The organism is Microcoleus sp. AS-A8, assembly GCA_039962225.1.
GTDB lineage: Bacteria > Cyanobacteriota > Cyanobacteriia > Cyanobacteriales > Coleofasciculaceae > Allocoleopsis.
Window position 1 is genome coordinate 115,343 of record JAMPKV010000003.1, and the last position, 57,671, is coordinate 173,013.

Annotated in this window: 50 protein-coding genes, 1 pseudogene and 1 riboswitch (2 of these 52 running past the window's edge); of the genes and pseudogenes, 29 read left to right on the forward strand and 22 right to left on the reverse strand. The window is 47.0% G+C overall.

Translation table 11 applies throughout. The annotated features are described in order from the left end of the window. Window positions 1–3,991, reverse strand: partial view of a CHAT domain-containing protein gene (locus NDI48_06030; GenBank protein MEP0830767.1) — the 5' portion only. It extends 3,161 nt beyond the left edge of the window; only the first 3,991 of its 7,152 coding nucleotides appear in the window; the start codon lies at window positions 3,989–3,991; its stop codon lies beyond the left edge, outside the window. Window positions 3,992–4,274: 283 nt separating this feature from the next. Here NDI48_06030 and NDI48_06035 point away from each other — a divergent pair, with 283 nt between their 5' ends. The 7 genes from NDI48_06035 to NDI48_06065 all read left to right on the forward strand — a co-directional run bounded on the left by NDI48_06035 (window position 4,275) and on the right by NDI48_06065 (window position 13,021). Further along, a complete protein-coding gene (locus tag NDI48_06035) occupies window positions 4,275–5,042 on the forward strand; it encodes a MinD/ParA family protein (GenBank protein MEP0830768.1) in 768 nt (255 codons plus the stop codon). Between the two features lie 356 nt (window positions 5,043–5,398). Continuing rightward, a complete protein-coding gene (locus NDI48_06040) occupies window positions 5,399–5,725 on the forward strand; it encodes a BlaI/MecI/CopY family transcriptional regulator (GenBank protein ID MEP0830769.1) in 327 nt (108 codons plus the stop codon). A 102-nt stretch (window positions 5,726–5,827) separates the two neighbouring features. After that, the gene (locus NDI48_06045; protein ID MEP0830770.1) at window positions 5,828–8,362 is read left to right on the forward strand and encodes a CHAT domain-containing protein; all 2,535 of its coding nucleotides are present in this window, start codon (window positions 5,828–5,830) and stop codon (window positions 8,360–8,362) included. A gap of 120 nt (window positions 8,363–8,482) precedes the next feature. Further along, window positions 8,483–8,851 (forward strand): hypothetical protein, encoded by a 369-nt coding sequence (locus NDI48_06050; GenBank protein MEP0830771.1) that lies wholly within the window; start codon window positions 8,483–8,485, stop codon window positions 8,849–8,851. A gap of 714 nt (window positions 8,852–9,565) precedes the next feature. Next, window positions 9,566–10,300: a WecB/TagA/CpsF family glycosyltransferase gene (locus NDI48_06055; protein MEP0830772.1), complete on the forward strand. Its 735-nt coding sequence runs from the start codon at window positions 9,566–9,568 to the stop codon at window positions 10,298–10,300. 101 nt (window positions 10,301–10,401) lie between these two features. After that, window positions 10,402–11,145 (forward strand): cell division ATP-binding protein FtsE, encoded by a 744-nt coding sequence (gene ftsE / locus NDI48_06060; GenBank protein MEP0830773.1) that lies wholly within the window; start codon window positions 10,402–10,404, stop codon window positions 11,143–11,145. 178 nt (window positions 11,146–11,323) lie between these two features. Beyond that, window positions 11,324–13,021 carry a DUF262 domain-containing HNH endonuclease family protein gene (locus tag NDI48_06065; GenBank protein MEP0830774.1) on the forward strand — a complete coding sequence of 566 codons (1,698 nt, stop codon included), beginning with the start codon at window positions 11,324–11,326 and terminating at the stop codon, window positions 13,019–13,021. Window positions 13,022–13,149: 128 nt separating this feature from the next. Here NDI48_06065 and NDI48_06070 read toward each other — a convergent pair whose 3' ends face one another. Both NDI48_06070 and NDI48_06075 read right to left on the reverse strand, forming a co-directional pair. Further along, the gene (locus tag NDI48_06070; protein ID MEP0830775.1) at window positions 13,150–13,446 is read right to left on the reverse strand and encodes a DUF86 domain-containing protein; all 297 of its coding nucleotides are present in this window, start codon (window positions 13,444–13,446) and stop codon (window positions 13,150–13,152) included. Window positions 13,447–13,489: 43 nt separating this feature from the next. Continuing rightward, window positions 13,490–13,780: a nucleotidyltransferase family protein gene (locus tag NDI48_06075; protein MEP0830776.1), complete on the reverse strand. Its 291-nt coding sequence runs from the start codon at window positions 13,778–13,780 to the stop codon at window positions 13,490–13,492. A gap of 42 nt (window positions 13,781–13,822) precedes the next feature. On the opposite strand from NDI48_06075, the gene NDI48_06080 reads away from it, so the two are divergent. After that, the gene (locus NDI48_06080; protein ID MEP0830777.1) at window positions 13,823–13,972 is read left to right on the forward strand and encodes a hypothetical protein; all 150 of its coding nucleotides are present in this window, start codon (window positions 13,823–13,825) and stop codon (window positions 13,970–13,972) included. Here NDI48_06080 and NDI48_06085 read toward each other — a convergent pair. Next, window positions 13,973–14,125, reverse strand: a pseudogene (locus NDI48_06085) (helix-turn-helix domain-containing protein). It lies immediately after the preceding gene. Between the two features lie 146 nt (window positions 14,126–14,271). Next, entirely contained in the window at window positions 14,272–14,445 is a 174-nt protein-coding gene (locus tag NDI48_06090) for a hypothetical protein (protein ID MEP0830778.1), read from the reverse strand. A gap of 15 nt (window positions 14,446–14,460) precedes the next feature. On the opposite strand from NDI48_06090, the gene NDI48_06095 reads away from it, so the two are divergent. Further along, entirely contained in the window at window positions 14,461–14,667 is a 207-nt protein-coding gene (locus tag NDI48_06095) for a hypothetical protein (protein ID MEP0830779.1), read from the forward strand. Beyond that, the gene (locus tag NDI48_06100) at window positions 14,664–15,026 is read left to right on the forward strand and encodes a hypothetical protein (protein ID MEP0830780.1); all 363 of its coding nucleotides are present in this window, start codon (window positions 14,664–14,666) and stop codon (window positions 15,024–15,026) included. Before NDI48_06095 ends, NDI48_06100 begins: the two co-directional genes overlap by 4 nt. A gap of 13 nt (window positions 15,027–15,039) precedes the next feature. Here NDI48_06100 and NDI48_06105 read toward each other — a convergent pair whose 3' ends face one another. Further along, window positions 15,040–17,007 carry an ABC transporter ATP-binding protein gene (locus NDI48_06105; GenBank protein ID MEP0830781.1) on the reverse strand — a complete coding sequence of 656 codons (1,968 nt, stop codon included), beginning with the start codon at window positions 17,005–17,007 and terminating at the stop codon, window positions 15,040–15,042. A gap of 359 nt (window positions 17,008–17,366) precedes the next feature. Here NDI48_06105 and NDI48_06110 point away from each other — a divergent pair, with 359 nt between their 5' ends. From NDI48_06110 to NDI48_06120, 3 genes are all read left to right on the forward strand, one after another. Beyond that, entirely contained in the window at window positions 17,367–19,844 is a 2,478-nt protein-coding gene (locus NDI48_06110) for an ATP-dependent Clp protease ATP-binding subunit (protein ID MEP0830782.1), read from the forward strand. Window positions 19,845–20,319: 475 nt separating this feature from the next. Next, a complete protein-coding gene (locus NDI48_06115; protein ID MEP0830783.1) occupies window positions 20,320–20,544 on the forward strand; it encodes a hypothetical protein in 225 nt (74 codons plus the stop codon). A 308-nt stretch (window positions 20,545–20,852) separates the two neighbouring features. After that, window positions 20,853–20,974: riboswitch (cyclic di-AMP (ydaO/yuaA leader) on the forward strand. 127 nt (window positions 20,975–21,101) lie between these two features. Next, complete coding sequence (locus NDI48_06120; GenBank protein ID MEP0830784.1) at window positions 21,102–21,296, forward strand: hypothetical protein; 195 nt, start codon at window positions 21,102–21,104, stop codon at window positions 21,294–21,296. Window positions 21,297–21,517: 221 nt separating this feature from the next. Here NDI48_06120 and NDI48_06125 read toward each other — a convergent pair whose 3' ends face one another. Both NDI48_06125 and NDI48_06130 read right to left on the reverse strand, forming a co-directional pair. Beyond that, the gene (locus NDI48_06125) at window positions 21,518–21,928 is read right to left on the reverse strand and encodes a DoxX family protein (GenBank protein ID MEP0830785.1); all 411 of its coding nucleotides are present in this window, start codon (window positions 21,926–21,928) and stop codon (window positions 21,518–21,520) included. 90 nt (window positions 21,929–22,018) lie between these two features. Further along, a complete protein-coding gene (locus NDI48_06130; GenBank protein MEP0830786.1) occupies window positions 22,019–23,338 on the reverse strand; it encodes an NAD(P)/FAD-dependent oxidoreductase in 1,320 nt (439 codons plus the stop codon). Between the two features lie 283 nt (window positions 23,339–23,621). On the opposite strand from NDI48_06130, the gene NDI48_06135 reads away from it, so the two are divergent. The 4 genes from NDI48_06135 (at window position 23,622) to NDI48_06150 (ending at window position 26,553) form a co-directional block, all read left to right on the forward strand. Further along, window positions 23,622–23,810: a CPXCG motif-containing cysteine-rich protein gene (locus NDI48_06135; protein MEP0830787.1), complete on the forward strand. Its 189-nt coding sequence runs from the start codon at window positions 23,622–23,624 to the stop codon at window positions 23,808–23,810. A 116-nt stretch (window positions 23,811–23,926) separates the two neighbouring features. Beyond that, on the forward strand, window positions 23,927–24,343 hold the full coding sequence (locus NDI48_06140) for a secondary thiamine-phosphate synthase enzyme YjbQ (protein ID MEP0830788.1): 417 nt from the start codon (window positions 23,927–23,929) through the stop codon (window positions 24,341–24,343). Window positions 24,344–24,589: 246 nt separating this feature from the next. Then, on the forward strand, window positions 24,590–25,186 hold the full coding sequence (locus NDI48_06145) for a hypothetical protein (protein MEP0830789.1): 597 nt from the start codon (window positions 24,590–24,592) through the stop codon (window positions 25,184–25,186). A 23-nt stretch (window positions 25,187–25,209) separates the two neighbouring features. Next, window positions 25,210–26,553 carry an OB-fold nucleic acid binding domain-containing protein gene (locus NDI48_06150; protein MEP0830790.1) on the forward strand — a complete coding sequence of 448 codons (1,344 nt, stop codon included), beginning with the start codon at window positions 25,210–25,212 and terminating at the stop codon, window positions 26,551–26,553. A 69-nt stretch (window positions 26,554–26,622) separates the two neighbouring features. Here the strand turns inward: NDI48_06150 and NDI48_06155 are convergent, their stop codons facing one another. The 3 genes from NDI48_06155 to NDI48_06165 all read right to left on the reverse strand — a co-directional run bounded on the left by NDI48_06155 (window position 26,623) and on the right by NDI48_06165 (window position 28,731). Then, window positions 26,623–27,801, reverse strand: a complete 1,179-nt coding sequence (locus tag NDI48_06155; protein MEP0830791.1) for a serine/threonine protein kinase — start codon at window positions 27,799–27,801, stop codon at window positions 26,623–26,625. Window positions 27,802–27,913: 112 nt separating this feature from the next. Further along, window positions 27,914–28,216: a DUF3593 domain-containing protein gene (locus NDI48_06160; GenBank protein MEP0830792.1), complete on the reverse strand. Its 303-nt coding sequence runs from the start codon at window positions 28,214–28,216 to the stop codon at window positions 27,914–27,916. A 161-nt stretch (window positions 28,217–28,377) separates the two neighbouring features. After that, window positions 28,378–28,731 (reverse strand): DUF2499 domain-containing protein, encoded by a 354-nt coding sequence (locus tag NDI48_06165; GenBank protein MEP0830793.1) that lies wholly within the window; start codon window positions 28,729–28,731, stop codon window positions 28,378–28,380. 116 nt (window positions 28,732–28,847) lie between these two features. Between NDI48_06165 and csaB the strand changes: the two genes are divergently transcribed. Together csaB and NDI48_06175 are read left to right on the forward strand one after the other, a co-directional pair. Further along, window positions 28,848–29,903 (forward strand): polysaccharide pyruvyl transferase CsaB, encoded by a 1,056-nt coding sequence (csaB, locus tag NDI48_06170; protein ID MEP0830794.1) that lies wholly within the window; start codon window positions 28,848–28,850, stop codon window positions 29,901–29,903. Window positions 29,904–30,180: 277 nt separating this feature from the next. Next, entirely contained in the window at window positions 30,181–31,683 is a 1,503-nt protein-coding gene (locus NDI48_06175) for a hypothetical protein (GenBank protein ID MEP0830795.1), read from the forward strand. A 58-nt stretch (window positions 31,684–31,741) separates the two neighbouring features. Here the strand turns inward: NDI48_06175 and trmD are convergent, their stop codons facing one another. Next, on the reverse strand, window positions 31,742–32,446 hold the full coding sequence (gene trmD, locus NDI48_06180) for a tRNA (guanosine(37)-N1)-methyltransferase TrmD (protein ID MEP0830796.1): 705 nt from the start codon (window positions 32,444–32,446) through the stop codon (window positions 31,742–31,744). Window positions 32,447–32,997: 551 nt separating this feature from the next. Between trmD and NDI48_06185 the strand changes: the two genes are divergently transcribed. Beyond that, on the forward strand, window positions 32,998–33,849 hold the full coding sequence (locus tag NDI48_06185; GenBank protein ID MEP0830797.1) for a cyanophycinase: 852 nt from the start codon (window positions 32,998–33,000) through the stop codon (window positions 33,847–33,849). Between the two features lie 237 nt (window positions 33,850–34,086). Here NDI48_06185 and NDI48_06190 read toward each other — a convergent pair whose 3' ends face one another. After that, complete coding sequence (locus tag NDI48_06190) at window positions 34,087–34,269, reverse strand: hypothetical protein (protein ID MEP0830798.1); 183 nt, start codon at window positions 34,267–34,269, stop codon at window positions 34,087–34,089. Window positions 34,270–34,794: 525 nt separating this feature from the next. Between NDI48_06190 and cphA the strand changes: the two genes are divergently transcribed. After that, on the forward strand, window positions 34,795–37,479 hold the full coding sequence (gene cphA / locus NDI48_06195; GenBank protein MEP0830799.1) for a cyanophycin synthetase: 2,685 nt from the start codon (window positions 34,795–34,797) through the stop codon (window positions 37,477–37,479). 331 nt (window positions 37,480–37,810) lie between these two features. On the opposite strand, the gene NDI48_06200 is transcribed toward cphA, so the two are convergent. Next, complete coding sequence (locus NDI48_06200) at window positions 37,811–37,987, reverse strand: twin-arginine translocase TatA/TatE family subunit (GenBank protein MEP0830800.1); 177 nt, start codon at window positions 37,985–37,987, stop codon at window positions 37,811–37,813. Window positions 37,988–38,100: 113 nt separating this feature from the next. On the opposite strand from NDI48_06200, the gene NDI48_06205 reads away from it, so the two are divergent. Next, window positions 38,101–38,850 (forward strand): phycocyanobilin:ferredoxin oxidoreductase, encoded by a 750-nt coding sequence (locus NDI48_06205; protein MEP0830801.1) that lies wholly within the window; start codon window positions 38,101–38,103, stop codon window positions 38,848–38,850. A 154-nt stretch (window positions 38,851–39,004) separates the two neighbouring features. Here NDI48_06205 and NDI48_06210 read toward each other — a convergent pair whose 3' ends face one another. Together NDI48_06210 and NDI48_06215 are read right to left on the reverse strand one after the other, a co-directional pair. Continuing rightward, the gene (locus NDI48_06210) at window positions 39,005–39,793 is read right to left on the reverse strand and encodes a hypothetical protein (protein MEP0830802.1); all 789 of its coding nucleotides are present in this window, start codon (window positions 39,791–39,793) and stop codon (window positions 39,005–39,007) included. Window positions 39,794–40,018: 225 nt separating this feature from the next. Continuing rightward, window positions 40,019–41,755: a D-Ala-D-Ala carboxypeptidase family metallohydrolase gene (locus NDI48_06215; protein MEP0830803.1), complete on the reverse strand. Its 1,737-nt coding sequence runs from the start codon at window positions 41,753–41,755 to the stop codon at window positions 40,019–40,021. Between the two features lie 48 nt (window positions 41,756–41,803). On the opposite strand from NDI48_06215, the gene NDI48_06220 reads away from it, so the two are divergent. From NDI48_06220 to NDI48_06230, 3 genes are all read left to right on the forward strand, one after another. Beyond that, on the forward strand, window positions 41,804–42,577 hold the full coding sequence (locus tag NDI48_06220; protein MEP0830804.1) for a Cof-type HAD-IIB family hydrolase: 774 nt from the start codon (window positions 41,804–41,806) through the stop codon (window positions 42,575–42,577). 94 nt (window positions 42,578–42,671) lie between these two features. Next, window positions 42,672–45,335, forward strand: a complete 2,664-nt coding sequence (locus tag NDI48_06225; GenBank protein ID MEP0830805.1) for a WG repeat-containing protein — start codon at window positions 42,672–42,674, stop codon at window positions 45,333–45,335. Between the two features lie 660 nt (window positions 45,336–45,995). Next, window positions 45,996–46,220 (forward strand): hypothetical protein, encoded by a 225-nt coding sequence (locus NDI48_06230; protein MEP0830806.1) that lies wholly within the window; start codon window positions 45,996–45,998, stop codon window positions 46,218–46,220. 290 nt (window positions 46,221–46,510) lie between these two features. Here NDI48_06230 and NDI48_06235 read toward each other — a convergent pair whose 3' ends face one another. Continuing rightward, window positions 46,511–47,287: a YdcF family protein gene (locus NDI48_06235; GenBank protein ID MEP0830807.1), complete on the reverse strand. Its 777-nt coding sequence runs from the start codon at window positions 47,285–47,287 to the stop codon at window positions 46,511–46,513. A gap of 729 nt (window positions 47,288–48,016) precedes the next feature. Here NDI48_06235 and NDI48_06240 point away from each other — a divergent pair. Continuing rightward, on the forward strand, window positions 48,017–49,852 hold the full coding sequence (locus NDI48_06240) for an aspartate kinase (protein ID MEP0830808.1): 1,836 nt from the start codon (window positions 48,017–48,019) through the stop codon (window positions 49,850–49,852). Window positions 49,853–50,071: 219 nt separating this feature from the next. Here NDI48_06240 and NDI48_06245 read toward each other — a convergent pair whose 3' ends face one another. The 4 genes from NDI48_06245 to NDI48_06260 all read right to left on the reverse strand — a co-directional run bounded on the left by NDI48_06245 (window position 50,072) and on the right by NDI48_06260 (window position 53,425). After that, window positions 50,072–51,091, reverse strand: a complete 1,020-nt coding sequence (locus tag NDI48_06245; GenBank protein ID MEP0830809.1) for an endonuclease/exonuclease/phosphatase family protein — start codon at window positions 51,089–51,091, stop codon at window positions 50,072–50,074. 113 nt (window positions 51,092–51,204) lie between these two features. Next, window positions 51,205–52,335, reverse strand: coding sequence for a biopolymer transporter ExbD (locus NDI48_06250; protein ID MEP0830810.1), 1,131 nt, complete (start codon window positions 52,333–52,335; stop codon window positions 51,205–51,207). Window positions 52,336–52,399: 64 nt separating this feature from the next. After that, window positions 52,400–53,110 carry a MotA/TolQ/ExbB proton channel family protein gene (locus tag NDI48_06255; protein MEP0830811.1) on the reverse strand — a complete coding sequence of 237 codons (711 nt, stop codon included), beginning with the start codon at window positions 53,108–53,110 and terminating at the stop codon, window positions 52,400–52,402. Window positions 53,111–53,236: 126 nt separating this feature from the next. Then, window positions 53,237–53,425 carry a hypothetical protein gene (locus NDI48_06260; GenBank protein ID MEP0830812.1) on the reverse strand — a complete coding sequence of 63 codons (189 nt, stop codon included), beginning with the start codon at window positions 53,423–53,425 and terminating at the stop codon, window positions 53,237–53,239. An 81-nt stretch (window positions 53,426–53,506) separates the two neighbouring features. On the opposite strand from NDI48_06260, the gene NDI48_06265 reads away from it, so the two are divergent. Then, entirely contained in the window at window positions 53,507–53,812 is a 306-nt protein-coding gene (locus tag NDI48_06265; protein ID MEP0830813.1) for a YkvA family protein, read from the forward strand. Window positions 53,813–54,180: 368 nt separating this feature from the next. After that, window positions 54,181–54,384: a hypothetical protein gene (locus tag NDI48_06270; GenBank protein ID MEP0830814.1), complete on the forward strand. Its 204-nt coding sequence runs from the start codon at window positions 54,181–54,183 to the stop codon at window positions 54,382–54,384. Between the two features lie 53 nt (window positions 54,385–54,437). On the opposite strand, the gene NDI48_06275 is transcribed toward NDI48_06270, so the two are convergent. After that, complete coding sequence (locus NDI48_06275; protein MEP0830815.1) at window positions 54,438–57,188, reverse strand: PAS domain S-box protein; 2,751 nt, start codon at window positions 57,186–57,188, stop codon at window positions 54,438–54,440. A gap of 129 nt (window positions 57,189–57,317) precedes the next feature. Here NDI48_06275 and NDI48_06280 point away from each other — a divergent pair, with 129 nt between their 5' ends. Then, window positions 57,318–57,671, forward strand: partial view of a response regulator transcription factor gene (locus NDI48_06280; GenBank protein MEP0830816.1) — the 5' portion only. It continues 324 nt past the right edge of the window; 354 of the gene's 678 nt are visible here — the first part of the coding sequence; it begins with the start codon at window positions 57,318–57,320; the stop codon falls past the right edge of the window.

Consider the following 57,671-nt stretch of genomic DNA (forward strand, 5'->3'; position numbering starts at 1 on the left):
TTGGGTTATCGAAAGTAACTGGGTTCAGTGTAATATCACCACTGCCATTACTCCGTCCAATTGTGAGAGAAGTGAAGCCACCTCCGATTGCAGCGAGATCCGTTGCAAGCAAATCTAAGGTTCCAACACCGCTATCTGTAGCCCCTCCAATTGCGATCGCTTGACTGGGTGTGAAGGGTTGTAGTGATAGCGTTCCATTCCCCTGGACGAAAGCGCCTTGTGCAAAGTTAATCTCATTGCTGGTGAGGCTAATATTGCCAGTTCCAGACAAGCCTCTAGAGTTGATGTCTCCTGTGGTAATGCTGATAGGAGCGCTGAGATCGATATTACCGCCATTGCCAAAAGGAGAACTGGTATTTAAAATACCTGCACTGGTATCAATAACCCCACTGTTACTAATAATGCTAATTCCTGGATTAGCGGTAATGTTGCCTGTTGTAATGTTATTGTTCGCCCTTAAGGTAATCGAGGCATTATCTAAGCCAAAAATTGCTCCTGTTGCAGTGATTGAACCAGTTCCCACTGGTGCTTGAATGATGACTGGGTCGTTAAACGTGACTGGATTGACTACAGTGATAGTACCACTGCTGTCAGCTCCTCCAATAACGATGGAGCTAAAACCATTTTGCAAGGCAGCAAGGGTTACCGCTGTAAGTCGCAAAGCATCCGCTTGGCCAGAGCCAGCAATCTCGATATTTCGATTGGGTGTTGCAGGCGCAAGCACAAGGGAACCTGTACCCCTTACCGAATTGTTTCCCCCTTCAAAACCAATACTTCTGTTTGTCTTTAAAGTCAGTGTGTTGCTGCCTATATCCAAGGTGGAATTAAAGAAGATTCCAAACGAAACTCCTGAAGAGAATGTTGCATTGTTAGTTAAGGTGACTGGACCTTGAAAGCTAATTAGTCTGCTGTCGTTATCACCACCAGTAATGATGTCGCCCCCCACAGAAACTGCACCCGTACCCGTTTGCCGAAACGCTCCGTAGGCTCTAATGTTTCCAGCCGTTGTTAGCACTCCGGTATGATTGACATCCACTGCTCCCCTCACTCCTCCACTATCATTATTACCAACATTAACGGAGCCATTGAAATTCACATTGTTGGCACTGTCAATCTGTAAGCCAAATAGCGGATTGACACTACCTACAGCATTATCCAATGTAATATTGCCCCCTCCTGCGGCTAGGACTAAGCGGCCTGTACCTGTTGCAGCGCTATCAACGGTGCCATTAATAATGATGTCGCCTGTAGTAGAACCATTAGTAAAAGTTGTAGCAGCAGGGAGAAGTACCGACCCGTTCAAGCGGATGTTGTTGTTTGTGGTAGTGATATTGCCAGGGGTAATGGTGTTTCGGGCATCAAGTGTAACTGAGCTACCAGCCGCATTAATTTGCCCAGTTGAAATTGAGCCACCGGGTAATGAGGTGTTAGGATTGTACTGATTTGTTAGAAAGACGACTCCTCCGTTATTAGTAATATTGCCGATCGAAATATTTGCACTTGTTGGAGTACCTCCAGTCCCAGGAACTCCCGGAGTAAAACCACCACCGCCGATAATGCCAGGAGTACCAAACGCAGTAGTTCCTGCTCGAATATCGAGGGTAGGTTGAGTTGCGCCATTAATGGCAAGCACTGTTCCATCGGATAAGGTAACGTTTTCAGCAAGTCCGTATACAGCATCAACACCTGTAATCGTGACGTTACCTGTAATCGTCACACTACCTCCTGCAAAAATGTGCAGTGAGGCTCCTGTGTAACTGGCGAAATTAACATCACCACTGGCGCGAATCACTGGATCATAAGGACTAAACAGATTTCCTAAACTCCCATCCAATGTTTCAATCCAAAAATTGCCGCCAGAGAAGTAATGAGCATCACCTCCTACAGTATTCGTGGAGCGTAGCACCATATCTCCGCCAGAGAACAACCCACTCGCCGGATTATTCAAAGCAAAAATATCAATGTTTTGATTCCCTTGAACTAACAGCTTCCCCCCAGCTTGGACAATAACAGGACTTGTCACACTGTCCCGCACCCGCACCGTATCCTGTGCCAGCAAATTCAAGTCTCCCGTCGTGGTTAGCCTAGAATCAACTAACGTCAAGTTGTTGTTAGCTGTCAGTGTCGCCTCTTGAGCTGTGACATTCTTAGCTACGACATCGCCATTTTCGATGATGATGTCAGAACCTGTGAGCACTGCCTGTCCATTGGCGTTCACAGAGAGTCCCGTAGCATTACCCCCACCCCCACCCGTCAGGAGTTGGGGCAGGGATAAAACAGGCAATGTCCACGGAGTGGGTGAATTGCTCCCCGATGCAGGAGGTAGAACCTCTAAACTTAATACAGACCCTGCTTGGCTCAGGCGAACCAGACTAGTTCCTGGTACGGCTGCCATCCTGATTTGCCCTGATGGAGCATTAACTTGCCCCGTACTCACAACCGTGCCACCCAAGAGCATCAGATCTTTTCCTGCACCTACCGCTAAGTTGCCGGAGTTAACAATGCTGCCCGGTTGAGATGTGGTGAAAGCAAAGGCATTAGGCGTATCGTTTAACTGGGTGTAATCATTGGTACCCGCCGCATTAAACCAGCCATCACCAATCCCAATACTCGTGGCTGTTGTAGCAACAAAAGATGCCGGAACATTCAAGCTGGCATTGGAGCCAAAGATAATTCCTGCTGGATTCATCAGATACAGATTGGCTTGGCTACCACTGACTTGGATGAGTCCATTAATATTAGAGGCATTCCCACTCACCACCCGACCCAAGATATTCTGAATAGTCGGATTTGACTGGAAATTAGCAGTTTGTCCCGTATCAACGTCAAATTGGGAAAAACTATGGAAGAGGTTGCCTCCATTAGAAGAGGTTTGTCCTCCAGTTATGTCCAATTGATTACCCGTCGTGTTCACCAGGGTATTCGTGCCATCAGCCGCAGGAAGAATTTGTGCTAAAGCCGGTGTGACACTGATTGCTCCTAGTAGGGGAAGTGCAGCTAGTGCATGACTAAGGTTCTTCGCTAGGGATTGGATGAAGCGTTTACCCATTCCCGAAACCCGCCCGGAGTTTAAACTCCGGGCTAATAGCTCAAGTCCATTGAAATGGACTAAAATCGCCCGATCTCTTGCAGTCGGTTGAAACCGACTTTGGCTACTCGCTGTGGAATTGATTCCCTGGCGGGTTTGGAGAGAATGAATCAGCCCTGTCTGAACAAGGGGGGCTATGTGTAAGTTCTGACTGGGTTGGGTGGAGAACTCAGCACCATTGAGCAATGTTACCGGAAAGTTGTCGGCATGTTGGCGGCGCTGGCGTGCCTGCTTGATGGCAACGAGTGCAAAGCGATTTTGCTCGGCTTTTTGCTGCTGGGAGATGCTCTCTCGGTGAACGCGGTAGTAGTAGAGTGGCTTACTCACCCGTTGTACCTGCGTTACTTCTGAGAGTCGCAGGCATAATTCATAATCCTCGCTGACGTAAAACGATTCATTAATACCTCCCACTTGCTCGAATACCGTGCGGCGAATTAGCCGAAAGTGGAAAGTCATGAATTTTCGCAGCAGTCCGGCTGGGGAATAGGGCAAGCGGCAGCGATTTCCGTAATCGGTGACTTCACCGCGTTCGTTCATCACCAAATAGTCGGTATAAACTAAACCCGTGGCTGAATGAGCCTCAAGTACGGCGGCTGTCTCTTCCAGTGCTGTCGGTGCTAGGATATCGTCACTGTCTACGAAGCCAATGTAAGTGCCTGTTGTGTGTGCGATCGCATCCTTTAGCGCACGTCCTCGTCCTTGATGTTGCGCCGCTACCACTGTTACCCGCGCATCTTGCCTCGCGTAGTTTTGAGCAATCTCTACAGAACGATCTGTAGAACCATCATCCCAAACCACTAACTCCAAGTCGCCACGAGTTTGTGCCAGAACACTTTCAATCGCAGCGCCTAGATAACGCTCCCGGTTGTAAACAGTGATAACGAGGGAAATCGGCACTAGCATAATTAATGTTCCAGCTAAAACTCAAGAGGACTGAGCCAAGGAAAAGGAGTAGAGCACACCGATAAACATTCTGTAGCTATCCTTACAGGATGAAGCGACGTTGGTACAGTACATCCTGGCAGGGGCTTTGAGAACTAGACTTTTGGCGAATCAAGCCATACTCCCATGAGGGTTAAGGTGGATTCTATAGATTGCCTTAACGGAATGAACACAGGATTATCGTCTTGATTTAGAGTAGACCAAGCTGGAAGAGAGCCTGTAATACAGCTTAAGGAAGTGTACTGTGTCCAAAATTGTATCGATTCACTCGTTTCGGGGAGGAACTGGCAAATCAAACTCAACAGCAAATCTCGCTGCGCTTGTTGCCCGTTCGGGAAAGCGAGTAGGTATTGTTGACACGGATATCCAATCCCCAGGGATTCATGTTCTTTTTGGTTTCAATGACGAGAAAATAAAATACACCCTCAACGATTACTTGTGGGGCAACTGTGCGATCGAAGAAACAGCCTATGACGTTAGTTCGGTTTTAAAAGAAAAAGCCAGTCAACGTAACAAAATTTATCTGATTCCCTCTAGTATCAAAGCTCGTGATATTACCCGAATCCTGCGGGAAGGCTTTGATTTTGGCATGTTAAATGATGGTTTCCAAGACCTAATTGATGAGCTTGAATTGGATTATTTGTTTATTGATACCCATCCCGGTTTAAATGAAGAAACCTTACTCTCTCTCACGATTTCCGATATACTGGTTCTGATTTTGCGTCCCGATAATCAAGACTTTCAAGGCACTGCTGTCACTGTCGAAGTAGCCCGTAAGCTGCAAGTCCCTAAAATGTTACTCCTGATTAATAAGGCGTTACCAGCCTTAGATTTTGATGCCTTACGACAACAGGTAGAGAAAATTTACAATGCTCCAGTGGCGGGAATCTTGCCCCTTTCCGAAGAGATGGTGCAACTCGCCAGCAGCGATCTCTTTTGCCTACGCTACCCCAACCACCCGATTAGCCAGGAGATGCAAAAAGTTGCTAAGCAAATTATGCAATCTAACTGAATAGCACTAAAATCAGCACATATCTGTTAGCCTGATATCTTGTCTCCTGGTTAGTCGCCGTAGAGTGAGCCATACCTACCCATGCTATGGCTGGATTGTTTCAGAGTTTAGACACGGCCTACCTTACATTAATCCAGTCTCTTAGGAAGGGTACAAGATATCAGTGAATGGAAGGGTATAAAACGGGTAGCCAGTGGCTGCCTAATTTTTCATTGAATTTAGTACACATCGCCAAGATCACTGGACATAGAACAAGCATTAAATCCCCAAAAAATAGGATACATTTGCTGTTTAATTGTCAGACATATGCGGGAGAGTACTAATTGCCATTTTGCAACTTATAAGGAAAGAATCTTATGAGCGAGAAGCCATTTAATCCCTCAGAAACCGGAGACGGAGAGAATGAAACTAACTCCGGTCTGAGCATGACTGATGTTCTGACGTTACCTGATGTTGAACAGAAAATCGTCACTTGGATCGTGCGAAAAAAAGAAGTGAGTCTGGCTGAAGTAGCCGCTTATATGGAACACGAAGAGGAAAGTATTTCCACAACACTGAATGCCCTAAAAGAGCAAGGCTTTGTGCAAGAATTGGAGGTAGAAGGAGAACGACACTACCGTCCTTGCCTTGCGCCTAAACAGAAGAGTCGGGCTTCTAAAAACCTTTGGCAAGCTCTAGATTAGAGGTATCAATCGATAGCAAAAATATGGGTTAAGTCGCCCATATCTCAGGAAATATAGTGATAATTTGCCTAGTACACCCATCACTGTGGAGGGGTTTGGGTTGTGGCGAAGAAAATTTTGCCATCTGTCTATCCGTTGATTTGGCTACAAAAGACAGTCTGTCTTAGCCAAGTGTCTGTGTGCAAGCATCGTTACAAACGAAGTTGGGCAAAAACCAGGGGATTTGTGCCCTTAATGATGGCTTTTTTAACCTCCCTAACACCGCTATGGATTTGTGCTTCTTTCTCTACATCCTCGGTTTTGGCACAAACCCCAGATGCCCAAAATTATCATGCAGATTTATTGCTGAATTTAGGGATTCGGCAACATAAAACGGGTCAATTTGCAGCGTCATTAGAGTCATTGCAGAAGGCGCTCAAACTTTATCAAAATTTGGGTGATGCTCAAGGCATTGCTCGTTGTTTCGGTAATTTGGGCGATACCTACTTTTCTATGGGGCAATACGGACAAGCTGCGGGGTTTTATCATCAGAGTTTGGTACTCAAAAAGGCAGTTGGCGATCGCACAGGTGAGGTTGAGGCGCTACTCGGTTTAAGCAAGGCTTATTTGTACTTAGGGCAAGAAGAGAGGGCAAAGAAGTTTGAGCAGCAAGCGCAAGTCATTCGGCGAGAGATTGGCAATCCCAGACGGCAAGCCGCTTTTTTGAACAATTTGGCTCTAGATTCCCAGTCACAAGGGCAATACCAAGAAGCGATCGCGTTTCATCTTCAACAACTCGCGATCGCACGGGAAACTGGCGATACAAGCTTAGCCGCTGAATCTCTGCAAAAGCTAGCACAGGCTTATGAGTTGTCGGGGCAATCCCAAAAAGCGATCGAGTTGTATCAGCAACAACTGGAGTTCGCCCAGAAATCAAATAATAATGCTTTGCAAGCTATTGCTCTAAGTCAGTTAGCAAAGGCTTACGAGTCGCTGGGACAACAACCAAAAGCGCTCGAATTGTATCAGCAACAGTTGGAAATAGCCAGGAAATCGGGTAATCCTGCTCAAGAAGCGATCGCCCTCAACCAATTAGCGATCACCTTCGAGTCTCAAGGGCAATTTTCCAAGGCGATCGAGTTATATCAACAACAATTGGAAGCAGCGAAAAAAACAAATAATCGTTTAGGAGAAGGCACAGCTTTAAACAATCTTGCACTCGCTTCCCTCAAAGCCAACAATCTCACCGAAACTCAGCCGAAACTTCTGGATGCGCTTCAAGTTTGGGACGCCATACGCTCCACACTCGGAAGTAACGATAATTATTCTGCTGAACAGACTAGAACGTATCGCTTACTACAACAAGTTCACATCGCTCAAAATCAGCCCGAAGCCGCCTTGGAAATAGCGGAACAGGGGCGAGTTAAAGAAATTGTTCAGTTACTTAATCTACGGTTATCTTCTGAACCCGTAGGAACAGGTTTAAAAGCGGCTCCTCCTCAAATTACTCTACCTACACTCCTAGAAATCAAACAAATTGCTAAGGCACAAAAGGCCACACTGGTTGAGTATTCGGTTATTTCTGATCAAGAACTATTTGTTTGGGTGATTCAGCCGTCAGGAGAAATTGCATTCCGCCGCATTAATATTAAAGAGCAAAAAACGGTCTATCCTATTTCCTCACTACAAAAGGTTGTTAACAATAGCCTGGAAGCGATCGGTGTCAAGAGTAAAAGCAGCACAAACGCAGCAGAACCAACCGATAAGACATCCCAGACTCAACTCTTGTTGCAACTCAATCAGCTACTTATTAAACCTATTGAAGACCTTTTACCCAAAGACTCCAAAGCTCATGTTATTTTTATTCCGCACCAAGAACTATTCTTCGTTCCTTTCCCGGCATTAGTCGATATTACAGGCAAATCCCTGATTGAAAAACATACAATTTTAACTTCTCCAGCGATTCAGATACTAGCCTTAACAAAAGAGCAGCGGAAACAAGTATCAGGAAATAAAGTCCTGGTAATTGGTAATCCAACGATGCCGAATATGACAGTAGGGGGAGGCGAATCATCGCAGTCTTTACCGCCCTTGTTGAGAGGAGAACAGGAATCCCTAGAAATTGCCCAATTCCTAAAAACTCAACCCCTGATTGGTAACCAAGCAACCAAAAGCGCTTTCTTAGAACAATTGCCAAACTCAAGAACGATACATTTAGCAACTTACGGATTACTGGATGACATTAAGCGTCAAGGTGTACCGGGGGGAATTGCTCTAGCACCAGCGGGTAATGATAACGGTATACTCACCGCTGCTGAAATCCTTAACTTGTACGAGCAAACTAAAGACAAAAAATCACCTTTACGGGCTGAACTCGTCGTCCTCAGTGCAGGTAACATAGGAGCTGGAAAACTCACAAGTGATGGCTTAATGGGTCTATCGATGTCGCTAATTGCTGCGGGTGTTCCTAGTATAGTGATGTCTTTTGGTTCCGCATCGGATGCCTCAACAACGGACTTAATGATTGAGTTTTATCGGCAGCTAAAGCAGACAGATGATAAAGCTCAAGCGTTGCGCCAATCCATGCTAACTACGATGAAAAAATATCCTAACTCTAGGGCATGGGCAGCATTTACATTGATGGGTGAAGCCAAATAATTGTTGTCATGCCTTAAAACCAGGCTATTAGGGTTCGCGTCAGTTTTCTATACGGAATCGGCAATCTTTAGCTTGTAGTGAATTAGGCACTGAGCAAGAAGCTGAGGACAAAGAGGAAAAATGAAGTTGAACCGGAATTGGGTTATAGCTTTTGGTTTGTACTTCTTGGTTTTGCTAACCATCATCGGTTTGGCTTATTGGGGGATTTTACCTGTCAAAGTTTCAGCTATCCCCTTTTATGACACTATCGGACACTTTATCTTATTGGGCAGTGCTTCTTACTTGGGTCATAAAGCGCTAGGGGGACAGATGATTACAATTTGGCTGTTTCCTTTTGCCCTTCCCTTAGCACCCCTTATCATTAGCGTTTTTGCCGCTGTGGATGAGAGTTTGCAAGCACTTTCGCCGCTTCGCACCAGCACTCTGTCAGACATGACGGCTAACTTAGTTGGAATCTGGGCTTTTTATGGGCTAGCCGTGTGGAAATAAGGGCATAGACGGAACTGAGGATTGCTTTCAAGGGGGTGACGACGGCTCAAGTCAAGTCGCTTTTGAACATTATGAGTATCTTGTTGGAATCTTTATAATACATCGGCTTAGCTTATCCTGTTCTTAATATTTTCTTTGCTATCACAGAAGTAGGCGAATAAAGAAATTAAGTACTTAATGAATACTTGCCTGCATTAAATTTTTTCCTAAACTCTCGAATGCGACGGGGTGGCTAATATGTCTACGCGCTATAACCAAAACCATTCTCCTCTGCAAAGAATTGTCTACACAAAAGTCAACGTCAACGGTAAAGTTCAGTTAGTGCCCTTAGAGCTGTATGCAGATGGCTCTGTGAAGCGAGCGAACTAACTCAAACTCGGTTTGACACTTGATAGCCTTTCGAGTTTCAACATTGTCCAGTAGAGATAGAAATAGAGATAGAGATATATATAGAGACGCGTGAAATGCTATAATCGCGTCTCTATTTTCTTTTGTATTAACCGGATTGAAGCAAGGCCGTGGGTGTAACGCAGACGAGGAGAGCCTCGCGCTCGTTAGTTCCCTATTGAGAAGAGAGCATTCCGACGGGCAGAGTAGAGCCTATAGTGTCACGTTGGAGCAATCTGAAAAATCGGCTAGCTTTAAGTGTCCGGATCGGATAGCCTTCATATTGTTAGTGAGAAGTGTGATGTGAGGATACTCAAGAACTGGGCTATGGTTGAGGCACCCAAACAATTTTCCGTGCTGGGTCTACCTGTTCACCTGTTAGATGACTATGACCACTGGCTAGGGACTCGTCTACACCAGAGGCTTGGCAATCATGTGGTGACCCTGAATGCAGAAATGGCAATACAGGCAGAACACAATGATGTTCTCGCTGGAATTATCCGAAAAGCAGACCTGGTGATTCCTGATGGTTCTGGGGTCATTCTTTACTTATGGCTTCAGGGTCAACGAGGGCGACGCTGTCCGGGAATTGAACTGGCTGAGTCTGTACTGCGGCAGGCTGGGGAATTAGGCAAGTCTTGCCCAGTTGTTTTCTACGGGGGTTCTCCTGGCGTTGCTCAAAAGGGCGCGAAGATTTGGCAAGACAAGCTTCCAGAACTGACGATCACAGGAATTGAACACGGTTACCTGTCACCCGAAGAAGAGCAGAAATTCAAGCAAACGCTCAAAGATCAGCAACCTGGTTTGATTTTGGTTGGCTTGGGTGTTCCTCGCCAAGAGTTGTGGATTGCCCAAAATCGCCACCTGTGCCCTCAAGCGACTTGGATTGGGGTCGGGGGTAGTTTTGATATTTGGGCGGGTATTAAAACTCGTGCGCCTGTCTGGTTGCGTGAGAATCACTTGGAATGGTTGTATCGGCTGTATCAAGAACCTTGGCGTTGGCGGCGAATGATGGCTTTGCCCCAATTTGCCCTGAAAGCGATTGGTCAACGCTTGGCTTGAACAAAATATTTGCCCAAAAATGGGGTTGGGTAGGGTTACCTGCCCACTTTTTGTATTAAGGTATTGGATTCACGATTTATTTCATTTGCGATCGCTTGTCTATGACGACCGTCTTGGGTCACCCCAGTAATAGCCCAACTCAGCACAATGTGGCTGCCAACGCCACAACCAGCCCAAATCCTGTAATGGTGAAGTTACAAGGAGTGACAAAAACTTACCCTAATGGCAGCTTAGGAGTGTTTGACCTCAGTTTAGAGGTGAAGCGAGGAGACTTTTTATTGATTACTGGCCCTTCGGGTGCGGGGAAATCAACATTGCTGAAGCTGCTTTATGGTGCGGAACAGCCTAATTCTGGGGAGGTAATCGTCGATGATTTGAATGTGGGGAAGTTAAGGGGCGATCGCTTATCGTTGCTGCGTCGTCGCATCGGTGTTGTGTTTCAAGACTATAAACTGATTCCGACACGCACTGTGTCAGAAAATATCGCCTTTGTCCTCTGGGCACAAGGCTACACCCGCAAGGAAATTCAGCGCCGTTTACCGCCAACCTTGAAGGTTGTAGGTTTGCAACACAAAGCGAACTGTTTTCCAGATGAACTCTCAGGGGGAGAGCAACAACGCGTGAGTTTGGCACGTGCGATCGTGGGGACACCTCCTGTATTGCTGGCGGATGAACCAACGGGTAACCTCGATCCCGATAATTCTCGGCAGGTATTAAATATTCTCAAGAAACTGAATGGGATGGGTGCGACGGTGATTGTAACTACTCATGATGAGCAATTGGTGCAGATGTCAAAACAGCCAGTTTTGCAGTTGCGAGAAGGGCGTTTGTATCGAAGTTTTTAAGGCAATGAGGTGGCTCGCTTAGCTGGCAAACTCAATCAGTTGGCTTAAGTCAGCTTGCTGTCATGCGATTAAGGGCAGCTATAGGCAGGACGTGAACAGATACTGGAACGAACGCCCTCTTAACTTTCTTATTGACTAAGTTAACGTTGATAGAGGCAAGATCAAGAGGCTATTAAACGTGAAGGCATCGGAAACCAAGCTCCGTGAATTGCTGGAAGGCGGTAAGCAGTTCCAAATTCCGCTCTTTCAAAGACCTTACTCATGGTCAAAGAAGGAATGGAAGGCTCTCTGGGAAGACATCATGGAGATATACCACGACAATGAAGACAACCACTTCTTGGGACCAATTGTGACTCAGGCAGTACCGGGTACACCAGATGGCATTTCTCCATTTCTTCTTATTGATGGGCAGCAACGCCTCACCACACTTTCCTTGCTTCTGGCTGCGCTACGAGAACACTTGAAAGAACAGGATTCTGAATCGGCGGCAGAATTACAAGAGCTGTATTTAATTAATAGATATAAGAAAGGTGATGCCCATTATAAAATTTTACCTACTCAGGCTGACCAAGAAGTCTATCAGAAAGTTGTTGAAGGGCAAATCAATGGAAGCACAAGCCTAATATATGAAACCTTTAAGTTTTTTGGAAATCAACTAAAAAATGGTGACATAGAGGAAGATAACTCCCCTATCGACCTAGCCAAATTTAAAAATGTGGTTTTGGAGAAGCTAACATTAGTCAGCATAACGTTGGACGACAGAGACAATCCCTATATTATTTTCGAGAGTTTAAATCATAGAGGAGCACCATTAACTCAAGCAGATTTGGTTCGTAACTACTTTTTTATGCGACTCACTAACAAAGAACAGAGGGTCGAAGTTTATGATGATATATGGTTTCCCTTACAACAGCAGTTCAAAGATAATGCAGGTGAGGATAAATACTTAAAAGAACTCACTAGAGCATTTTGGTGTTACCTCCGTAAGGAAGGAGTTGCAGTAAACCAAAACAATATTTACCAAACACTAAAATCACGTCTCGATAAAAAATCAACAGATGAAGTTCTAGCCGATCTAAAAGAATTTTCTCAATTTTCTACGTACTACATACGTATTTGTTTTCCTAATAAAGAGCCACACTCTAATTTACGGCGTTTGTTTGAACGTTTGAAAGGTTTAGACTTCAGTAATTGCCATCCATTTTTGCTAAATCTTTATAGAGATTATGCAGAAAATAAACTCTCTTTAAATCAATTTGAGCAAGCTCTGCGTTATGTAGAGTCTTTTTTTGTACGTCGCTTGTTTGCAGGTTTGACAACTAGATGGATGGACAAAATTTTTAACAACTTGTATCAAGATGTCAAGAAGCGACTGAAAGAATATAACTCTAGTGATTTTATAAGTGCATTGCGAGAGCAACTAAGTACTTGGCCAAGCACTAGCAAAGCTCAAGTGTGGCCTGACGATAACTGGTTTCGCCAAAGCATTATTGAAAATCCCGTGACTGGCAGCAGAGTCAAACTTTTTTTAGAGAGTCTGGAGAAACCCCTAACTAAGTTTCAGGTGAAAGCCGATAATCTCACTCTCGAACATATTATGCCTCAGACATTGACTAAGGAGTGGAAAGCCCTCCTGGGAACCAATGCAGAGGAAGTACACAAGCGTTGGCTTCACACATTAGGTAACTTAACTCTCACTCCCTATAACTCTGAGATGTCTAACAATCCTTTTAGTGATAAATTATCATACCTGCGAACTAGCGCCCTTACCTTGGACAATCAGTACTTTAAAAATGTGGAGACATGGAACGCAGAGGAGATTCAACGCCGTGGTGAGTATTTAGCTGACATTGCCCTTAAAGTTTGGCCTCGATAGAGAATCGATTTTGTCAGCCTTAAGAGTTTGAAAAATCTAAAGGGTTGCCTGGTTGCGATCGCGTTTCTGTATAGCTGAAGTTGGTACGATACAATCACTATTTCTCCAATCGGTTGAAGCGTGATTTCTTATTCATTGCCAAAGTCCATCTCTAGTATGTGCTGCACCTGTACGAGCAAGGGCGGTACTTTGTTTTGCACGATATCCCAGAGGGTTTCGTTTTCCAGGCTAAAGTAGGCGTGAGCCAGGACATCACGTAGTCCAGAGATTTTTCGCCACTCAATCTCTGGGTAGCGACTGCGAACTTCTGGGGGTACATTTTTGGCAGCTTCTCCAATGATTTGCAGGTTCCGCATTACGGCATCAAAGGTGCGCTCATCCGTCAAGAAATCCTCAAAAGTCATGCCTTGGGTGTAGCGTATCACCTTGGTACTGCTAGCAATAATGTCTTCCAGGTACAGGCGGATACTACGTGACAGGGATAGCCTCCTGTTCTACAGAAGGTCGAATCTGTGGCTTGAGTGTACACCTGCTCACCAAGTCTACCGATGTTCCCAAGTGGTCTTCTAGATAGAATTTCAAGTCCATGTAGCGGTCAAAGGTAACTAATCCCTCGAACTCGACTAATATATCCACATCGCTGTCTGGTCTAGCTTCATCCCGTGCTACTGAACCAAAAATTGCTAGTGATTTGACACCAAAGCTTTTTAGTGAGTCTTGATGTTGTGCCAGAATTGCCAGTACCTCATTTCGCTGCATGGTGTACCTGTAAAGCCTTCTCTTAAATTCTCACATAACTCGATGGGGAATATGGAACAGGTGAGCGATCGCACCTTCCTCTCCTCACCCCTCCCCCTCAACCAATCGCTTCTGTGGCCCAAACTCATCAGGCAACTCCTCAATACTTTTGCCAAAGACCCTACACAGCGCCTTCATTTGAGGCACAGTTAACATAGCTGGAGCTCCTCTCTCCCAACGACTAATCGTTGCTACAGCTACACCAATCCTAGTAGCTAGCTCTTGTTGAGAAAGTCCAGCTTCTTCTCGCAGTCTCTTTAATGGGGACTCATTCTCCTCTGAGCCAGATTTGTTTTTTTTTACCACAATCAGCCAACTTAATATTCTGACTTGCGACTTTGACTAGTCGATGTATAATAAGAAAGACACAAAAACAGACAGGAAATCCGGAAAGCCACCTCAAGGCTAGTTAGGTGCTTCCTTGGATATCCTTTTGGATGCCTGCTGCTATCTCAGTGTCTTACAAAAACTGCCATCTCACCACAACCTTGTAGGCGATTTCGATTGGAACGCTCATTGCGATCGCCTGTGAGGTTGCCATATCTGCCTATTGCGGAACCTGCGTACATCGCCAGAGTTGTCGCAATTCGCTCATGCCTATTTACCCAATCGGCAAACTTTGTCATTGCCAGGAGTGCCTCATGACCTACCAAACTCAACTATTTCCTTGGTGCATCATTCGCCCCCTTCCCAACATGCGACAGACTATTGTTGCCCGTTTTCGCCGTCGCTGCGATGCAGAAGCTCATTTAAGAATTCTCCGCCAGCTACTCCCCACCGCCCCCCACACCATCATCTTTGACCTCACACCCGAAACTCCAGACAAAGACAGTGAGGGGACAAAATGACGACCATCTTATTTCGCCGGATTCAGCCCGCTCAGCGATTTCGCCTCAGCCTCCGCTATATCGCCTGTTTGCTAAAAATTCCCGTCTCTGCAATTGTACGGATCGAAAGCTGGGCTTATGTTCTATTTGTCCATCGCCGCGACAAAGGCGGTCAATTCGTCAGTTACCGTACACTGAACCGATGGATGAGAACCATTACCCACATGATTCAAACCAGTCGCACCCTAGAAGAGTTAAAGCAACTAGGATTATGGATTCAACAGGAATCAGTAAACTTTGAAGACAGATATTCACCCAAGGAATTGGATTACCTGCGCCGACTCTGGGCACAACGCCGATCGCAACTCACATCCTTTTAGCAGGAGTCATTAACTAATTAGAAGACCACGGATCTCTGAATCCCGACAACTCTGAAACTTGCCGCTTTTCTTGCTGTTGCTGAATCCGTTCCAGGGTACCTGTAGGAATCGAAGCAATCAACTGACGAGTATAGTCCTTCGTTGGTTCGCGGTAAATTGTCTCCGCAGCGCCAATCTCTTCAATTTTGCCTCGGTTCATCACCATGATGCGATCGCTCATGAATTTCACCACGCTCAAGTCATGGGAAATAAAGATGTAGGTTAGACCAAACTCACCCTGCAATTCTTTCAGGAGATTGAGTACTTGCGCCTGCACCGAAACATCCAAAGCAGAAACCGATTCATCGCAGATAATAAACTTAGGATTAAGTGCCAGTGCTCTAGCAATACACACCCGTTGCCGTTGACCTCCAGAAAACTCGTGAGGATAGCGATTCATCAAGTCTGGATTTAAACCCACACGCTGCAACAGATAAGCCGCGCGATCGCGCCGTGTTTTTTTGTTGCCTCCCGCCTCATGAATTACCAATGGCTCCATCACCGTCTCCCCAATCTTCATCCGGGGGTCAAGAGAGCTAAAGGGATTTTGGAACACAATTTGCATCTCTCGCCGCAATTGGCGTAAGCGGTTGCCTTTGAGAGTGGTAATATCTCGGCCTTCAAACTCCATCTCACCACTTATCGGCTCAATTAAACGCAGTAACGTCCGAGCCAAAGTGGATTTGCCGCAACCCGATTCTCCGACTAACCCTAATGTTTCCCCTGGATAAACCTCAAATGAGATGCCATTCACCGCCATAATGTAGCGTTTAGCTTTGCCAAACATTCCCCGCACTGGAAAGCCCACCTGAAGGTCACGAACAGCAACCAGCGGAACTTGGGAAGAAGAGGATACAGAGACAGAGTGATGCTGTGACGCGGAGAGGTTGCTGGCAGAATCCCCCCTGTCCTCTTCCCCAGCGATGAGCTTAGCATCAACCGGTTTCTCTCGAATCTCCAGTTCCCCACTCGGCGTCGTCACAACCTCCATGAAATCAGAAACGGTAGGTAAGTATCGCATACGCCGCTCTAGGCGAGGACGACAAGCTAACAGACCCTTGGTATAAGGATGCTGCGGGTTCGAGAAAATTTCCCAGACCTCCCCTCTATCCACAATTTTTCCTTGATACATCACCGCCACAGAGTCGGCAATTTCTGCAATCACCCCCAAGTCGTGAGTGATAAACAGTATCGACATGCCCCGATTATCCCGCAACTCCCTGAGTAAATCGAGAATCGTTGCCTGCACGGTCACATCCAGCGCGGTAGTCGGTTCATCAGCAATTAACACATCCGGGTTACAAGAAATTGCCATGGCAATCATCACCCGTTGCAACTGACCCCCAGAAAGCTCGTGAGGATAGCGCTCTAGGATGGCCTGTTTTTGCTGATTGATGTGTCGGTAAATTTCCTTATCTCCTGGTATGGGTTGACCAGGATTTTGCTGAAGCAACTCTTCTAGATACTGCTTCTTTAATTCTTCATCGCCAGGGATGAGCTTGACCTCCTGAAGACGAGCGATTGCCTGACGCCGCGCTTCTGGCTCAGAAATATTTTGGTGTTGTCGAATGGCTTCTACAAGCTGAAATCCACAGGTATAAACCGGGTTGAGGGAAGTCATCGGTTCCTGAAAAATCATGGAAATTTTCCCACCTCGGTAGAGACGCTTGCGCTCGTCATTCAATGCCAGCAAATTCACCGCATCTGCCCCATCATCCGAGGGACGGAAATAAATTTCTCCCGCCGTAATCTTGCCTGGACTCGGCACCAAACCCATGACAGCGAGGGAGGTGACCGATTTACCAGACCCTGATTCGCCGACAATTCCCAGTGTTTGGCCTCGCTTCAGTTTGAAGTCAATTCCGTCAACCGCCAAGACCCGCTTTTCATCGGTGTGAAACTCTACTTTCAAATTGCGGACATCAAGAACATTGTCAGTCATGGCATTCAACAACAGGGAATTAAAAGCGATTGTAACAACCTGTTCCCTTTAGAAGAGGTTGATCTGGACATTTTTTTGGGGCATGGGTAATCGCTAATCGGTAATGGAAAGAATTTGCCCTTCCTTGTCGCCCATCTCCCATGCTCACGCTTAGCTCTGGTGCCACTCTTCCTCATCCCCGTCCCCCCATCTCCCACTATCCCCAGTTAGACGGCAACTACTCCTAAAGAATACGGTTCTGCCCACTGAGCGAGTCAACCTGAGAGAGATACATTGAAGGGAAGGAAGTACATAAAACTTTATAGAAGGGTGAGTTTCAGATCATCCACTTGTTAAACCGCTCGGTAAGGTGAACCCACATGTTTGAACGTTTCACAGATAGAGCCATCAAAGCTATTATGCTCGCCCAGGAAGAAGCGCGTCGCCTGGGACACAACCTCGTGGGAACCGAGCAAATTCTCTTGGGGTTGCTGGGTGAAGGCACAGGTATAGCCGCTATCGTACTCAATAATTTTGGCATTACCCTGGAATCGGCACGGGCAGAGGTCGAAAATCTAATTGGTCGCGGGTATCGAGCTGTTCCGGCAGAGCTTCCCTTTACCCCTAAAGCCAAGCGCATTTTCGATCAATCGTTCAAAGAGGCTCGTCAACTCGGACATAACTATATCGGTACGGAACATTTGTTGTTGGCCATCACCCAGGACGAAGAGGGTGTTGCTGCCAAAGTGATTGAAAACCTAGATGTTGAGTTAGGTGATGTTCGTATGGCAGTGATTAAAGCGATGGGAGAAGTCGCTGCTGCTGCTAAAGCGAGAGCTCAAGGGTCTTCGTTGTTTGGAGAAACGCCAACTAAGAAGGCGAAATTGGAAGAATTTGGCCGGAATTTGACTCAGCTAGCCTTAGAAGGCAAGCTTGACCCGGTTGTGGGTCGTGCGAAGGAAATTGAACGGGTGATTCAGATTCTCGGTCGTCGCACCAAGAATAACCCAGTGTTGATTGGGGAACCGGGAGTTGGCAAAACTGCGATCGCAGAAGGTCTGGCTCAACGTATTGTGGATAATCATGTCCCCGACCTGTTGGAAGATAAGCAAGTTTTCACCTTGGATATGGGTTCGCTGCTCTCCGGCACTCGCTATCGAGGAGACTTTGAGGAACGCCTCAAGCAAATTATGGAGGAAGTGCGTCAATCTGGGAATATTATCTTAGTCATTGACGAAATTCACACCTTGGTTGGTGCAGGGTCAACCGAAGGCGGGATGGATGCAGCGAATCTCCTCAAACCCGCTCTCGCACGAGGCGAATTGCAGTGCTTAGGAGCAACGACTCTGGACGAATATCGTAAGCACATTGAACGGGACGCGGCTTTAGAACGCCGTTTCCAACCCGTGATGGTGGGAGAACCGTCCGTCGAGGACACCATTGAGATTCTGTACGGTCTGCGCGAAGCTTACGAGCAGTTCCACAAGGTTAAAATTTCTAATCAAGCGCTGGAAGCGGCGGCTAAACTCTCTGAGCGCTATATCCAAGACCGCTTCTTGCCGGATAAGGCGATTGACCTGATTGATGAAGCGGGAAGCCGTATCCATTTAATGCATTCTGGGCCATCTCCTGCGGCAAAAGAACTGAAGCAGGAACTGCATCGGATTACCCAGAAAAAGGAAGAAGCGGTTAAGGCTCAGAATTTTGACAAAGCCTCACAAATGCGCGATCAAGAGTTAGACATTGAAGCTCAACTCCATGCGCTGATGGCAAACCAAAAGGACGCTGTCATCATTCCTACGGTAACAGAGGAAGACATCGCCCAAATTGTCGCCTCTTGGACTGGCATACCCGTCAACAAGCTCACTGAATCGGAATCAGCGCTGTTATTGCACCTGGAAGACACCCTACATCAGCGCCTAGTGGGTCAAGAGGAAGCTGTTGTGGCGGTTTCCCGTGCAATTCGCCGAGCCAGAGTTGGATTAAAGAATCCCAATCGACCGATCGCCAGTTTTATCTTCTCTGGCCCCACCGGTGTTGGCAAGACTGAACTCGCCAAAGCGCTAGCCGCTTACTTCTTCGGTTCAGAAGAAGCGATGATTCGGCTGGATATGTCGGAATTCATGGAATCCCACACCGTCTCCAAGCTGATTGGTTCTCCTCCGGGATATGTCGGGTATGACGAAGGCGGTCAACTCACGGAAGCGGTTCGACGCAAGCCTTATACGGTGTTGCTGTTCGACGAAATCGAAAAAGCTCACCCGGATGTCTTCAACATGTTGTTGCAATTGTTGGATGATGGTCGCTTGACCGATGCTCAAGGTCGCACGGTGGACTTTAAAAACACTTTGATTATCATGACCTCTAACGTCGGGTCGAAGGTGATTGAAAAAGGTGGTAGTAGCTTCGGTTTTGAATCCTCCGGCAATGAAGCAGAGTCTCGATACCTCCGCATCCGGGATAAGGTGAATGAAGACCTGAAAGGTTACTTCCGTCCTGAGTTCCTCAATCGCCTGGATGAGATTATTGTCTTCCGTCAGTTGACCAGGGATGAGGTGAAGCAAATCGCTGACCTTATGCTGCGGGATATCTCCATACGCCTGCTTGAGCAAGGTATCGCGCTGGAAGTCACGGAACGCTTCAAAGACCGCTTGGTGAGTGAAGGTTACGACCCTAGCTATGGTGCCAGACCGTTACGTCGAGCCATTATGCGCCTGTTGGAAGATAGCCTAGCTGAGGCGATGCTATCGGGTCAGGTGCAGGAGGGCGATACGGCTGTTATTGATGTCGATGAGAATGGTCAGGTGAAAGTATTACAAAGTCAGCCACAAGAGTTGTTGCTCCAAGGCGTTGGTTAATACTTATCCAATCGGTCTGCTGCGTTATGAATTGAATATCCGCTCTCAATGTAGGCAACGACGGGAGCGGATATTGTTTTTTTACGCAGAGGTCGCAACTATTTCCCAGAACATGGATTCAGTGGATATCACCCCATAAGAAACAGGACTGATACCGATTTCCTAAATCGTTGCTACAGATACTTTTCTTGTTCCCCCCTTGATAAGGGGGGCTAGCCGGAGCTTTAGTGAGGAGGTCAATTTGTAGCGCTATTTTATGAAATTGGTATGAGTTGTGGTCAGGTGGGGTCTTTACTTGTTAGGAATTCCAAAGAAACATTTCATTGACCAAAGAAACATTACGATTGAAGAAAATAACTTGTGAATCTTTATATTTTGAGCTATTAATTTTATATTGGCCTTTCCGGCTCTTTTTTAATTATTGGGTTCGTCGGGAAAGCATTTTGTCAAAAAAGTTATTGCATAAGAGGTTTTGATGGTCGCACATCTGAATCAGTTAGAGCGTGTTTCTGAGAAGCTCCAAAAAACACTAGAGCGGGAAGCCCGTAATCCTTCAACAGATAGAAGAGATGAAGTAGCAACCTTACTCAATTCTCAGCGCTTGGTATCGTATTACAATGCCTGCGTCTGGTGGAACGGATGCTACTATTGCAAGGATGATACGGGTTCTTGGTACTGCGTTAAATGTTGTTTCTTTTAGCCACTTTAGTCGATTGAAGACTCAGCGAAGACGGACGAAGTCTATCGCTGTTTTCCTCTAGGGTGGCAAGATCCATCCTACAAATTTTGGATAAAACTTGCCTGAAGCTGATCTTTCTCGCTCTCTGTTTACCGTGAATTTCTGCTCAAAGTATTGATGAGATAGCTTCACGCTTGAGCCATGGCTAATGATTAAAAACTTAATAATCAAGAGCTGAAAAACTTGAAAAAAAGTGCAATACAGGTGTAATATAAAAGATACTCTCTAATGTGGGTAGCCTAATCCGGTCTGGTCAATGTAATCCTTTCAGTAGTCGAACGCCAGATTCAGAGCGGAGGAACCAAATATTGGGGCGAGTCTTATTTGATAAGAGAGACACCTTCCAGTCTTAGCCCGTCAGCTAACTCCGTAGGCAATGGGAGGAGTACCATCGACACCAGCTTTTTTAAGCCGTAGTCCTTGAAGTCTCCTTAGCAAAGGTCACTGTAATACAAGTGACAAAAAATTTCTATTGGCTGACCCACTTCGTAAACCGTTACAGATTAGTGGAGGTTAGGATGATGATTTACAGACAATGGAATCTATTCACCAGACAAGAAGGGAATTATATTGCCGTTGACTTCACTGACCCGGACGGGAAATTATATAGTGAACCCTTTTGTTTTTACACTCTTGATGAGGCTTTATATTACGGAAAATTGTGCATTGATCGATTCATTCGCGCCAAAATGTTGCAGCCTAAAGAAACTTAATTCTATTTAAGAAAGGGCTTCACCTATCTATCGGCTTCACGGTTGAATTTTTGAGAAAACGAACCTATCTTGACTAGAGAAACCAGGCTTGGTTTCGGGTGATTAAGTCAAGCCTATCGATGATTCATTGATTTTGCTCCCACTAGGTTGACAAGACCTAATAACCCTAACGGGCTACAACGCGATTGCACATAAGAGGCGATGTGCGATCGCTTTCTCTTTTACAGTTGAGAAGATTGTCGATTCGGGTTAGACAAATCAGTGCGTGCATCCAAACTAACGGCACCAGCTCCAGCGTAGTATACCATCAGTAATCCACCAATCAGTCCTAAATTTTTCAGAAAATTGGTCATCTCCTTTGGATCAGCCAAAAAGTTATGAAACACGAAGGTAGTAGGAACCAAGAACAGGATTAACAAAATCACTCCCCAACGGACTTTGTAACCGAGTAGTAGGGATATACCACCTAATATTTGAAAAACAATATTGCCCATGAGCAACAAAGCAGGCAGCGGTAAACCTCTAGCCGCCATCATCTGCTGGGTGTCAGCAAAGGCGAAGATTTTGCCTATACCAGAGTGCAGGAAGATTAAAGACAGACAAATCCGGGCGGCAAGTGGAATGTAATTCATGTCAAATCACCTTGATTCAGAGGAAGAATAAAGTCAGGATTAACAACAAGAATCAGTCAAAAGTCAAAACTGATTACAGTGGTAGTTATCTTATGTTCGGTTTCGATCCAGGCTGATTTCATCGATAGCAGCAAAGGGTGAAGATTGAGACACCCCTAATGTCGGTTTGGGAAGAATTAAGCGTACAAAGCGATCGCCCAATAGGTAATCACAAACCCAACTCATGATCACTAGCAGGCTGTTGCGTAAGCCAGGGAGAAAATAGATATGGATACCTAGCCAGAGAAACCAGCCAGGAAAGCCCATTAAGGTCAGCTTATCAGTTTGCGCGACACCTGCATTGCGTGCAATAATTGCCGCCCGACCTTTGTCCTTGTAGCGAAAGGGTTGAGGGGATAGTCCCCGCAACTGCCGCTTGATATTATTTGCAACAGATTCCCCTTGTTGGATAGCGGCAGGGGCGACGGCTGGCAGATGTTGTCCCTTGTACTGTACATCAGCCACATCACCGATCGCATACACCTGTGGCTGATTTGGCAACTGAAGAGTTGGGAGAACGGCAACTTTCCCCTTGGCAGATGGGAACAGTTCCCCAGTGGGAGGGGGTGGAGACGCCTCTACACCGGCTGTCCAGATCATCGTCTCCGCCAAGATAACCGTACCATCTTGGAGATGTACCGTCTTGGGAGTAACTTGGCTAACTTTGGCCTGTAGGTGAACTTTAACCCCTCTGGTTCGTAGCTGCTTTTGCGTATAGTCCCCCAGGCGCTGGGGGAACTCGGCGAGTAAGCGATCGCCTGATTGCAAAAGTATCACGCGCACCTGCTGCAAATCTAGTGTTGGATAATCTTTGACCAGAGGGCCATGAATCAGCTCAATTAAGGCACCCGCTAATTCTACGCCCGTTGGGCCACCCCCCACAATTACAAACGTGAGAAGCTGCTGGCGTTGCGTTGGATCTTTTTCCCTTACGGCTTGCTCGAAGCAGGAGAAAATGTGGTTGCGTAACGCTACGGCTTCTTCCAAAGTTTTCATCGACAAGGTGTACTCTCTCGCACCCGGTACTCCGAGATACTGGGATTTACTTCCTGTAGCCAGAATCAAGAAGTCGTAAGAAATTGCAGAGTCGTCGGTTTCCACAACTTGACCTGCAAAATCAATTTGCTTCACCTCAGCCATCACGAAACGAGCATTCGGTATCCGCCGCAATATTCGGCGTACCGGGTAGGCAATTTGTTCCGGTTCCAGTTCCGCTACGGCTACCTGATAGAGCAGAGGAATAAAGGTATGGTAGTTGTTGCGGTCAATCAGCAGGATTTCGACTCCAGAACGAGCCAGCAACCGCGCTGCCTTTAAGCCACCAAAACCAGCTCCGACAATGACGACGCGAGGGCTTCCGGACACCGTCATGGGTTTTGTTAAGAGTTATTTACAAAGATTGTGATGGCTTAGGAATTTCTATTGCATCTACCAAAAGAAGGAGAATGTTGAGTGTTCTAGTTTTATTCTTGATCCAGGTTAAATTTCTCCATTAGGAGAAGACACCCTATTCCCATGATTAAAGTTATCAGTTGCAACGAATCCAATCCTTTTGTCCATCAGGCTTAGACATTTCCAGATGATGGTGAGGCGCAATATTTTTCAACATTTACCTTGTAGAATTAGGGCGGCATTGATGGGGAATTGAAGTGGAATGCAAAATACAGCTGAATACATTTGCGCCTACTGTGGCGAACCGAATTTAACTTTTGTTGATCTGAGTGCGGGTGGACAGCAGTCCTATGTTGAGGATTGTCAGGTTTGTTGCCGTCCGAATATTTTGTATGTGCGGATTGATGAAGACACTCTCGATATAGAAATTGATAGTGAATATGAAGGTTGACCAAGAAGAGGATGAGGAGGTGGGGGGTAGGAACGGAAAGAAATTGACATCCTGGTCAATTGCACCATCTCACTGCTTAAATTACAGATATCAGCACACCTAACCCAACTTAGATCATGGTTCATCAGGAGCAAATTAATCTTTCCACAAATCGTCATGGGGACATGCATGACATTACTGACAAGGTCAATTCTATTGTCAAGAAATCAGGCATTAAAACAGGGATGGCTCACGTCTTTAATATTGGTAGTACGGCATCTATTGGTACTATCGAGTTTGAGCCAGGACTGCAACAGGACTTACCGGAAATCTTAAATAAGCTGATTCCACCGAGTCGAGAATACGGACATGAGCAGATGTGGCACGATGGTAACGGACACTCTCACCTGCAAGCGACTTGGTTGGGGCCTTCGCTAACTGTACCTGTGAAGAATGGCAAGCTAGAGTTAGGAACTTGGCAACAAATTTTTCACTTGGAATGTGATATTAAGCCACGTCAACGAGATATTGTTGTGACGATTTATGGGGAATAGTAGCGTTTGGGGTAGGATGCGATTCCCTACGAGATAGCTATTCTGCGAGAACCTGGGTTAAAACTTGCTATTAACTAACAGCCACGGGTCGATCTAGTGGTTAATTCAGCCTCTATCTCGTTCTTTTTAACCTCGCAATTCGTAAGGTGGAATTTCCCACTCACGTTGGCTAGCAAGAATTGCCAGCCGTTCTAGAAGTTTTCGGAAAACTGATTTGTTTTGATACTGTGGAGTTGGCTCAATTTGATGAGCAATGCCTTTAGCTATGGAGGAGATTTGCGATCGCTGATCAATCCCGCCGCGTCTGGACAAGCATTACCTGGAATCAAAGCCGTCACGTTTGCTCACAACCATGATATTGCTAAGGGACAAATTGGGTACAAATTGCCTACCCCTCAAGACATCAAGTTGGCAAACGCCTATATCCTAGCTCGTCAGGAAGGCTTTCCCATTGTGTATACAGATGATGCAAAGGATGCTATTACTAAAGCAGGTGTCTTCTTTCATCAAAAACTCATAGGAGAAGCCCAATATTTCCGTAACGGTAATGAAATTGCCCAAGGCGCAGACAACCCCAATATTCTATTTATTGAACGTGGTAATAAGGGTTTTGCCATCATTAATAAAGCTGGAGAATCCTTTGATGTAAAAGTGGCTAAAATGCCCGGTCTGCAAATTGGATGCTACAAAGAAGTACGCTATAAGTTTACAATGGCGGTGGGCAAGGGCGATGACCAACAGAAATATATAACGAGCTGGGGTACAAAGCAGCGAGGTGGGATTCAGATCGGGCCACGAAATGCCCTCTTCTTCGTGTCTACCTCCGCAAATGAATGCCAATAAAATTAATCGAGGAGAATATAAAAGTGGTTAAAATCGTAGGCCGCAAATTCCTAGGAATTCAAACCGTCTATGACATTGGGGTTGAGCGCGATCATAACTTCCTTATAGCAAATGGCTTAGTGGCTTCTAATTGCTTCAACAAATCCCACTCAACGGCTTATGGTTACGTAACCTATCAAACCGCTTATCTTAAAGCCAATTATCCCGTTGAATATATGGCAGCACTACTAACAGGTAGTAGTGGAAACCAGGACAAAGTGCAGAAATATATTGCCACCTGTTCCAAAATGGGTATTGATGTATTGAAACCGGATATCAATCATTCTGAAATCGATTTCACACCTGTATCTCGTAAAATTTTATTTGGACTGTCGGCAATACGGAATTTAGGACAGGGGGCGATTGAATGTATCTTAAATGCGCGTGAGGAAGGTGGAGCGTTTCAATCGGTGGCAGATTTTTGCGATCGCGTTGATTTACGCACTGTTAACCGCCGCGCTTTAGAAGCCTTAATTTACTGCGGTGCCTTTGATAGCCTTTCATCTAATCGCAAGCAATTGATTGAATATTTAGATATTGTGATTAGTTGGGCACAAGACCGTGCTAAAGACAGAGATAGTGGTCAAACTACCATTTTCGATCTCTTAGGAAGCACAAACGGTAGCAAAAATTCCAAAAATGGAGCTTTAGAATCGGCACCCAAACCGCCTGATATTGCGGATTATTCTCCACAAGAAAAGCTCCGTTTAGAAAAAGAATTACTCGGTTTTTATGTATCTGACCATCCTCTAAAATCAGCTCTCCAAGCCACTAAAGTTTTATCACCCATTAGCCTCTCAGATTTAGCTGAACATGGGAAACGAACGACCATTAGTGTTATTGTCATGCTCACTGAGATTAAGCCGATTGTTACCAAAAAAGGCGATCGCATGGCCATTGTCCAGATGGAAGATTTGAGCGGACAAGTGGATGGCGTTGTCTTCCCCGCTACTTACGAACGCATCGAGAACTTCATCAAACCTGATACCCGTCTGATTGTTTGGGGCAAGGTAGATAAGCGAGAAGATCAAACCCAAATGATTATTGAAGATGCCGAGTTAATTGAAACCGCACCCATGGTGATTGTGGAACTGCCACCGCAACGCGTCACTACCAGTGAACTCAATCAACTCAAATCGATTTTGCAAGCCCACTCAGGTCAAAAAAATCAAGCCAAAGTCCCTGTGTTGGCAACAGTAGCTGTGCCTAATCATCAACAATTCGTGCGCTTTAATGCTAAATACTGGGTACACGATTGTAATACAGCCGTTGCCGCCTTGAAGAGAGCCGGATTTTCCGCTCGTACTTCTGCACTTGTTGGTAACTGAAGCTTAACCCTATTAAGTATTTGTAAAATATTGCCTCCTTCACAAGGGGTAGGCAATGTCTACTCTACTTTATGTTTGAGTTGGAGGCTTCTTAGGATTAGTAGACCCTAAAAAGTGAGATTTTAACTCTTCCAGTTCGTGATCAATTTCACTTTTGGCGGCTTGCGAACTGGGAGACGAAACTGGCGGCGAGGCTGGTTTTTGACTTGGACTTTTGGCAGCCGGAGTACCCAAAAACTGAGACTTGAGTTCGGCTAAGTCTGCATCAATCGCTCCACTGGATTTCGCCACAGCAGGCGGGGATTGTAAAGGTGTTGCTACAGGTGTAGTCGGCTTCTGCTGCTTGACTACCACCGCTTGGGGTGCGGGTGCCTGAGGATTCAAATCTTTGAGAACCTCAGCCGCCGATTGATAGCGTTGGTTGATGGCACTTTCCACCATTTTGTCCAAGAGACGACCGAGAGCAGGGTTGACGGGACTTTTGATGACCTTCCGCCACACCCAAGCATTCTCATTAGGGTCAAACAGGTCAAAGGGATGCATCCCCGTCAACAAATGGATGCATGTGACACCGAGACCATAGATATCACTGGCAAAAACGGCTCTGCCGAAGTTTTGTTCGGGTGCCGCAAACCCCGCCGAACCGATGGCTGTCCCCGTTTTGCCCAAGGCTGTACCCGTAACCACCTTCGAGGCTCCAAAATCCACGAGAACCAGTTGGCTGTCGCGGCGGCGGCGAATAATGTTTTCCGGCTTGATGTCCCGATGAATAACGTGATGTTGATGGACAAATTGCAACACAGGCAACAAATACCTGAGGAGCGAACGGATTTGAGCTTCGTTGAAAGTTCCACCACCAGTTAGTTCTTGAGCTAAATCTTTCCCATCGATAAACTCTTGCACCAAATACTGTTGGCTATCTTGGGAAAAATACGCCAGCAGTTCCGGAATCTGGGGATGTTTGCCCAATTCATCCAGCCGTACTGCCTCTTGAGTGAATAACTCGGCTGCCTTTTGCACCGTATTCGTGCCTTGTGCTTGGGGGAAAAACTGCTTGATCACGCAACGCGGGTGGGAGGGTTTATCTTCATCCACCGCTAAGAACGTTTTGCCAAAGCCTCCTTGCCCAAGCGGTTCTATCGCTCGGTAACGGTCTTTGAGCAATAACTTTGACCCACAAGTCCGACAAAAGTTTGTTCCTGCTGGATTCTGGGGCACTGGGCAGGCGTGATTAAGACAGTAGTTCATGCTGATCAATACTTGGGCATGTATCTCTATTTTGCCTGACTTAAAGGGTATCTTGCCTGATGCAGAAGTAGCAGCTTCAGATGAGACTGAGGAGGCGAAAGAATTTCATCCTTCATCCTTCAGTTGACTCATGCTTGGCTTGCATCACAGCTTGCCGGAAGCCTAGAACAATCAAAATGTTGGAAAGGGTCAAAAAAAACTCGGCACTACCATGCAGCCAATCCACATTGGCTAACGCTTCTCCATAAGCCACTTTGGCGTAAATTCCAGCCGGAATGGTGACGGCAACAAAAACCAAAGTCATGTAGAAGCCAATGAGCGCCAAACGGGGCATCTTTCCCGAACGGGTAAGAAACCACAAAAAGCCGAGATAAGGGAATAGGGAAACTGCAAATAAGGCGTCTTTAGAAATCATTAGGAAGAAGGTGAGATGAAAATCTAGATTATTGTTTAGAAGGCTGATTAAAATCCAGATTTAGCAGCTATCTCTTGATAAAAAATAGCCTCTGATCAAAGTTTATTCTTATGCGCGATGTCAGTCACTCTTGGGGATGATAATCAACTTCCTATTGAGAATTACGACGCATCAATTGTTACATCTTTAGCCGCTCTCGTCGTCGTATTTTTAGGATTAGGCTTTTGGGCAGAACGCCAAATCAACCAAGCTGCTGCACAGAGAGTAATGTTGCCCAAAACAGTCATGGATGCCTGAAGAGTAACCAGCCACTCCAAAGATGCGGGATTGTCAAAGAAGTGCCAGGTACAGGCACACATGGCACTCACCAGTGCGGGTAACATGGCGAAGGACAAACCCCACCAAGTGCGATCGCGCTTAATTTCGCCGTAAGTCCAGATCAGCCAAATAGCGGCAATCCATTCAATAACACTTGAAACATGAATAATCCAGGTAGGAATTGAGAGAGCGTTCATGGGAATAAGGGGTGAGAGGGTGAGGGGTGGGAGAGAGGAAATACAAATCCGCGATATCCGAGTCCTAATACCCCGTACCTATCGTATCGTTGAGCGAAAGCTGATAAAGTTTTCGCATGGGGCAATTTCGGGCAATTTTATGTGGATATTACGGCAAGGGCAATGGTGGCGATGAGGCATTGCTAGCTTCGCTGTTGCAAATGCTACCGGAGTCGGTGACGCCTCTGGTGCTTTCGGGTAACCCTGCCGAGACTCGTAAGCGCTATGGAGTGCAAAGTTGCGATCGCACTTCTCCCTTCCAAGTGGTACGGGCTATGCGTCACTCCGACGCTTTTATCTGGGGCGGCGGCAGTTTAATTCAGGATGTCACGAGTGCGGCGTCGCCTCTCTACTATGGGGGCTTGATGGGGTTGGCAAGGCAACTCGGCTTAAAAACTATTGCCTGGGCGCAGGGAATTGGCCCTCTAAAGCGCGATTTAACCCGTCGGGTAGCGCGACAATGCTTTGCAGGGTGTGTGGCGGTAAGCGTGCGCGATCGCGGTTCAGCGGCTCTTTTGCATGAGTGGGAAATTCCTTTTATTGAGGCTCCCGATCCCGTTTGGGCACTCGACTCTAAACCCGTCAAAGGCTTGTGGGACTTACCCGCACCCAGAGTTGCCGTTAGCTTGCGATCGCACCCCACCCTAACCCCGGAACGCCTTGCCAACCTGACCCAGGCTCTGGTTAACTTTCAAAAAGCCACACAAACCTGTATTCTACTGGTACCCTTTCAGACATCTCAGGACTTAAGCATCGCCGAATCCATTCAATCTCAGCTTACCGGACCCAATCACCTGTTCCAGCTCAAAGACCCCAGGGAATTGAAAGGATTGTTTCGGGGTGTGGAAATGGCAATCGGGATGCGCTACCACAGCCTGATTATGGCGGCGGCAGAAGAATGCCGTTGTTTTGCTCTCAGTTATGACCCCAAAGTCAGTCAACTGATGGCTCAACTGAATATGCCCGGATGGGATTTAAATCAACTCCCCAATGACCCAAATCTAATCAGTCAAACTTGGCTAGAACACTACGCCAATGGCGAATCTCTTAGTAGCGACCAAATTCAGTCCTTGGTAGATCGATCTCTGATGCATCGAGATTTGTTGACACCAGTTTTCTCAACGAACCGATAAGTACCTATATGAGGATAGTCTACTCAATTCGGTTTAACTTAAAATTTGAGGTCTGGGGATTTTTGTGCATTACTTTGTAAGGAGAAAGGGGTAAGTTCGACAGATGCACCTTTGCCTCATGTCAGGGCAAAGCTTTGGATTCAAAATGGCTAGGCAGACACCCTCTTTCGCATTGCCTCTGGCTCAAAGTTGTTGGGTAGACTCCACTCTTTTTGACCCAGAGACTTTGCCCCCACTTACTGACCTCTTGGATTTGTGACCCTCTGGATGAAGAGCGATGAGCGAAGCTGAAACCCCGAACAACCAGCCCCTCCCTGAACCCACTGCCTCGATGGAGGATAGTGCCGCTGATGTACCAGAGGGAAGTGGGGCATTACCACAATCGCAAATTGTTAAACTTTCCGATTTGCGAAATTTTATCGATGTTGTTCAGGCATCGGAACCCAATCCTTTAGACGAGTCAGATGTTCAGTCCCTCGGCTCATCAACGATTGAGGTGGATGAACATGCGGCTGAGGCACCCGATACTGAAGGTTCTTTTCGACGCAGCAACGATGCCGATTGGTTTGCTTTAGCACAAAAGATGCGCCAGCGCAATCATCGGTTACACGAGCAAGTGGCTCAGTTAAGGCAAGCGCTCAAGGAGAAACAGGAGGCGTTACACCAAGAGCTGATGCGATCGCGTGATCAAGAGATGCTGATTGTTCAGCAAGCCGAGGATATGAATACGGTTCAAGAGCAATTAGCTCGTCTGTTTCATGCCTTAGAATCTTCCCATCAAGCGGCTGTGCGCCAACAACTGTTAATTGAGACTTTATCGGAACAGTTACAAAGCTCTCAAGAACGAATTGCCCAATTAGAGCGAGAATGCGCCCTAACCCAGCAGCGCTACAATGAGCAGTCTCACCAGCTAATGCAGGCAGGCAATACCTGTCGCGAACTGCGATCGCGCCTCCATCGCCAGCAGCAGCAAACCTTGCAATTCAAAACTGCTCTGGAAAAGTCGCTGGACATGACCAACGCTAACCATTTGAGCGGACAACAGCCGCCTCAGCGCCAGGGTGGTACAATCATTTCCTTAATTCACAAAGCCCAGCCTATTCAACCCTGGTCAGCCGAACAAGAGTTACTCCAAGAGCAATCCGAATTCGAGCCGCTCTGGAATCGCCCCATTGCAATCGAGCCTCCTTCTGTAGAGCCGTTTGTAGCCGCCAAGCCTTGGGATGAATTCTCCGACAATCCAGGATTAAGTGCAGAGCCACCGACATTATCTTTACTCAGACGCCTTGAAGAACATCGTTCTGCAACCGTAGATGTGTCTGAAGCAGCGCCAACACAGAGCGAGATTTCCCAAGAGCAAGATAGTGATGCCACAGAGCTGCAATTGGAACAACAACTACTCGATGAGATGTCTTCCCTCGCTGAGGCATCTGGTTTATCCGAGGTTCAATCCGATTTAGCTGAAATTCAAGCTTCGTTGACATTAGAGATAGACAGTAACCCAGCTCCAGAGGAAGCAGGCGAGTTCTCGTTCTCCCCCATCGATACCCAGGATTATTGGTTATCAGAGGATACCGAGGAGCAGTACACCGAAGCCGAAGCACAGGATGAGGACGACTGGGAAACTTATGTCAACGATGAGCCAGAGCCGTCCAAGGACGTGGTGCTTCCTCCATCGAACTGGCCTTCGCCGACACTCTATCCCCTACGTCCCCCGAAGAGGCGCAAATCATTGGCCGCCATTGACTTACCCAGTTTTCCTCGTTTTGAACCGTCGTAGGGTCTAAGGGTTAATCAACGTAACCGTTTTGCTGAGAAACACTAACCATTGCTTACCTTTAATCTGAAACAATATCTGAATTCCTCACCCAATCATCGTACAAATCAGGGCGGCGTTCCCGTGTTCTCTGCCTCTGCTGTTCTTGCCGCCAGCGATCAATCTGGGCGTGATTTCCGGATAACAAGACATCCGGAACCTTCCATCCTCGAAACTCAGCGGGTCGGGTGTACTGCGGATAATCGAGCAAACCCGCTTCAAAACTCTCTGACTTCAACGACTCAACTTTACCCACCGTTCCGGGTAACAACCGCACAACCCCATTAATCAGCGCCAGCGCCGGGATTTCCCCACAGGTTAAGACGAAATCGCCCAAGGATACCTCACGGGTCACCAAATTCAATACACGCTCATCCACGCCTTCATAGTGCCCACAAATCAACACTAGTTGGTCGTAACCTGTCGCCAATTCCATTAACAACGGCTGCTGCATCGGTGATCCCTGAGGCGTCATCAGAATGACCTCGCGTCGGGGTAAAATCGGTAAGGACTCTACAGCCGCAAAAATCGGCTCAGGTTTCATCAACATCCCCACACCTCCCCCATAGGGTTCATCATCGACTCGCCGATGTTTATCGGTCGCGAAGTCACGGGGATTGACAAAATGCACTTCGGCAATTTTTTTCGCCAGTGCTTTACCCAATAATCCCGAACTTAGGGGAGAGGTAAAAAAATCTGGAAACAGACTAACAACATCAAAGCGCACAGAAGATTAAGTAGGCCGTGAGGGGTGGGAATCTAGGCAGCAAACAGAAAGTTCGCAATCGTTCAATGGAGCCTCGACACTCCCCAGTCTTCTTAAACTGGCATTTGCGCCCTATTCACCAGCATAAAGGAACTATAGATGCGACAGCAGTGTCAGAGAATATTAAGGATATTATAAGAAATTGCTAACCTGATTGGGTATGGTCACAGCTCCACATTTAAATCCGTGGGACTAGAAGACCGCTTGCTCGACAGCCTCAGATCCAGAGTGCGGCTGGAGAGTGCAGCATGGTAGCCAATATCTACACAGCCGCGCTCATGCCCCCGTTATGAATGCAAGAAACAGGATGAGGATTTCTCCCACGCCCGCACTCATGTTTCTTGGGAACACTTCCCCACAGCGACAGATTAAGTCGCAAATCTTGTTCGGGTCAGCCACCGCCTGTTCCTGTAGCTGAGCTAGAACCAAAAGCCATATAAAGTATAAAGTGAAATTTATCTTGACAGGCGAATCTATAGCATTTGACACCACCTATGCCCAAAAGCGACATTATGCTGCAGTTAGAATCTCAACACCACGGAACTAGGATGCCTCAATCCACTAAAACCGCTATTTTGGTTATCGGCGGCGCGGAAGACAAAGTTCATGGACGAGAAATCCTGCACACGTTTTTTGGGCGTTGTGGGTCAGTTGATGCCCGTATAGCCATTATTCCATCAGCGTCACGAGAACCCGCCATTATTGGCGAACGCTACGTTAACATTTTTCAGGACATGGGTGCTAAGGAACTCCGAGTTCTTGATATCCGCGATCGCGCCCAAGCCGAAGACTCCGAATTACAGAGCTATATCGAAGAATGTACTGGCGTGTTCATGACGGGCGGCGATCAATTGCGCTTGTGTGGGTTGCTCGCCGACACCCCGTTGATGGAAAAAGTACTTCAGCGCGTACAACAGGGCGAGATTACCATCGCTGGCACAAGTGCGGGAGCGGCTGTGATGGGACATCACATGATTGCCGGTGGCGGCAGTGGAGAGTCTCCTAATCGTTCCCTAGTGGATATGGCAACCGGCTTGGGGCTGATCCCTGAAATCATCGTGGATCAACATTTTCACAATCGCAATCGCATGGCGCGTTTGATGAGTGCCGTCGCCGCTCATCCCGAACGCTTGGGGATCGGTATTGATGAGGATACCTGTGCCATGTTTGAACGAGATGGGATGTTGCAGGTGATGGGGAAAGGCACCGTAACCATCATCGACCCAGCAGAATTGTCTTACACGAACCATGATCAATCCGGCGCTACCGATCCCTTGAGCCTCCACAATCTGCGAGTGCATATCCTCAGTTATGGCGATCGCTACCATTTACACAAGCGTTGCTTAATTTCTCCCGACTCCTAAACCCTTGATTCTCTACTCATCATCAGTGAGAGGGGAGAGTACGAGCTTTCTCCCCGGTTCGCACTCCGTGGCTCCAGTCAGGAACCAATTTGTGTGGAATTGATGACATAGTTGCAGATTGTCACAGAGTCAAGTTTTGCTGCCTCCTTTACTCTTAAATGTTGTTATTCATACTAATTCCTTAGGAAGATGCATTGTCTTCAACCCCCAGGTATTGTCATCCCCTGAGTAAGGAAGCTACACAGGTTTATTGATTCCGTGGCTTGTGTCATAAATGCTCAGGCTCCTAACCGCGCCAATGCTCATCCTTAAGGGCAAAGTCAACTTTAGGGCAGACCCCGCAAACACCAATGATTGTGTCTCCTCCTCCTGTTGCTCTATGCCGGATGCGATCGCAGTCTTTTTATAAAAACTGTTCATTGTGAACAGTTTGAGAGGTTTTTAAAGCTGGAAACTAGTTGACACTCACAGCCGAATCAACAGAAAAGAAGTTCATGCTCTTAAGCTAGGTGAATTAACGAGGATGAATGCCTTATCCCCGGAGCGAACCCAGACCTTTTGTTGTAAAAGCGTATGGGTTTCGGTAGCATCTACTAATCCGACCAGTGGTCGGCTCTCAACGAGGACTTTATTTAATGAGATAGACGAAATTTTTCCTGCTCCTGGTTTTTATGTAGAAATCTTCGGCTCTTTCTAGCATTAATGTGAAGCCTCATCGCCGTGCCTGTCTTGGCCAAGCCAGAAGCGTTTGCTGCGGGAGAGCGCATCGCTTTAATCAACTGGCTGGAATCTAAAAACAGGGAAATAACAAGCCCCTCTAGCCTAATTTCGGGGCATCACTGTGCGAGTACAGTGATCAGTAAAAGTAAATAAAAGCGCCTTTTCTGTAATTGCTTCTTCGGGCAACATTTCAGATTTCGTGAATCACTACCCTCAAAAGTTGCTATGAGAATTCTGAGAATCCAGACGTTACGCGGTCCCAACTATTGGAGTATTCGACGCCACAAACTCATCGTCATGCGTCTCGATTTAGAGGAGCTGGCGGAAAAGCCCTCCAATCAAATTCCTGGCTTTTACGAGGGATTAGTTGCCGCACTCCCCAGTTTGGAAGAACATTTTTGTTCCCCCGGCGTTCGGGGGGGTTTCCTCAGTCGCGTCAGGCAAGGGACGATGATGGGTCACATCATCGAACATATTGCTCTAGAACTGCAACAATTGGCCGGCATGGCAGTAGGATTTGGTCGCACGCGGGAGACGGCAACACCAGGAGTTTACCAAGTAGTTATTGAATACCTGGATGAGCAAGCCGGTCGTTATGCCGCGAGAGCCGCCGTGCGGTTGTGCCAAAGTCTGGTTGAACTCGGCACTTACGCCCCAGGTGAATTAGAAGAAGACATAAAAGACCTGCGGGAGCTTTGTCGCGATGCCGCTTTAGGTCCGAGTACAGAAACCATCCTCAAGGAAGCGCAAGCCAGAGATATTCCCTGGATGCCGCTCTCGGCAAGAGCGATGATTCAACTGGGCTTTGGCGTCCATCAGAAGCGACTCCAGGCCACGTTGAGCGACTATTCGGGAATTTTAGGGGTTGAACTAGCTTGTGATAAAGAAGGTACGAAACAAATTCTGCGAGATGCGGGTGTGCCTGTACCACAGGGTACAGTGATTAACTACCTGGATGAACTAGAAGGTGCGATCGAAGAGGTTGGCGGGTATCCGATTGTGATTAAGCCCTTAGATGGCAATCACGGACGCGGCATCACCATCGACATCAAAGCCTGGGAGGAGGCGGAAAAAGCCTATGATGTGGCGAGAGCAATCTCACGAGGGGTGATTGTTGAACGCTACTATCGTGGGAGCGACCACCGAGTTTTAGTCATCAATGGCAAAGTGGTGGCGGTGGCAGAGCGAGTCCCGGCTCATGTCGTTGGAAATGGCAAATCTACGGTTCAGGAACTGATTGAGGAAACCAATCGCGACCCCAATCGTGGAGAAGGGCACGACAATGTTCTCACGAAAATCACAGTAGACCGGAATAGTATGACTCTGTTGCAACGGCAGGGATATACGCTGGATACCGTTCTACCCGCAGGAGCAATTTGTTACCTACGAGCAACCGCTAACCTCAGCACAGGCGGCATTGCTGTAGACCGTACAGACGACATCCACCCAGAAAATATCTGGCTGGCGCAGCGGGTTTCCAAAATCATCGGTCTAGATATTATTGGACTGGATATTGTGACACCGGATATCACCAAGCCGCTACGGGACGTAGAGGGAGTGATTGTAGAAGTGAACGCGGCTCCTGGCTTCCGGATGCATGTCTGTCCGAGTGTTGGGTTGGCGCGAAATGTCGCGGCTCCCGTTTTGGATATGCTGTTCCCCAATGGCGGAACGGGTCGTATTCCCATCATTGCGATCACAGGCACCAACGGCAAGACAACCACAACGCGATTGATTGCCCATATTTACCGACAAACTCGGCGGGTTGTCGGCTACACCACCACGGATGGGATTTACATTGATGACCATGTTGTGGAAAAAGGTGATACGACAGGCCCACAAAGCGCTCAAGTCATCTTGAAAGATCCCACGGTCGAGGTCGCCGTTTTAGAAACAGCACGAGGTGGAATTCTGCGTTCTGGCTTGGCGTTTGATAAATGTGATGTGGGCGTCGTATTAAATGTATCGGCTGACCATCTGGGCCTAGGAGATATCGACACCCTCGACCAGATGGCTAAGCTCAAGAGCGTTGTAGCCGAATCGGTGAGTGTCAATGGTTATGCTGTCCTCAACGCCGATGATCCCCTGGTTGCGGCAATGGCGGAGCGGGTAAAAGGACAAGTGGCCTATTTTGCCATGAATCCCAGCAATGAGTTAGTGCAAAATCACACCCGCAAAGGCGGTTTAGCTGCGGTGTATGAGAATGGTTATCTGTCGATTCTCAAAGGCGATTGGACACTACGAATTGAGCTGGCGGTGAATGCACCCGTGACAATGCACGGACGGGCACCCTTCATGATTGCCAATGCGCTAGCGGCGAGTCTTGCGGCTTTTGCTCAGGGTGTTCCTATTGAGGCGATTCGGGCGGCGTTGACCACATTCCGGGCTTCTGTGAATCAGACGCCAGGACGGATGAATTTGTTTAATCTAGGTCGCTATCATGCTCTGGTGGATTATGCCCACAATGCAGCGAGTTATGAAGCGCTAGGAAGTTTTGTTCAGAATTGGCCGGGAGAGCGTATTGGAGTGATTGGCGGGCCAGGAGACCGTCGAGATGAAGACTTCATCGAACTGGGCAAGCTCTCTGCGAGAATCTTTGATCGAATTATCATCAAAGAAGATGATGATCTGCGGGGACGACCGAGTGGTCAGGCCGCGGAGCTAATCAGCAAGGGCATCATCCAAGAAAAGCCCGATTGTCAGTATGAAGTGCTCCTCAAGGAGACAGAGGCGATTAATACGGGGTTAGATCAAGCTGCCTCAGGGGGTTTGGTCGTGATTTTGCCCGAAACGGTGACGCGTGCAATAGCTCTAATTCAGGCACGTAATCCTCTGCCGGAGAATATTAATCAGCTACAAGCAACTGAGACCCAAGCGAATTTGAAGTCATGGGTCGTTAATAAGGTATAGCTGAATATCTTAGAGATTGTGATTGAGTAGTCTCTGGGCAAAATCTCATGAGGGCGTTAGTACGATGTGTGCTAACGCCCTTATTTTTATCGCACTTTCATTAAGCCACGATGATTTATCCCTCTTCTGTCACTCTCCGGTAATACGGTTGACTAAAAATTAGGGGTCTGGTAATAAAAATCAATAATTCCTGGAATGTATTGATAAGTGAGCTATACCTAAAACGGTTCTTAGAAAAGCTGCTCTGGGATTTTTCCTACTAATAACTCGCTAACCAGCAACTAGCCCCTAAACAACTCTGTTGGACTCAGTTAACTCTACATCAGCTTAATTAAGAATTATTCGGGTCATTATCCTCTTGCTCAGAGGTTGGATTTTTCATCTCATCTTTGAAACCTCTGAGGGTTTTCCCTAAGGCGCTGCCCATTTCCGGAATCTTCTTCGGGCCGAAAATGACAATAGCTGCAAGTGCAATCAACCCAACTTCTGGCCATCCCAAACCAAACATACCCAATCTCCGATAAACTCTCCTTAACTCACTATAGACAGGAGAGGGGTACCCAGAGCGCTATTCTTGATCCAGCAATAGCCATTTCGCTTGGAATCCTCAATTTTTAATCAATGTTAGAAGCCTCAAAACCTTCCCTACGAGAACAACAGCACCCCCTAATACGCCAATTGGCAGACTGCATTGAGTCCAACTGGCAGCGCTACCTCGACCTCTCGCCCTACGAACTACCAGCCGAGATGGGATATGTAGAAGGACGCTTAGAGGGTGAAAAACTGATTATTGAAAATCGCTGCTATCAGACCCCCCAATTTCGCAAAATGCACCTAGAACTGGCAAAAGTCGGGAATATGCTCGATATTTTGCATTGTGTGATGTTTCCTCGTCCGGAATACGCGCTGCCGATGTTTGGCTGCGATTTAGTAGGGGGACGGGGACAAATTAGTGCAGCGATCGCCGATCTTTCTCCAGTCAACGCTGAGCGCATCTTACCTGACGTCTATCGCCACCCCTTACAAGCATTACCCACGCCTGAGTTTTCTCAACCGCGTGAACTTCCCCCATGGGGAGAGATTTTTTCAGAATTTTGCCTATTTATTCGACCAAGTAGCCCAGAGGAAGAAGCGCAGTTTCTGTCACGGGTGGATGATTTCCTGAGGATTCACTGTACTTGTGCGCGTCAAGCTTCACCTGTGCCTGTTGAACAACAATCGGAAATTCTTGAAGGTCAGCGCTACTATTGCATTCAGCAGCAACAGAATGACAAAACCCGTCGGGTACTGGAAAAAGCCTTTGGTTCTGATTGGGCAGAACATTACATGACATCGGTGCTGTTTGACCTACCGATACCCCAATCATCCTGAATACTGGCTCTAAAATGACACAAACAATCGGAGAGCCAGAGAGGAAAAAGCTTCTCAATGTTCTTCTTAAGACAGGAGACTAACCTTCCCTACTTCCATTTTCAGACTCACTTAAGCTCTAGCGCGTTGCCATGCGATCAAAATTGTGAGTGCGTTACTGAACACCTGCTCGCTTAGTTCTTAGCGTCACATTAACACCTTCACTTGATTGCTCTAGCACTAACAAAGGAGTCGGCTTTGCTTTTTGATCCCAACGGATAAACACAATCCGTCCTTGAATCGTTGGTTGCCAGCTTTCGCGATCATCATCAGGATTGAGAAACGTTTCAATACAATCAATAATCTGACTAATTGTAGCGGAGGTCGCTTGGGTGGGTAATTTCATTAAAATAATTTGTATTCGGAAAAGCACTCGCAGCGTTCGCTTCCCTCCGCTTTCGGTTTCGTACATCACGTCGAACATTTCATCCACTTGACGCCCTGTACCGGCAATGCCAATCACATTCTGCTCCTTCTGATTCGGTCGAAGAGCTACACTAATAATCTGTTTGACTTTTATTTTAATCTGATTAATAATGGCGAAATGGAAGACTTCTTCTTCCATTCGCATTCTCAGGTAATCCAGATTGAATTCACGGGAGTGAATTAAATCCGGATTCTTTTCCATTTTTTGGATCGTATCGAGAGCCAACTTTATTTTTCTCTGTAGATCCTTAGTTTTATACTGCTCAAACTTGAGTTTCTTACCAGCCTCATCTAGTTTGAGCTTGCCATACACTGCTAAACCAATCAGTAATAACACAAGCCCAATGGAGACGAACATCCAGGGTTGCCCTGAGGAATGAGGCTCTGGAGCCGTTGTATTGGAGGCAGGGGATGTGGAATGCGGTTTAACAGGAGCTTGAAGCAAGGCAGGCGGCATGGAGATAGTAGAGGTGGACATGATCACTCCTGGCTAGAACTTAGCGTCTGTTTTTAGGTTGAGAATGCACCCCCTGGATTGCATTCTACTAAGGCTTGAAGACAAGTTTGTAGTTAGGGGAGACATGAGAGGTTAGGCACTGACGCAACCGTCTCATAATTTTTGGTATTGTGCTACCCATTGCTACGCAGGAAGGTATAGCAGATTCCCCTGACCTCCCTGATGCATACGCCCCTTAGTTTTAACTTACTTTCGCCATCGGACTCGATAGCTTCTGGCATCAATGTGACAGAGATAGGGAAATTGGGTATAGCGACCTAAGCCACCCGGCCACCAGGGTTCCAGAAACCAGTAAAGTTGATTGCCGGTTAGACCTTCGCAGATAAAGTCGATCGCATCTCCAATGTGATGGCGGTGAGAAGTCTCACATCCTCGCGCACCATGCAGGTCGAGTGGGCGATACCAATTCATCACGATCAACGGTCGTCCCATGCGATCGCGTGCCCGTTGTGCTAGATGCGCCATGCGAATGATCGCCTCCACCGTTGCTTGATGGGGGGGCATCTGGGTACCGCCATGAGTGGCATCAGCCCAGGTAAAGTGACCATCCGGGATGATTGGGGCGAATAGTTGAAGATTATCCGGTGTCCAATGGGTAGGGCGCTTGGGAATGACCACGGGTATTGGCCGGGGGGGTGCTTCTGGGGCGCTGGGGCGGACAGTTTCCAAGCGTTTTTGGTCTTCGAGTAAGGAATCAAGGGTTTGATTGCGAGTGGACAGACTGCGCCAGAGTTGGACTAAGCGGATTAAGGCTTCTCGTTGGTGATCGAGTTCTTGATAGTCTCCAGGTAAGCGACGTACAAAGCGCAGAAGTTCTCGATCCATCTGTGTTGCCAGGTTCAGCATTTCTGTCCGATTTGTAGTGCTGGCATTGAGTTGTTCAGCCTGAATCCCTAGAGTGGCTAGGGCGGTAGCGCGGGAATCAAGCTGACGCCAGATGCGAAACGCCTCTGTCAGCGCATGGCGTTGACTCCCTTGCCCTTGGTACAAATCGGGGACGCGCTGGACGAAAGCCATCAAGGCTGGATCGATCAGACTAAGGTTTTGTTCGGGAGACGAGTTGGTTTTCAAAGACGCGATCGCCTCCTCCCGTGTTCTCATCTGACGCCACAACTGAGCCACACGAATCAGCGCCTCTCGCTGCTGAGGATAACCGCCATAGTTTGCAGAAATTCCCTGCACGAATTGCTTGAGGGGAATATCCAGTTGAGACTCGTCCTCCATCGCTGAAGTAACCTCGCCATTCGGCACCAGCGAGGCAATTGTCGCTTCGCGAGTATCCAGCCCTCGCCAGATGCGTATCCCCGAAAGGATGGCATCCCGTTGATGGGGCAATCCGATGTAATAGTCGGGAATGCCATCCACTAAAGAGATGAGGGCGCGATCAAGATAGGCGAGATTCCCGGATAGATTGGCTGTTTTACAGTCCGCTTCCAAGTCAGTCAGGTAAGCCTGTTTGAGCTGAGCCAAGTTACAAGGTTCTAAACGGGCGATGGTCGCTTTGCGTTCTCCGTTCGGCGCAGCTGTTCTCGAAGAGTAGGGGTTCTCGAAGAGTACCGCTGAAGGCATCGCAGATTCACTAGCGATCGAGGCATACCCACTCGCCACCTTTTGCAGAAATGGGTCGGTGTAGCGACCTTGTTCAGCCTCCCACAGGTCGGCTCCTTTCCAACCCTGATCCAGTAAACTCTCAGTCAGAGCACGGATCACATTTGCCGCATACTCAACCTGTTCGGGAAAAGTATTAACCTGCGCCAGTGACACCCGATTGGCTGGAGAAATCCCTAATCCCGTTTCTTCATCCGCCAGAGACGGTGAAGAGTGGGCGGCATACAGGGCTGTCAAAATTGGCTTATGAATGCCTGTTCGTTCAGCTTCTATTAGATAGTAATAATTACGCTGGTCGGGTGAAAATGTTGCCATGACAAATTATAAAAATTCACGGAAAGGCACTCATTACACAATAATCCTATGGTTTTGGTACCCCTTAAGCAGGCAATAACGAACAACGGCTGGAAACCGCCTCGCCTGATTGCCACCGATATGGATGGTACGTTAACGCACCAGGGCAAGTTCACGGCGAGTTTGCTGCAATCCTTGGAAGATTTGAACGCCGCCAATATTCCCGTATTAATTGTTACAGGTCGCTCCGCCGGATGGGTTAGTGGACTGGCGACTTATTTGCCCGTGGCAGGCGCTATTGCTGAAAATGGAGGTCTCTTCTATCCGACACACAGTGGCGAATCCGTAGCCTTGACACCGATCTCTAACCGATTAGAGCATCGACAGCAGCTTGCTCAGGCTTATCAACGTCTAAAATCAGAATTTACTCATATTCAAGAGTCGAGTGACAATCATTTTCGCCTAACGGACTGGACATTTGATAATTGCGACTTAAGCGTGAGTCAACTGGAACAAATGGACGCTTTATGCGCTTCACTGGGATGGGGTTTTACTTACAGTTCCGTACAATGCCATATTAAACCCGCATCTCAGGATAAGGCAGTGGGTTTGAGGCAAGTGCTACGAGACTATTTCCCTGAGTACGCAACTGAGCAAGTTGTGACGGTTGGAGACAGTCCTAATGATGCGAGTCTGTTTAACCCTGAGTTATTTCCCTTCTCTGTTGGGGTGGCTAATGTTTTAGATTATGTGGATGAACTGATATATCAACCCACTTACATCACTACAGCTTCAGAAGGTGAAGGATTTTGTGAGTTGGTGCGGTATCTATGCCAACTATAGGTAAATCTCTAGTGTTAAATCGCGCAGCACATACCTTACACTTTTCCCAAAGGCTCTAAGTCCGAAGATCTTATAACCTACTTGTCCTGTTTAAGTGTTGAGTAACTTAATTTTTTCTGATATTCAAAACCATTGGGCTGCTGAATGCATCCGCCAGTTACGATCGCAAAACATCATTAGTGGCTATCAGGACGGTACATTTCGACCCAACAACCCCGTCACTCGCGCTGAATTTGCGGCCTTGATCGGTAAGGCATTTGCTAATGCGCCACTGATTCGGACTGGGATTACTTTTAAGGATGTGCCCTCTAATCACTGGGCGAATACTGCGATTCAAACCGCGTATCGAACCGGCTTTATTTCAGGTTACCCCGATCGCACTTTCAAACCCAATCAGCCCATTACACGAGTGCAAGTCTTGCTAGCCTTAGTCAGCGGGTTGAAATACACTACAGCCGCCGCCGGTTCGACATCCCTACAGGATTATTATGACGATGCTGGGGCGATTCCGATCTATGCACTGGGTGCGATCGCCTCTGCCACCCTCAAACGCCTCGTCGTGAACTATCCCGATGTCAAACGCCTCAATCCCAATCAAAACGCCACAAGGGCTGAAGTCTCGGCGTTCATGGGTCAAGCTTTAAATATCCCTGGCGTTCCGTTCAAGTACATTGCTGGCGGTAGTCTCTTCGCGATCGCACCGCAATTTGACGAGGCGGATTCCTTTAGCGAGGGACTGGCACGGGTTAAAACAGGGGGAAAATGGGGCTATGTCGATAAGCAAGGCCAATTGGTGATTCAACCCCAACTCGATGAAGCCGAAACATTTTCTGATGGACTCGCCCTGGTTAGAACCTACTCGACCGGCGGGAGTCAATTCACGACGCTTCGGGAAGAAACAGTGACGGAAACGCGGGGGGTCTGGCTAACCACAACCAATAGCCGCGTCTTTAATTCCAAGCAAAGCATTACGGAGGCGATGAACTTCCTCGCCGATACTGGATTTAATGTTGTCTTTCCCGTCGTTTGGAATAATGCCGCCACCCTTTATCCCAGTAAGGTGATGAAGGAAACTTTTGGGGTCGAAATTGACTCGCGTTTTGTGGGTCGAGACCCCTTAAAAGAACTCATAACTGAGGCGAAGCGGGTAGGATTGGCGGTGATTCCCTGGTTCGAGTATGGCTTTGCCAGTTCGTATGGTCAGAATGGTGGGCCATTAATTGCTAAAAAGCCTCATTGGGCAGCACGGGATGCGAGTGGTAACCTACTCAAAAAAAATGATTTTGACTGGATGAATGCCCTGGATACGGAGGTACAAGATTTCCTCCGGAGTTTAATTTTAGAAGTCGCCAAAAACTATGATATTGCAGGTATTCAAGGTGATGATCGACTGCCTGCACTTCCTTCAGAGGGTAGTTACGACTCCAAAACCAGCGAACGTTACTCTCGGCAATTCAACCAAAATCCACCACAAAATCCGAAAGATGCCCAATGGCTTCAGTGGCGTGCAGATATCCTGACGGATTTTCTCACCCGCCTGTATCAGGAACTCATTGCAATTAATCCTAATCTGATTATTTCTATGGCACCAAGTGCCTATCCTTGGGGACTCCAGGAGTATCTTCAGGATGCACAAGCTTGGATTGACCAGGGGCTAATTGATTTAATTCATCCCCAGCTATATCGCCGTGATATTGAGGGTTATAAACTGCTGGTGGATCGCATGATGACCCAACAATATAAACCTTCACAATTGTATGCTTTAGCGCCCGGTGTTCTGTTGAAAGTCGGCACCTATCGGATGAGTCCAGAACTTTTATTACAGACGATTCAATATAATCGCGATCAGGGTATTAATGGAGAAGTATTTTTCTTCTACGAAGGTCTGCGAGAAGACAACAACGCCCTAGCAAAAGTATTAAAACAAGGCCCCTACGCTCAATCCACACCGTTCAATCCTGCAACGTTTAAAAACCGGGGTTTCACACAGCGAAGAGTTGGAGGTAAGTATAGTTATATCGATCGATTCGGTAAATCTGTTACTCAGCCCCAATTTGATTGGGGTGATTCCTTTAAGGAGGGGTTAGCCAAAGTCAAAATGGGCTATAAGTGGGGTTACATTGACAAAACAGGAAACCGCATCAGCCGATTGCAATTTGATCAGGCTGAATTATTTTCAGAAGGGCTAGCACTCGTTAGAGTAGCCAACAAATATGGCTATCTCAACAAACAGGGTCAACTCATCACTCCACTTCAATATGATGCGGCTAACTCGTTCAAAGAAGGATTAGCTGCCGTCAGAATTAGTGACAAGTGGTTCTATATCGATACCACAGGAAAAGTCGTACTTTTACCCCAATGTGAGGAAGCGGCTTCGTTCAGTGAAGGATTAGCGGGGATTAAGCTATCAGGAAAGTCTGGCTATATCGACAAGACCGGAAACGTAACCATTCAGCCGCAGTATGACCAAGCAGAGGCTTTCACAGAAGGATTAGCACGAGTAAAAGTGAATGGCAAATGGGGTTACATTAATCCCATGGGTCAAATGCTCGTTACACCAAAATTTGAGGCGGCTACATTCTTTTCAGAAGGGTTAGCAGCAGTTCAAAGCAATGGGTTGTGGGGATATATTGATAAAAATGGCCTTCTTGTCATCTCTCCAGAATTTAGTGAAGCTAACGCTTTTCGGGAGGGATTAGCGTTGGTACAGCTTGGGAATAAATGGGGCTATATTCGGAATATTTTATCAAGTCGTTAGCTAGTAAGACAAACGCCCTACTAGCTCAATTCCGGATCTGATTCCCATAATCAACACTTTTTCCTGTGAGGAACCTGCTGAGAGTGGATCAAGCGAGTCCTAATTCTTCAGCCAAGGAGCTTTGGCTGCAAAAGCCATTGCGCTGGAGGGCTAATTTAGCTTGCTTAATGCAGCCAGTGCGAACTTTGAGCGATCGGGATATAGCTTACCTAATACAAAAAGGCTAATAATTAGTAACTTTTTTTCCTGGTAACGGAATGCAATAAAGCCCCGAAAGCTAAAGGGATTATATCACAATAAGTCACTCGAAATTCGGTCACAAGTCAGTACATTCTTAGTCTCGATCTCGGTCAACGGCAAGTTTTGATGAATTTGTAGAGATGAGATTTCCACTGTGGACTATCAATCGAAGTAAGAAATCAAGTTACTCAAAGACGCCAAGTGAGGAAGCTAGCAAGTAGCGATCGCTCAAACAATCAGAGAAAAGGATAGAAACAACGATGACAATCAATGGCAGCAATGGTGTTTTGATGAATTTGTAGATTGCCTTGGAGCGAAAACAACTCTAAGTAAGCTGCCAATCAGTGCTTACGAGGATTAGTAGCTTAAACATTACAGCAATTACGTAAGGTCTTGAAAACACAATTGAGGATTATAACCATGAAAAAAAGTTTATTAGCGATTGCTTTCACTACAGGAGTGTTCACTTTAGCTTTCTCAGGGCAGGCTAACGCAGACGGCTGGCATCTCAACGGCATCAGGTTCAACGGCATGAAGTTCCAGGGTACGACTATGCAAGCCACAAAACTGCAAGGTATGGAACTGCAAAACCTTAAAGTTGAAGGTGGACAGCTTGTAGCCGTAACGCGAGTTGCTGCTGAATAGTTACTTAGGACAACAGAAGGTGAGATACCCGACTTCTCACAAAAGTTGGGGATACTGTTGGCGAATCCTGAATCTGACTATCTGAAATTCGCCAAGAATGTCCTAACAAACTTAAGGGCCGCATCAATGAGGATGGTGATTGGACAACTGCCCAAAAAGCGAAGCAGAATTTGCCAAATTCATTGCTTTTTAATGATTCAATTGTAAGAAAACGCAATTAGTGTACAAGGAGGGGGACAGGGCTAACCTTTAGCTAACTAAAATATCCCAATTACCCATGCCTTATTTATCTAGAGCTGTTGTTTCTGAGCATATTTTTTAGCTTCCTCTAGCATCGTCTTAAGTTCAGGTCTGTCCAAATCCGATAAGGGGCGCTCAAAAAATGCCCCTCTTACACCATATTTGATGACCCCTAATAATTCTCTTAACTTGAGAAATCCTTTTTCCTTATTATTCCAGTGTTCTGGGATTGGACTAATCCTGGGAAAGACAGTAAAACCATAAGCACGGAAAGCAAGAAGCGTTCGCATCATGTGTGGCTCATCAGTTACCAGAAGAATTTGCTTCACCCCCTGGGGTTGGAGTATGGCTGCCGAAAAGATGGCATTTTCTTCTGTGGTGAGTGAACAGTTTTCACCATCTATCGCACGATCAGGAATGCCTTTCTCTTTCAGGAGTTGAACCAGGTGGGGAGCATCTTTGATACCACTTGCAAAAATTTTCGGTGCTCGTTCGGCTTGCCACAGTTCAGCTACAATATCGACTCTGGCGTGCATCAAAGGCCATCCTCTGCCCACGACAACGATCGCATCCACTCGCTTACCCGGATCGGAGGGAAGAAAAGCAACCATCGCTCGATCGGCTGCAATGGGTAATAGGGTTAAAAGTGCAGTTAAACCAAATAGCAATACAAATCCTTTTGCGCTGCTGAACCAACGCCTCCGTTCGGGATTTTGCAGAATCCAAAGAATTCCGCAAAAAGCTATAACGAGGATTATTCCTAGCAGTATAGGTTTACTGAGCCATCGAAACGACCATAATTCGTTGTCTACAGGTACTTTGACCATTGAGCGAGAGCATAGATTTGACTCAAACATTGAGATTTAGCCCGGTAATCAATTGTTGTTAGTTTGCTGTAGTTTCTGTCTCAATTTTAACCTTGTATATTTTTAGTGACAAATATTATAATCTTCCTGTTTTTGAAATTGAAATATTTATTGCTAAGAAATGAGCGGCTTGTATTTAACAATTAAAACATTAGAATATGCGGCAAATTTATGGAATTGACAGGATAGTTTTTATATTTTTGCAGCCTTGGCTTCTTTCTCAGATCTTATTTGAATTTAAAATGCCTATCTTCCTCTGATTAAAAATCTTAATTAATAATTTAATATGGGTAGACTTACGTAAATTTTCAGTAAATTCATTTTCATTGAGGAGGTTTCTCCTATTTCACGGTTCTTCTCCCAACAGAGGCTTGCCTCTTGCCGATTGCTCTCTCGGACTGTCCCTGTACAGTAGTCGTTCCCATGGGCTTCGCTGTCTGACCCATCGTAGAGGCATTGCAGACATCGTCCTTACAGAATTCTTCTAGGAGAGTCGTCCATCCGGATCAAGCCGACAGGAGGGGTCTATTTTTGTAGCTGGCACCCTAAAATGTAAAATCGAGCAGTTTTGACCCACGGGGTCTGATAACGTTAATTGTTGATCAAGATTTAATGCCTCTGAGTGTCCTTCGTCGAGTGAACTCTTGGACTGTTTAAGGCATTGGCAGGAAGTTGGGTGGGGTAAACATTATGTCGCTAGTTGTTCAGAAATACGGTGGTACTTCCGTTGGGTCAGTTGAACGCATTCAAGCCGTAGCCCAGCGCGTGATCAAAACGGCACAACAGGGCAATTCCGTGGTTGTTGTCGTCTCCGCCATGGGTAAGACTACCGATGGTTTGATTAAACTAGCCAACGAAATTTCCTCGAATCCCAGCCGCCGGGAAATGGATATGTTGCTTTCGACCGGTGAGCAAGTCTCCATTGCCCTGTTGTGTATGGCATTGCAAGAATTGGGGCAACCTGCAATTTCCCTCACGGGTGCCCAGGTGGGAATTGTCACAGAAGCCCAACATAGTCGCGCCCGGATTCTCAACATCCACACCGAGCGGATTGAGCGGCATCTCCAGGAAGGCAAAGTCGTTGTTGTGGCTGGCTTCCAGGGCATTAGCAGCATGAATGAGTTGGAAATTACCACCCTAGGGCGTGGGGGTTCGGATACGTCAGCCGTTGCCCTGGCGGCATCCTTAAGGGCAGATTGTTGCGAGATTTATACCGATGTCCCAGGGATTTTAACCGCCGACCCCCGCCTTGTGCCTGATGCTCAGTTGATGGACGAGATTACCTCCGATGAAATGCTGGAATTAGCCAGCTTGGGGGCGAAAGTGCTGCATCCCCGTGCGGTGGAAATTGCGCGGAATTACGGTGTCATGTTAGTGGTGCTCTCTAGTTGGACGGATGATCCCGGTACCAAGGTGGTTTCCCCCGCCCCTCAGCCGCGTTCCCTGGAAGGGCTGGAGATTGCGCGATCGGTGGATGCCGTAGAGTTTGATACGGATCAGGCGAAAGTAGCCTTGTTGCGAGTGCCCGATCATCCCGGTGTGGCGGCGCGGTTATTTGGTGAGATTGCCCGCCGAGATTTAGATGTGGACTTGATTATTCAGTCCATTCATGAGGGCAATACGAACGATATTGCCTTTACCGTAGTCAAAGGCATTCTCAAACGAGCAGAAGCGGTGGCAGAAGCGATCGCGCCCACCCTCCGCAGCCATAATGCGGTCAATTCCGAAGAAGCAGAGGTGATGGTTGAGCGAGGTATCGCCAAAGTTTCGATCGCCGGTGCGGGGATGATTGGACGCCCCGGTATTGCTGCACAGATGTTCAAAACCTTGGCAAGTTCTGGGGTGAACATTCAGATGATTTCCACCTCTGAGGTGAAAGTGAGTTGCGTGATTGATGCCGAAGATGACGAGAAGGCGATCGCTGCCCTCTGTCAAACCTTTGACATCAACAGTTCCCCCGTCCAACAGGCGCTCATGCGTAAAGCCAAGGACACCGATCAAGCACTAACCCATCCCCAATCCCCCGTGCGGGGCGTTGCCCTCGACCTCAACCAAGCCCGTCTCGCCATTCGCTACGTTCCCGATCACCCCGGCATGGCAGCTCAGTTGTTCGGACTCCTCGCTGACCAAAATATCAGCGTTGATATGATTATCCAATCTCAGCGCTGCCGTGTGATGAATGGCGTTCCCACTCGCGATATTGCCTTCACCGTTTCACAAGCCGATGCCCAAGCCGCTCAGACAACTCTGCAACAGGCTATGTCTGTATTAGGGTGTGGTGAGATTCTTCTGGATCTCAATATTGCCAAAGTGAGCATTGTGGGTGCTGGGATGGTTGGACAACCGGGTGTCGCGGCACAAATGTTTGAAGCGCTCGCCCAACATCAAATCAACATTCAAATGATTACCACTTCAGAAATTAAGATTAGCTGTGTGGTTGCCAAAGAGGATGGTGTGATGGCCTTGCAAGCGATTCACAAGGCTTTCGGTCTAGCTGGGAGCCAAAAAATCGAAGTTCCTGCTTAATTCAATCGGTGTTCCTCTGTCGTTGATGTAAGGGCACGATACTATCGTGCTCTAGCAGGTTAATCTAAAGCACAAAAATTTAATATCGTTTAGAAAAATGTTTGCTACAAATACCATTCTCGTTCCCCCCTTAATAAGCCTGAACTCATACGAGGAGGTTAGGGGGGTAAATATGTAGCGTTATTTGGGCGAATTGCTATAACCCAAGAAGACTAGAAACTAACCCTTTTGATCAGGCAAAACCAAATCTGTAATTAAAGGTCGATGATCTGAACCGACATATGACCCAGCACGAATTTTCGCTACTTTAATTTCTGGACTAATCAAGCAATGATCGATGGGAATCGAGAATAGCCGAGTGAACAGAGCGGGCATTTTGGAATAAGGGGGATAATTCGTTTTGAGCGGCCATGTTGGCACGAGTCCGAATCCTTGACGAGCATTTTTCAGCCCAGCCTGACTCATTAACCGTTTATAGTAGGGCGACCACATCGTAATATTTAAATCACCCGTCACAATCACTGGGGTTGAAAGAGATTTGATATATTTGCCGATTGCCTCTAACTGCTGATTACGGGCTTTAAATAAAGCAGACTTAATGGGTGGTGGTGGATGAGCCGCAACCAGGGAAACGATTTGTCCATTAATGTTTAATTTTCCTACTATACTGGGATTTTGAGTTGTGCCCAAAAAAGCGAGAGAAGCATTTTCTAGAGGGCGCTTGCTATAGACTGCAATACCGAGATTATAGGGATTCGCTTTAACAATCGCATAGGGCAGAATATCTTTTAAGGTATCTAACTGTTTGACCCAGTCTTGATGAATCTCCATAAAAACAGCGACATCCGGTTTTTCTCGCCGAACGAGTGACAAAAGCTGAGGATACTTCTGATTTTCAACATTAACATTGGAACTTAAAACTCTTAACTTAGCTGGATGATTGATTTCTATCCGCGTTTGAGGAATGTACCAAGGAGCAATTTCAGCTAAAACAATCGATAAACAAAATAAACTAATAATAATTAAGTTTTTATGGCGAGTTAATAAAAGCAAGCCAAAGAGTAATAAATTTAATAAAAAGTACTGAAACTTAAAAGGAGAAAGAAGCTCTAAGAAAATATTCCATCTCAAGGAGCTAACAACAGAAATTAGAGTGGTGACAATAATCCCCAAGCATAAAGCATAGGAAATAAAGTGAATGAGGGGCTTATTGTGCGGATTTTTATTGAAGATTTGCATGATAAGAAGCCAGTTCAAAGTAGGGACAAGGCATGACCGATATTGCTTGTCAGCCACGATTTTACGGTTGCCATGCCCCTGCTGAAAATGGCGAAATTATGTTTGGACAAACCCTAAGTACCAGGAGTCGGTGCAGTTGAATTTCTAGGAGCCACCTGAGTACCAGGAGTCGGCACAGCTGAATTTCCTGGAGCCGTATTGGTTCTAGGAGCCACCTGAGTACCAGGACTCGGCGCGGCTGAATTTCCTGGAGCCGTATTGGTTCTAGGAGCCACCTGAGTACCAGGAGCCGGTGCTGCTGAATTTCCTGGAGTCGTATTGATGTTGGGAGCCACCTGAGTACCAGGAGCCGGTGCTGCTGAATTTCCTGGAGTCGTATTGATGTTGGGAGCCACCTGAGTACCAGGAGCCGGTGCTGCTGAATTTCCTGGGTTAACCCCTGATTGTCCGGGCAAGGGCGGTGGGCTGCCTGGGCTAACACCTGGTACTCCTGGCAGTAATTGTCCTGGATTACCCGGAACTTGTGGCTGAGCGGGATTGAGCGTGCCATAAGGATAAGTCCCAAGGGAACCCTCACCTGGGTAAGGGGTGTAGCTAGGAACACCGGTGGCGGGGGGTGCCGCCGGACTGAAGGCAGACGACTGATTGGCTTTCCCAGGAATGGTAGCTAGTGCTACGCGCTCGCCCCCTTCTTGCCTCAGCAAATCTAAAACCTGCACAACCTGGTTATAACTGGCATTCGCCGAAGCATACAGAGCCATCAACCCCTCTGGATTCTTTTGCCGATAGTCTCGCAATCTTTGCCGAAACTCCTTGTCCGTCGGGACTGGCTGCTTGTCAACATAAATTTGACCGAGTTCGTTGAGGCTCACGACTAAAATCTGCCGTCCCTGAGGCTTCCCAGTACTGGCTTTGGGTACCGCGATATCGACGTTTATGGCTTGCTGGCGAGACAAACCCACGGCTGACAGCAGGAAAAACGTCAGAATACAAAAAATGACATCAATCAGCGGAACCAAGTCAATCCGAACATCTTCGGATTGGGTATCTATCCGAAGCCTGAGAGGGCGGGGTGCCACCTGAGCCGGATTGGGAAGAATTTTTTTCTGAGAAGGAAGAATTTTTTTCTGAGAAGGAAGACCTTTTTCCTGAGAAGGAAGAACTTTTTCCTGAGAAGGAAGAACTTTTTCCTGAGAAGGAAGAATTTTTTTCTGAGAAGGAAGAATTTTTTTCTGAGAAGACATAAGTTACTCGATCCGTGCTGCCATACTATCGTCACGATTCGCTCAAAGGTACTATCGAGTCCATTTACTTTTCAGAGACTTCAGGAATCTCTGCCGAATTCAGCTTCGGGTAATTAGAAGTGTCAGAATTGTCAAGAGTGTCGGAGATTTCGCCTTGTAACCAATCTTGTCGGTAGAGCAACTCTAACTCACTCCCAGCTTTGCGAAAGATTCTGACCTGGTTGTACCACAACGCTTGAAAAAATCGATAGAAAACCAGACTGATAATCGCGACAAACATCCCTGCCGCCGTGCTAATCAGCGCTTCTCCAATACCCGTCGGCACACCAGCCACAGAAGCGGTTCCTAAGTCACTAAAACTAATTGAACGCAAGGAGCGAATCAAGCCAAGTACTGTACCCAGTAACCCCAGTAGCGGTGATATCGTAATGATGGCTTCCATGAGCTTGTCTCCCCGGCGCATTAAAGCCAACTCATCATCCGCCGCTGCCTCCAATGCCAGCCGAAACACTTCCGGGTCAGGGTTAACTAACCGTAAGGGAGCATATAAATATCGTCCTATGGGCTGTCGCCTGCCTTCAAGAGCCATCTCTGCGGCAACTTGCCAGTTAGTCTCTGCTGCATCTAGCACACGCTCGAAAATTCTGCGTTCTCTCCACAGGACGCTTGTCCAAAACCACATACGTTCCAAGATTGTGCCCAAAGCGAGGATCGATAAGACCAACAATGGCCACATTACTGGTCCGCCTTTTTCCATGATGTCCCTAATATCCACTGTTTGTTCTTACCTCCCTTGACTGAATGAACACATGTGGTCATTGTAAAGATGCAAGCCATTCCAATTCTATGGATTTCGAGCAAGTTGCAAAGAGGCTGACCTCATTTTTTCTCTAATAGTTCACTAACCTAGCTCCACTGTTGCACCTGCATAACCCTCTACAGTCGCATCTAGGGGCATGAGAGCTTCCGCAGGGGGCAAGTAACCAGGGAGCAGAGGAAGCGTTCTTCGCCACATCTGATCCAACCCTTCTTCCGCAACCTCCAATTCCCATTCCCCATCCTCTGTGCCCATCCTTTTGTTGGTCAACACTCGACAAAAGCAGGGGGGTTATCCACACCGGAAGTTGCTGAGGAGATTTGGCAATATTAATAGTAACTAGAGGGTAGACATATGAACAATTTTCCCCAATCAATTTACAACTGGTATCGCAATACACTTCGCAATCCCAAATATCGTTGGTGGGTCATTTTGGGTTCGCTACTTTACATCGCTAGCCCTTTTGATATTTCCCCTGACTTTATCCCCATCTTCGGGCAAATCGACGATGTTGTAATTTTGACATTGTTGGTTTCCGAAGTTTCCCAGTTGCTCATTGATACAGCCAAAGCTCGCAAAGGTGATGGTGAAACAGTGGTTGCCAGCACCGAAAACACCGCAGATAAGACGGTGGATGTCGATGCTGTATCGGTTAAGTAACGGCTATCTGCCCTAAAGCATTGCTCCCTTTCCGCAACAAAATAGACTATCGGGGCACGCCACTCATGAACTCTGCCGTGCCCCCAGTAAAGGGTAGAGAGAATCACTCACCCCGTAGGAGTGGGGCAGAAGGCTTTGGGAATATTTCTAAAAACGAATAACCAACGGCTTCCGAGCGGGTCTACTCTGTTAAAAGCCACCTGAACGATGGTGTGTGAGTTTGAGCAATTCAGCGAAGCTATCGAAATTTTATTGAAAAAATATTACAATTTGTTCAGTTAACATTGCAAGAGGCAATCGCCTTTCTATCAGCAAGTATCAGCAATCTGTCCGCTGGTTGCCTGGAGAGTTAAAAAGAGGAAATTACTGTGGAATCTACCATAAACTGCGCCGAAGCCTGTATTAACGGCTGCGTTTTAGGAGACAAATGCCCTAACCAAGAATTTGCAACAGAAGCGTCCAAGTTCATCCAGGAGACTTCGCTGGATAGGATGATAGAAATGGCCGAAGAGGCCCGACGTAAGAAGATGATGCAGCCTCCTCAATGGGTGATTCCAGACTTTCCCGACTAGGACGATTCGCACTTGTGTGAGGCGAGTTGTAGCCGCCTAAAAAATTTATTAATTCATCTAACTTGAGTCAAAGGACAACGGATCGAAGCCAGTGGAATTTTAAGGTTGACGGTTGTACCAACTCCCACTTGACTATCAATTGAAATTTGCCCTCCTTGTAAGTCTAGACACTGTTTAACAACGCTGAGACCTAAGCCTGTCCCCGGAATATTGGCTATGTTTTGGCCGCGATGAAATAGCTCAAACAGATGGGTTTGGTCTTCTAAAGGAATGCCAATCCCTGCGTCTTGGATTTGGAAAATAGCCTCTTTTGGGCTACAGGTCAAAGCGAGATGAATTTTACCTCCTTGAGGCGAATATTTAATAGCATTAGAAAATAAATTAGTCAAGATACAACGGGTTAATTTTTCGTCAAGACAGGCGATCGGACACTGCCTCTGAATGGTTAAACTAATTTGATGCTTAGGGTCAGCGTTAAGTTGCAAATCTTCTACCAAAGAACGACAAAATTTTTCCAGTTCGAGTGGCTGAGGATGAAACTCTAATTTGCCGCTTTCGGCTCGATTAATGGTTAAAAGGTCGTCCAGCAATTGAGTCATGTTTTTAGCGGCGGTTTCGATGCGACCGAGATTTCTCAGTTTTTTTTCTTCCGTCCATGCCTGAGTGTAGGATTTGAGTAATTGGGCGCTGCCTAAAATCGTACTCAAGGGGGTGCGAAATTCATGGGAAACCATGGAAAAAAAGCGGAGTTGAACTCTTCTGAGTTCTTGTTCCGCTGCCAAAGCACGGCGAATTTCTTCAGCCTGCTTACGCTCCGTGATGTCTCGTAGCACAGCGAGATGCCGCCCCGGCAAAAAACTCGTTTTAGCCGCATACTCAACGTCTCGCACTGTACCATCGGGACGCAAGATCCGCAGTTCTCCCCTTCCTTGCCCCAGTACAACCACCGTGCGCCATACCCGTTTAAAATCGCAGTCGGGTGCGATCAAATCGGCAATCGGCTGACCTAGGAGTTGAGAAAGTGGTAAGTTAAAAAGCTGGCAAGCGGCAGGATTGACCTCTACATAAGTGCCCTGATCATCGATAATGGCGATCGCATCCAGTGAACTCTCGAAAATAGCTCGTAACTGCTGCTCCCTGGCAAAAATTTCGGTAATGTCCATAGCGGCGCAGGTAATGCCAGTAATATCTCCCTTTGACCCCAGTAACGGCTCTACAGTTAGCTCGTAGTGGCGAATTTCGCCGTTGATGCTTATAGAGGTTTCTTCTCGGCTTCCCACCCCTGTTGTCAACACTTGGCGCTTGATGGCTGTGAGTCGTTGACCATCCTCAGTGCCAAACAGTTCACAGTCTAACTTGCCCACAACCTGATCGAAGGAGAAACCCAGGAGGGAATTATAGAGCCAAGTGAAGCGTAAGTCGATGTCCTGATTGAAGACTGTGATGGGCGAATTCTTCAGCGCCACCCGGAAGCGTTCCTCGCTGGTTCTGAGTGCTTGTTCGGCGGCAATTCGTTCGCGGATTTCAGCTTGTAGAGAGGCGTTGATGCGAGTTAACTCGGCAGTGCGCTCGCTCACCCGAATTTCGAGTTGATCACGAGCTTGGCGCAGGGCATTCTCCGCTTCCTTGCGCTCGGCAAGTTCCAATTGTACCTGTTGATAAAGGTCGGCTTGGTGGATGGCGATCGCTAACTGAATCGCTAATTGCTGGAGTAAATCCATCTCTAAGGGCTGCCATTGCCTGGGTTGAGAGCAGTGATGAGCAATCAATAGCCCCCAAAGTTCTCCCTGGTACACAATCGGTACAACCAGCTTAGACTTCACTCCCCACTGTTGAAGAAAGCCAATCAAGCACGGTGAAACCTGATCCGTTTCGGGATGAACAACGGCACGCACTCGCCCCTGGCAGTACAAATGATGATATTCTGGCGGAAAAACTTCTGCCGGGAAGGTGTGTCCCAGAATTGTCAAACAGCCAGGAACCACGGACTCGGCAATCGTACTGCCAGTGCTATCCGACCCAATCCGATAGACTAATACTCGATCCACCTGAAGAAATTGCCGCACTTCTTCCACAGTGGTGGCAAGAATCAGATCTAGGTTTAATGTTTCTCGGATGCGTTGAATACTGGCTGCAATTAATCGCTCTCGCTGTACTCGCTGTCGTTCGTGCGCCTGTTGTAACTCGGCGGTGCGTTGCTGCACTCTTAATTCCAATTGCTGGTTTAATTCCTGGAGGGCAAGTTCTGCCTGTCGGCGCTGAGCACCTTCATGTTGCAAGTCTTGCATCGCCGCTTCCAGTTGTGCGGTGCGTTGTTTCAGGACTTGTGTTTTCTGGAAGAGACTAATCCATGCCGTCACTTTAGAGCGCAAGATTTCCGGGACAATGGGCTTGAACAAATAGTCCACCACGCCCAGAGCATAAGCTTTCAATACATCAGTCTCGCTGGGATGGCTTTGCGGATGGGGCTTGCTTGGCTTTCCCCGTAAAGATTTTTGCCGAATATTGCCTGAACTACCTCCCGCTTGTTCACTATTGCTATCTGCCATAAAAAGTACTGGAGTGTCCCGCCCATTCGGTCTGTCTCGAATCCGCTTTGCCGTCTCCAATCCATCCATTTCTGGCATCTGCACATCCAGGAGAATCAAAGCAAACTCCTGATTCCGTAAATATCTCAGCGCTTGTTCACCGGAATCGGCTTTCACCAAATGCTGCCCCAAACTTTCCAATATGGCCTCTAACTCCAGCAAATTGTGCGGTTGGTCATCAACCAAGAGGATATTCACGTTAGCTTTATGCCCCATAGTTTCACCCTACCGATTGAGGGAGTACTGATGTACAATAATCCTAGTTCATAAAACCTTGATTAAAGTCCTATCTTTATCCTTATTATTGGTGTTCTTTAATCCTTAATCCTCCACCATTTACCTGCGATGAAAGTTCTTCTCGTAGAAGATGATGAACTCCTAGCAGGAGTTGTCGCAGAATTCCTCACTGACCACCTGCATGTAGTTGAGGTTGTTACGGATGGAGAGTCCGCTTGGAATCAAATCAGCGCCCTTGAGTATGATTTAATTTTGCTCGATGTCATGCTGCCCAAGCTGGATGGTATTCGCCTCTGTCAGCGATTGCGTTCCCATGGCTATTCTGTACCCGTTTTAATGATTACAGCTCGCGATACAAGTACTGACAAAGTCCTGGGTTTAGACGCTGGAGCTGATGACTACATGGTCAAACCCCTTGATTTTCCTGAGTTACTGGCGCGGATTCGTGCGCTGCTGCGGCGG

Excerpts from the sequence above, each read along its gene's own strand:
- NDI48_06040 (MEP0830769.1), top strand. The coding sequence starts at position 5,399 with ATGAGCGAGAAGCCATTTAATCCCTCAGAAACCGGAGACGGAGAGAAT.
- NDI48_06050 (MEP0830771.1), top strand. The coding sequence starts at position 8,483 with ATGAAGTTGAACCGGAATTGGGTTATAGCTTTTGGTTTGTACTTCTTG.
- NDI48_06055 (MEP0830772.1), top strand. The coding sequence starts at position 9,566 with ATGGTTGAGGCACCCAAACAATTTTCCGTGCTGGGTCTACCTGTTCAC.
- ftsE (MEP0830773.1), top strand. The coding sequence starts at position 10,402 with ATGACGACCGTCTTGGGTCACCCCAGTAATAGCCCAACTCAGCACAAT.
- NDI48_06075 (MEP0830776.1), bottom strand. The coding sequence starts at position 13,780 with ATGCAGCGAAATGAGGTACTGGCAATTCTGGCACAACATCAAGACTCA.
- NDI48_06080 (MEP0830777.1), top strand. The coding sequence starts at position 13,823 with ATGGGGAATATGGAACAGGTGAGCGATCGCACCTTCCTCTCCTCACCC.
- NDI48_06090 (MEP0830778.1), bottom strand. The coding sequence starts at position 14,445 with ATGACAAAGTTTGCCGATTGGGTAAATAGGCATGAGCGAATTGCGACA.
- NDI48_06095 (MEP0830779.1), top strand. The coding sequence starts at position 14,461 with ATGACCTACCAAACTCAACTATTTCCTTGGTGCATCATTCGCCCCCTT.
- NDI48_06100 (MEP0830780.1), top strand. The coding sequence starts at position 14,664 with ATGACGACCATCTTATTTCGCCGGATTCAGCCCGCTCAGCGATTTCGC.
- NDI48_06105 (MEP0830781.1), bottom strand. The coding sequence starts at position 17,007 with ATGACTGACAATGTTCTTGATGTCCGCAATTTGAAAGTAGAGTTTCAC.
- NDI48_06110 (MEP0830782.1), top strand. The coding sequence starts at position 17,367 with ATGTTTGAACGTTTCACAGATAGAGCCATCAAAGCTATTATGCTCGCC.
- NDI48_06115 (MEP0830783.1), top strand. The coding sequence starts at position 20,320 with ATGGTCGCACATCTGAATCAGTTAGAGCGTGTTTCTGAGAAGCTCCAA.
- NDI48_06120 (MEP0830784.1), top strand. The coding sequence starts at position 21,102 with ATGATGATTTACAGACAATGGAATCTATTCACCAGACAAGAAGGGAAT.
- NDI48_06125 (MEP0830785.1), bottom strand. The coding sequence starts at position 21,928 with ATGAATTACATTCCACTTGCCGCCCGGATTTGTCTGTCTTTAATCTTC.
- NDI48_06130 (MEP0830786.1), bottom strand. The coding sequence starts at position 23,338 with ATGACGGTGTCCGGAAGCCCTCGCGTCGTCATTGTCGGAGCTGGTTTT.
- NDI48_06135 (MEP0830787.1), top strand. The coding sequence starts at position 23,622 with ATGCAAAATACAGCTGAATACATTTGCGCCTACTGTGGCGAACCGAAT.
- NDI48_06140 (MEP0830788.1), top strand. The coding sequence starts at position 23,927 with ATGGTTCATCAGGAGCAAATTAATCTTTCCACAAATCGTCATGGGGAC.
- NDI48_06145 (MEP0830789.1), top strand. The coding sequence starts at position 24,590 with ATGAGCAATGCCTTTAGCTATGGAGGAGATTTGCGATCGCTGATCAAT.
- NDI48_06155 (MEP0830791.1), bottom strand. The coding sequence starts at position 27,801 with ATGAACTACTGTCTTAATCACGCCTGCCCAGTGCCCCAGAATCCAGCA.
- NDI48_06160 (MEP0830792.1), bottom strand. The coding sequence starts at position 28,216 with ATGATTTCTAAAGACGCCTTATTTGCAGTTTCCCTATTCCCTTATCTC.
- NDI48_06165 (MEP0830793.1), bottom strand. The coding sequence starts at position 28,731 with ATGAACGCTCTCTCAATTCCTACCTGGATTATTCATGTTTCAAGTGTT.
- csaB (MEP0830794.1), top strand. The coding sequence starts at position 28,848 with ATGGGGCAATTTCGGGCAATTTTATGTGGATATTACGGCAAGGGCAAT.
- NDI48_06175 (MEP0830795.1), top strand. The coding sequence starts at position 30,181 with ATGAGCGAAGCTGAAACCCCGAACAACCAGCCCCTCCCTGAACCCACT.
- NDI48_06185 (MEP0830797.1), top strand. The coding sequence starts at position 32,998 with ATGCTGCAGTTAGAATCTCAACACCACGGAACTAGGATGCCTCAATCC.
- NDI48_06190 (MEP0830798.1), bottom strand. The coding sequence starts at position 34,269 with ATGAACAGTTTTTATAAAAAGACTGCGATCGCATCCGGCATAGAGCAA.
- cphA (MEP0830799.1), top strand. The coding sequence starts at position 34,795 with ATGAGAATTCTGAGAATCCAGACGTTACGCGGTCCCAACTATTGGAGT.
- NDI48_06200 (MEP0830800.1), bottom strand. The coding sequence starts at position 37,987 with ATGTTTGGTTTGGGATGGCCAGAAGTTGGGTTGATTGCACTTGCAGCT.
- NDI48_06205 (MEP0830801.1), top strand. The coding sequence starts at position 38,101 with ATGTTAGAAGCCTCAAAACCTTCCCTACGAGAACAACAGCACCCCCTA.
- NDI48_06210 (MEP0830802.1), bottom strand. The coding sequence starts at position 39,793 with ATGTCCACCTCTACTATCTCCATGCCGCCTGCCTTGCTTCAAGCTCCT.
- NDI48_06215 (MEP0830803.1), bottom strand. The coding sequence starts at position 41,755 with ATGGCAACATTTTCACCCGACCAGCGTAATTATTACTATCTAATAGAA.
- NDI48_06220 (MEP0830804.1), top strand. The coding sequence starts at position 41,804 with ATGGTTTTGGTACCCCTTAAGCAGGCAATAACGAACAACGGCTGGAAA.
- NDI48_06230 (MEP0830806.1), top strand. The coding sequence starts at position 45,996 with ATGAAAAAAAGTTTATTAGCGATTGCTTTCACTACAGGAGTGTTCACT.
- NDI48_06235 (MEP0830807.1), bottom strand. The coding sequence starts at position 47,287 with ATGGTCAAAGTACCTGTAGACAACGAATTATGGTCGTTTCGATGGCTC.
- NDI48_06240 (MEP0830808.1), top strand. The coding sequence starts at position 48,017 with ATGTCGCTAGTTGTTCAGAAATACGGTGGTACTTCCGTTGGGTCAGTT.
- NDI48_06245 (MEP0830809.1), bottom strand. The coding sequence starts at position 51,091 with ATGCAAATCTTCAATAAAAATCCGCACAATAAGCCCCTCATTCACTTT.
- NDI48_06250 (MEP0830810.1), bottom strand. The coding sequence starts at position 52,335 with ATGTCTTCTCAGAAAAAAATTCTTCCTTCTCAGAAAAAAATTCTTCCT.
- NDI48_06265 (MEP0830813.1), top strand. The coding sequence starts at position 53,507 with ATGAACAATTTTCCCCAATCAATTTACAACTGGTATCGCAATACACTT.
- NDI48_06275 (MEP0830815.1), bottom strand. The coding sequence starts at position 57,188 with ATGGGGCATAAAGCTAACGTGAATATCCTCTTGGTTGATGACCAACCG.